This is a genomic window from Elusimicrobiota bacterium (assembly GCA_026388095.1).
GTDB lineage: Bacteria > Elusimicrobiota > Elusimicrobia > UBA1565 > UBA9628 > UBA9628.
Genome location: JAPLKL010000073.1, coordinates 1 through 57671 on the forward strand (window position 1 = coordinate 1; position 57671 = coordinate 57671).

At 67.7% G+C, this 57671-nt stretch carries 47 protein-coding genes (1 of these 47 running past the window's edge); 24 read left to right on the forward strand and 23 right to left on the reverse strand.

Annotation, left to right across the window (positions count from 1 at the left end; genetic code table 11):
* Positions 1–363: 363 nt before the first annotated feature.
* Both NTY77_18140 and NTY77_18145 read right to left on the reverse strand, forming a co-directional pair.
* Positions 364–2097, reverse strand: coding sequence for a glycosyltransferase family 39 protein (locus NTY77_18140; GenBank protein MCX5797415.1), 1734 nt, complete (start codon positions 2095–2097; stop codon positions 364–366).
* On the reverse strand, positions 2087–3796 hold the full coding sequence (locus tag NTY77_18145) for a phospholipid carrier-dependent glycosyltransferase (GenBank protein ID MCX5797416.1): 1710 nt from the start codon (positions 3794–3796) through the stop codon (positions 2087–2089). Before NTY77_18145 ends, NTY77_18140 begins: the two co-directional genes overlap by 11 nt.
* 102 nt (positions 3797–3898) lie before the next feature.
* Here NTY77_18145 and NTY77_18150 point away from each other — a divergent pair, with 102 nt between their 5' ends.
* The 8 genes from NTY77_18150 (at position 3899) to NTY77_18185 (ending at position 13771) form a co-directional block, all read left to right on the forward strand.
* On the forward strand, positions 3899–4039 hold the full coding sequence (locus tag NTY77_18150; GenBank protein ID MCX5797417.1) for a hypothetical protein: 141 nt from the start codon (positions 3899–3901) through the stop codon (positions 4037–4039).
* A gap of 267 nt (positions 4040–4306) precedes the next feature.
* Positions 4307–5578 (forward strand): hypothetical protein, encoded by a 1272-nt coding sequence (locus tag NTY77_18155; GenBank protein MCX5797418.1) that lies wholly within the window; start codon positions 4307–4309, stop codon positions 5576–5578.
* Positions 5579–5624: 46 nt separating this feature from the next.
* Positions 5625–7322: a methyl-accepting chemotaxis protein gene (locus NTY77_18160; protein ID MCX5797419.1), complete on the forward strand. Its 1698-nt coding sequence runs from the start codon at positions 5625–5627 to the stop codon at positions 7320–7322.
* Complete coding sequence (locus tag NTY77_18165) at positions 7319–7780, forward strand: chemotaxis protein CheW (GenBank protein ID MCX5797420.1); 462 nt, start codon at positions 7319–7321, stop codon at positions 7778–7780. The genes NTY77_18160 and NTY77_18165 overlap by 4 nt, the downstream gene beginning before the upstream one ends.
* Entirely contained in the window at positions 7758–9329 is a 1572-nt protein-coding gene (locus tag NTY77_18170; GenBank protein ID MCX5797421.1) for a chemotaxis protein CheW, read from the forward strand. The genes NTY77_18165 and NTY77_18170 overlap by 23 nt, the downstream gene beginning before the upstream one ends.
* Entirely contained in the window at positions 9326–11569 is a 2244-nt protein-coding gene (locus tag NTY77_18175; GenBank protein MCX5797422.1) for a hybrid sensor histidine kinase/response regulator, read from the forward strand. Before NTY77_18170 ends, NTY77_18175 begins: the two co-directional genes overlap by 4 nt.
* Positions 11566–12582, forward strand: coding sequence for a chemotaxis-specific protein-glutamate methyltransferase CheB (gene cheB, locus NTY77_18180; GenBank protein ID MCX5797423.1), 1017 nt, complete (start codon positions 11566–11568; stop codon positions 12580–12582). Before NTY77_18175 ends, cheB begins: the two co-directional genes overlap by 4 nt.
* A gap of 4 nt (positions 12583–12586) precedes the next feature.
* Positions 12587–13771, forward strand: a complete 1185-nt coding sequence (locus NTY77_18185; GenBank protein ID MCX5797424.1) for a SpoIIE family protein phosphatase — start codon at positions 12587–12589, stop codon at positions 13769–13771.
* Between the two features lie 30 nt (positions 13772–13801).
* On the opposite strand, the gene NTY77_18190 is transcribed toward NTY77_18185, so the two are convergent.
* From NTY77_18190 to NTY77_18225, 8 genes are all read right to left on the reverse strand, one after another.
* Positions 13802–14713 (reverse strand): hypothetical protein, encoded by a 912-nt coding sequence (locus NTY77_18190; protein MCX5797425.1) that lies wholly within the window; start codon positions 14711–14713, stop codon positions 13802–13804.
* On the reverse strand, positions 14710–15906 hold the full coding sequence (locus NTY77_18195) for a hypothetical protein (GenBank protein ID MCX5797426.1): 1197 nt from the start codon (positions 15904–15906) through the stop codon (positions 14710–14712). Before NTY77_18195 ends, NTY77_18190 begins: the two co-directional genes overlap by 4 nt.
* Before the next feature lie 303 nt (positions 15907–16209).
* A complete protein-coding gene (locus tag NTY77_18200; protein MCX5797427.1) occupies positions 16210–17067 on the reverse strand; it encodes a hypothetical protein in 858 nt (285 codons plus the stop codon).
* Between the two features lie 78 nt (positions 17068–17145).
* A complete protein-coding gene (locus NTY77_18205) occupies positions 17146–17823 on the reverse strand; it encodes a hypothetical protein (protein ID MCX5797428.1) in 678 nt (225 codons plus the stop codon).
* A gap of 30 nt (positions 17824–17853) precedes the next feature.
* Entirely contained in the window at positions 17854–18516 is a 663-nt protein-coding gene (locus NTY77_18210) for a hypothetical protein (GenBank protein ID MCX5797429.1), read from the reverse strand.
* 107 nt (positions 18517–18623) lie between these two features.
* Positions 18624–19361 (reverse strand): tetratricopeptide repeat protein, encoded by a 738-nt coding sequence (locus NTY77_18215; protein ID MCX5797430.1) that lies wholly within the window; start codon positions 19359–19361, stop codon positions 18624–18626.
* Positions 19362–19368: 7 nt separating this feature from the next.
* Entirely contained in the window at positions 19369–20034 is a 666-nt protein-coding gene (locus NTY77_18220; protein MCX5797431.1) for a hypothetical protein, read from the reverse strand.
* A gap of 41 nt (positions 20035–20075) precedes the next feature.
* Positions 20076–20306 carry a hypothetical protein gene (locus tag NTY77_18225; GenBank protein MCX5797432.1) on the reverse strand — a complete coding sequence of 77 codons (231 nt, stop codon included), beginning with the start codon at positions 20304–20306 and terminating at the stop codon, positions 20076–20078.
* A gap of 143 nt (positions 20307–20449) precedes the next feature.
* On the opposite strand from NTY77_18225, the gene asnB reads away from it, so the two are divergent.
* The 6 genes from asnB to NTY77_18255 are packed head-to-tail and all read left to right on the forward strand — an operon-like array spanning position 20450 to position 31256.
* Entirely contained in the window at positions 20450–22351 is a 1902-nt protein-coding gene (asnB, locus tag NTY77_18230; GenBank protein MCX5797433.1) for an asparagine synthase (glutamine-hydrolyzing), read from the forward strand.
* Between the two features lie 2 nt (positions 22352–22353).
* On the forward strand, positions 22354–23106 hold the full coding sequence (locus tag NTY77_18235) for a tetratricopeptide repeat protein (protein MCX5797434.1): 753 nt from the start codon (positions 22354–22356) through the stop codon (positions 23104–23106).
* A 9-nt stretch (positions 23107–23115) separates the two neighbouring features.
* Entirely contained in the window at positions 23116–25524 is a 2409-nt protein-coding gene (locus NTY77_18240; GenBank protein ID MCX5797435.1) for a glycosyltransferase, read from the forward strand.
* 19 nt (positions 25525–25543) lie between these two features.
* Positions 25544–26956: a glycosyltransferase gene (locus NTY77_18245; GenBank protein ID MCX5797436.1), complete on the forward strand. Its 1413-nt coding sequence runs from the start codon at positions 25544–25546 to the stop codon at positions 26954–26956.
* Complete coding sequence (locus NTY77_18250) at positions 26953–28611, forward strand: glycosyltransferase family 39 protein (protein MCX5797437.1); 1659 nt, start codon at positions 26953–26955, stop codon at positions 28609–28611. Before NTY77_18245 ends, NTY77_18250 begins: the two co-directional genes overlap by 4 nt.
* A 29-nt stretch (positions 28612–28640) precedes the next feature.
* Positions 28641–31256 carry a tetratricopeptide repeat protein gene (locus NTY77_18255; protein MCX5797438.1) on the forward strand — a complete coding sequence of 872 codons (2616 nt, stop codon included), beginning with the start codon at positions 28641–28643 and terminating at the stop codon, positions 31254–31256.
* Here NTY77_18255 and NTY77_18260 read toward each other — a convergent pair.
* From NTY77_18260 to NTY77_18275, 4 genes are read right to left on the reverse strand one after another with little or no spacing between them, the layout of a single operon-like run.
* The gene (locus tag NTY77_18260; protein ID MCX5797439.1) at positions 31253–33043 is read right to left on the reverse strand and encodes a radical SAM protein; all 1791 of its coding nucleotides are present in this window, start codon (positions 33041–33043) and stop codon (positions 31253–31255) included. The genes NTY77_18255 and NTY77_18260 overlap by 4 nt on opposite strands.
* The gene (locus NTY77_18265; protein ID MCX5797440.1) at positions 32932–33948 is read right to left on the reverse strand and encodes a formylglycine-generating enzyme family protein; all 1017 of its coding nucleotides are present in this window, start codon (positions 33946–33948) and stop codon (positions 32932–32934) included. Before NTY77_18265 ends, NTY77_18260 begins: the two co-directional genes overlap by 112 nt.
* A gap of 10 nt (positions 33949–33958) precedes the next feature.
* On the reverse strand, positions 33959–35437 hold the full coding sequence (locus NTY77_18270; protein ID MCX5797441.1) for an AAA family ATPase: 1479 nt from the start codon (positions 35435–35437) through the stop codon (positions 33959–33961).
* Between the two features lie 24 nt (positions 35438–35461).
* Positions 35462–36865, reverse strand: a complete 1404-nt coding sequence (locus NTY77_18275) for a hypothetical protein (protein ID MCX5797442.1) — start codon at positions 36863–36865, stop codon at positions 35462–35464.
* A 25-nt stretch (positions 36866–36890) separates the two neighbouring features.
* Here NTY77_18275 and rfbH point away from each other — a divergent pair, with 25 nt between their 5' ends.
* Positions 36891–38213 (forward strand): lipopolysaccharide biosynthesis protein RfbH, encoded by a 1323-nt coding sequence (rfbH, locus tag NTY77_18280; protein MCX5797443.1) that lies wholly within the window; start codon positions 36891–36893, stop codon positions 38211–38213.
* 14 nt (positions 38214–38227) lie between these two features.
* Positions 38228–38959 (forward strand): FAD-dependent oxidoreductase, encoded by a 732-nt coding sequence (locus NTY77_18285; protein MCX5797444.1) that lies wholly within the window; start codon positions 38228–38230, stop codon positions 38957–38959.
* A gap of 475 nt (positions 38960–39434) precedes the next feature.
* Here the strand turns inward: NTY77_18285 and NTY77_18290 are convergent, their stop codons facing one another.
* Genes NTY77_18290 through NTY77_18325 form a run of 8 tightly spaced genes read right to left on the reverse strand, consistent with a single transcriptional unit; the run spans position 39435 to position 46745 of the window.
* Positions 39435–40391 carry a class I SAM-dependent methyltransferase gene (locus NTY77_18290; GenBank protein ID MCX5797445.1) on the reverse strand — a complete coding sequence of 319 codons (957 nt, stop codon included), beginning with the start codon at positions 40389–40391 and terminating at the stop codon, positions 39435–39437.
* Positions 40388–41698, reverse strand: coding sequence for a glycosyltransferase family 39 protein (locus NTY77_18295; protein ID MCX5797446.1), 1311 nt, complete (start codon positions 41696–41698; stop codon positions 40388–40390). Before NTY77_18295 ends, NTY77_18290 begins: the two co-directional genes overlap by 4 nt.
* On the reverse strand, positions 41641–42411 hold the full coding sequence (locus tag NTY77_18300; protein ID MCX5797447.1) for a glycosyltransferase family 2 protein: 771 nt from the start codon (positions 42409–42411) through the stop codon (positions 41641–41643). Before NTY77_18300 ends, NTY77_18295 begins: the two co-directional genes overlap by 58 nt.
* Entirely contained in the window at positions 42404–43309 is a 906-nt protein-coding gene (locus NTY77_18305; protein MCX5797448.1) for an SDR family oxidoreductase, read from the reverse strand. The genes NTY77_18300 and NTY77_18305 overlap by 8 nt, the downstream gene beginning before the upstream one ends.
* 12 nt (positions 43310–43321) lie before the next feature.
* On the reverse strand, positions 43322–43771 hold the full coding sequence (locus NTY77_18310) for a dTDP-4-dehydrorhamnose 3,5-epimerase family protein (protein ID MCX5797449.1): 450 nt from the start codon (positions 43769–43771) through the stop codon (positions 43322–43324).
* Positions 43772–43776: 5 nt separating this feature from the next.
* On the reverse strand, positions 43777–44763 hold the full coding sequence (locus NTY77_18315) for a GDP-mannose 4,6-dehydratase (GenBank protein MCX5797450.1): 987 nt from the start codon (positions 44761–44763) through the stop codon (positions 43777–43779).
* Positions 44760–45533 carry a glucose-1-phosphate cytidylyltransferase gene (rfbF, locus tag NTY77_18320; protein MCX5797451.1) on the reverse strand — a complete coding sequence of 258 codons (774 nt, stop codon included), beginning with the start codon at positions 45531–45533 and terminating at the stop codon, positions 44760–44762. The genes NTY77_18315 and rfbF overlap by 4 nt, the downstream gene beginning before the upstream one ends.
* Before the next feature lie 33 nt (positions 45534–45566).
* Positions 45567–46745, reverse strand: coding sequence for a tetratricopeptide repeat protein (locus tag NTY77_18325; protein MCX5797452.1), 1179 nt, complete (start codon positions 46743–46745; stop codon positions 45567–45569).
* Positions 46746–46777: 32 nt separating this feature from the next.
* Here NTY77_18325 and NTY77_18330 point away from each other — a divergent pair, with 32 nt between their 5' ends.
* From NTY77_18330 to NTY77_18340, 3 genes are read left to right on the forward strand one after another with little or no spacing between them, the layout of a single operon-like run.
* Positions 46778–48475: a radical SAM protein gene (locus NTY77_18330; protein ID MCX5797453.1), complete on the forward strand. Its 1698-nt coding sequence runs from the start codon at positions 46778–46780 to the stop codon at positions 48473–48475.
* A gap of 38 nt (positions 48476–48513) precedes the next feature.
* Complete coding sequence (locus tag NTY77_18335; protein ID MCX5797454.1) at positions 48514–49203, forward strand: SAM-dependent methyltransferase; 690 nt, start codon at positions 48514–48516, stop codon at positions 49201–49203.
* Complete coding sequence (locus NTY77_18340; GenBank protein MCX5797455.1) at positions 49193–50179, forward strand: radical SAM protein; 987 nt, start codon at positions 49193–49195, stop codon at positions 50177–50179. The genes NTY77_18335 and NTY77_18340 overlap by 11 nt, the downstream gene beginning before the upstream one ends.
* Here NTY77_18340 and NTY77_18345 read toward each other — a convergent pair whose 3' ends face one another.
* Positions 50180–51088, reverse strand: a complete 909-nt coding sequence (locus tag NTY77_18345) for a hypothetical protein (GenBank protein ID MCX5797456.1) — start codon at positions 51086–51088, stop codon at positions 50180–50182.
* A gap of 159 nt (positions 51089–51247) precedes the next feature.
* Here NTY77_18345 and NTY77_18350 point away from each other — a divergent pair, with 159 nt between their 5' ends.
* The 5 genes in view from NTY77_18350 to NTY77_18370 are tightly spaced (at most 14 nt apart) and all read left to right on the forward strand, a layout consistent with a single transcriptional unit that may run on beyond the window.
* Positions 51248–52846 (forward strand): tetratricopeptide repeat protein, encoded by a 1599-nt coding sequence (locus tag NTY77_18350; protein MCX5797457.1) that lies wholly within the window; start codon positions 51248–51250, stop codon positions 52844–52846.
* A gap of 14 nt (positions 52847–52860) precedes the next feature.
* Complete coding sequence (locus tag NTY77_18355) at positions 52861–53736, forward strand: FAD-dependent oxidoreductase (GenBank protein MCX5797458.1); 876 nt, start codon at positions 52861–52863, stop codon at positions 53734–53736.
* On the forward strand, positions 53733–55430 hold the full coding sequence (locus NTY77_18360) for an isochorismatase family protein (protein ID MCX5797459.1): 1698 nt from the start codon (positions 53733–53735) through the stop codon (positions 55428–55430). Before NTY77_18355 ends, NTY77_18360 begins: the two co-directional genes overlap by 4 nt.
* Before the next feature lie 2 nt (positions 55431–55432).
* Positions 55433–57394: a cobalamin-dependent protein gene (locus NTY77_18365; protein ID MCX5797460.1), complete on the forward strand. Its 1962-nt coding sequence runs from the start codon at positions 55433–55435 to the stop codon at positions 57392–57394.
* Between the two features lie 3 nt (positions 57395–57397).
* Positions 57398–57671, forward strand: partial view of a chorismate mutase gene (locus NTY77_18370; protein MCX5797461.1) — the 5' portion only. It continues 2 nt past the right edge of the window; the window shows 274 of its 276 coding nt (coding positions 1–274); it begins with the start codon at positions 57398–57400; its stop codon straddles the right edge of the window (only 1 of its three bases is visible, at position 57671).

Sequence of the window (57671 nt, forward strand, 5' to 3'; positions counted from 1 at the left end):
CCCCAATCATCCACACCTATTCACAGAAAGAAAAAGAAGCAAAAAGAAAGAGGACCGGCCTATGACGGTCCTCTCTCTCGTCCCAACGACCGGACACTTTAATAAAACGGATTACCGGACATTTCTATTCTCTTGCAACACGGAAAAGAAGCTCCAGTTTCCGTGATATCCTGCGGGCCACGCAGTGTATCACCCCGACCCCTCCCTCCAATCCAGCCCCATCCGGTCCGCAGGGCTCCGCCGCCCGTGGTCTTCCAAACGTAGCTCCCCGGCACCAGCACGGCCAGCAGGACGGTGACGATCCCAAAGAGCGCCCGCTGGCGCGTATCGTGGGACTCCAGTCTCGCAGTCATCCCCAAGCGCTCAAGGCCGTTGGGCCTGCTGCAGCCAGCGCGTGAGCGCGAGGGTGCGTTCACGCTGGCCTTGTCTGGCCAGGATCTCAGCGACATGCAACAGAGCGTCCGGCTGTTCGGTGAAATCGTAGACGGCGAGGGAATAGCCCAAGACCTTGTAGGGCGTGTAGTCTTTCAGCCAGCTCCACACCTGCTTGTCATTTATATAGGCGGCCGACAGATTGGTCCCCGACACCGCGACCAGTATCCGCCGCGACCGGAACGGCTCGACGGCGTCTCCGTCTCGGGGGAATTCGCAGAAGAACAAGAGCGGGACGTAGCGGATGCCGTAAAAGTGCGGGTCCGCGGTCCCGAAGTAGCTCAGGTATATCGGGGGATTGCCTTCTTCCTTGAGGAGCCGGCCCAGGGCTTTCAACTCCTGTCCCCAATCCTGGTTCGAGTCGGTGAGCAGCTTGTAGCCTTCCTTCGGCCCGCCTGCCGCCTCGTTGAAATAAGCCAGATAATGGGGCTGGATCGCGAGGGTGCCCGCGGCGTACCAAAGCAGGAGCAGGCCCGTGCCCCAGCGCAGCCAGCCGATCCCCGTCTTCCAGCATTGGGCGACCGCGACTCCGCCGACCACGCAGCAGAGAGGGTTGATGGGAAGGATATGCCGGATGCCGATCTGAAAATGCGAAAAACAGGTGGCCGTCATCCAAAGCGCGGCGGGCGCCAGGACGAAGGCGAGGAACTCGCCGCGCGCCGCGGGCTCCGTCTTTTTCGCGGCCAAGCCCAGGATGGCCGCGGCCATGAGCAGAAGATGGGGCAGGGGGGTCTTCATCAGGAACGCGACGGGGAAATAGTACCACCACCCCCGGGCGGAGGTCTCCCCGAAAAGATAGCAGATGCGGCCGGCCCCTCCGCCGACGATGGAAAGGGTCGCGCGCAAGGCGTGCGCCCACAGCGGGATCTGGCGCGGCCCATAGACCAAGGTGACGGCGACGGCCGCCCCCAGCAGAGCGAAGAGCCACTCCGCGACCAAGCCCTTGGAGAAGACCGGCCGGCCCATGCGGTGACTGTGGATCGCTGCGCAGAAAGGCATGATGGGCAGCAGGATCACCGCGCTGTGCTTCGACGTCAAGGCCAATCCCACTAGGAACCCGGTCAGGAGGAACATCGCTCCGCGCCCGTGTTCGCGCTTGGCTGCCCTGGCCAGCGAGTAAAGGGACAGGAAGACGAAGAACGAGGCGGTGAAATCGGCGGCGATCAGAGGCGCGTTGGCGAGGATGCTGGGGCTGAAAGCATAAAGCGACAACGCCCCCAATCCGCAATAGTCGCCCCCCAGCTCCCGCGCCCAGCGGAACACGAGCCAGCCCAGCAGCGGGCTGAGGACGAGGAATATGAAGAGCCGGGAGGTGTGCAGAAGCCTCTCGGCGGGCACGCGATTCCGGTAGAGAAAAAGTTCCCCGTAGTTGTAGTGGCTCTTGCCGAGGTAGGCTTCGTCCTTGAGAAACGGGTCCGGATCCAGGAACAGCAGGGGGAAGGAAGCGATCAGAAACGGGAGAGGCGTGTTCAGGGTGTCGTCTATGGTCAATCTTCCCGACTTCCAGAACGAGTAGCCGGAGGCCATATGCACCGCCTCGTCGTAGGTCTGGGAGGCGGAGAAGATCGCGTGCGTGCCGAGCGCGATGTGCGACGACAACAATAGTCCGGCGACCAGCAAGACGACCCCGCCTGTCCCCTGCCCTGCGGCCCGCTTATAGGGCATAGACCTGGACCCAGGAAAGGTCGTTCGGATCGCTGTCGTGTCTGTCGTCGAAGATGAGTCGCGCGTGCTTTGCCAACAGCGCCTCGTAGGCGCTGCGCCCGCTGGAGCTCATGGACTGGATCATCTCGTAATAGCGTGGAGCGGCCCGATTGACGAGGAGGTGCGATATCCCTCCAACCTTGAGCTTCTCCAGCAGGGCCGCTCCATCGCTGGCGGAGTCAGCCCAGCCGATGATGGGATTCACGTCAAAGACAGATGCGGTGATGAATCGTCGTTCGCTGTAGAAGCCCCGTTCCTCGCCCAGGAACAGCACCTTGGAGTCAACCGGCGTGTTGGCATTGATATATTTTGTTCCGGCATAATACGGCCGCAAATAGGAATGGTGCGGATGTGATAGATAGGAATCTCTACCGGAGAATCTGAAGGCGACGCTCCATAAGCCTTGCGCATACCATACGAAGACAGCTCCACCGAGAGTGAGGATGAGGGTGCCATAGACGGCTCCTATGGTGAAGTATCTCAGGAATCTCGGGAATTCGGGGAGGAAGACCGCTTCCGCCGAGAGGACGGCAAGGACGGGTAGCGCGGGCAGCAGGAACCTCGGCATCCGCGTATGCAGGGCCCAGGCCAGCCAGATCCCCACCATTATGAGCATCATGGACCGTCGCCTGGCGGGCTCTGGTCGCGCCAGGAATACCCAGGGCAGGAGTATCTGAAAAGCGATCCCCGCCACATTGTCCAGCGGCCATGCCGGACTCCAGATGCCCGCAAAGAAGTCCTTGACCCCAGCCAAAGTCGTGAATGCCTGGACGAGATCCCGGGCGCCGGCGTCGGAAGCCAATCCCGCGGCGTTGACCGACAGATTGTTCCCCCATAAATGGTTCAGAAAGGGATAGATCGGATTGCCGTAAAAGACCGCATTCTTAAGGAACCAAGGACTCGCGGTCATGAGCGCGAGTCCCAGGAATACCCCCAATTCCATGCCCAGAGCGCGCCTCGTCTGCTGCCCCCGGATGCATCGGTAGATCAGGGGGATGGGCAGCATGAACATGTAGAGTCCGGCATTATATTTCGTGCTGACGCTCAGGCCGGCAAAGATTCCGGCCAGCGTGAGGAACTGATATCTGGAGTTCCCCGCCGGCCGCTCTTGCGCCTCCAACATCGCAAAGACCGCAAGCAGAGTATAGAACGCGCAGGCCAACTCCACTTTTGCGACCCCGCTCTCAAAGCAGACCATCGGCGCGCAGTAGAATAAAAGGGCGGCCAGGATCGCCGCGGACCGGCGCATGCGGCTGCGGCACCAGCAAAAGACCGCGCCCGCGGTCGCTATGCCGAATCCGCACTGGATGAGCTTGGCCAAACGCTCGTCGGCAAGCCCCAAGCCCAGGCCATAGAGCATCTCGGTGCCGAAGGGGATCCCGGAGTAGAGCATCGTGGGCGTGGGCACGATGCGGTGAGCGAGCAGGTAGAGTTTGGGCAGGGCCAGGTGATAAACGAGGGAGTCGTAGTAGAACTCCGGACCGAGAGCGGCTGAAAGATTCACCACCAAGTAGCTGCCCAATAGTCCGCACGCGATGATATCCCAGCCGGAGAACCCCGCGAATACTCCGCGGAGGTCCGCGCGCTGCGACCACGCCAAGATGTTCTGCCTATGCCAGATGAGTCCCGCGGCTATCGGCAATGCGACCAGCAGCTTCATCGTCACAGGGAACCACAAGCCCGCCAAACCCAAAAACAAGAGCAGATGGGAATATATCCCCAATCCGAGGCCCAGCGCCCGGAAAAGATATCCTTCGGTCCGATGCGCAAGCTTCAGAGCGCGCAGACCGAGGTCGCCAAGAACGAGCGCTCCGGCGAAGATGGCGAGGATCCAAAGCCCACAGCTCAGATTATCCTGTGCGGCGTTCCAAGAGACATGGCTGAGCAATTTGAACGGGACTGACAGGTTGAGGAGCTGCGGCTTGAAGCCCTTGGTATAGAACGAATATATATAGCCGTGGGACCAGGTCAGGATCCAGCAATACCAGATCGTTATCAATGTCCCGACGATAATGGCTGATGACGGCGCCTGGGCCTGGTTTTGAGCGATCGACTGCTGCCTGGATCTCGGCTTCATCAGGAGTACGCACACATTGTATCACAGCGGCCCGACGGGATTTTGCTATCATGGCGTTTGTCAGGCGACGATAGCCCAATTTAAGGAGAACATGTGCGGAATAGGTATCTTCATGCCGTTCTCATCCGCCGCGCCTGGCTGGCCGGCGCGCTGCTCGCTCTCCCCATCAGCCTGGCCGCGCAGGAGGCGGCCAAGGGCCCCTGGACCCCGGCCGCCGGCATCAGCGTCAAGGAGTATCGCGACGACAACGTCTTGCTCCAGGACCAGGGGGACCAGGCCCGCCGCAAGTCCTGGGTCACGGATGTCACCCCCAGCCTGGGCGTGACCTACCAGGATACGCGCGCGTTCAAGGCCCTCTTCTCCTATGCGCCGGAGATCGCCCGATTCCACAGCCAACCCTCCGAGAACTACGCGGCCCACCGCGGCAGCCTGAACTTGAGCGGGGCGACCGATGCCGCATCCTGGGAAGTGCTCAACAGCGCGGTCTGGATCGACGGCAGCGATCAGGGGCCTTCGTTCACGGGCGGCGGAGATGTCCCGGCCATAGGCGGCATACCCATACGCGACCGCCGCAGGGCTCTGGTCCTGCGCAACGGCTTCAAAGCGACCCGGACCCTCGGCCGCTGGTTCGTCCGTCCCTTGTTCAATTCGTACGTGCACGACTTCCGGACCCGGCAATTCAGCTCCGTGGGCGTTCACACCGGCTATGAGAACTACATATCCCGCTACGAGTTGAGCGGAGGGGCCGACCTCGGATTCGAGGCCTTCGCCCAGACCCGGCTCTTCGCGGGCTATCGCGTGGGCCGGCAGCATCAAGGCGAACTCCTGGGCGCGGCCAGCCCCTACAGCAACGACTACCACCGGGTCCTGCTCGGCGCCGAAGGCTCGCCCGCCGGCTGGCTCAAGTTCAACTTGGCGGCCGGGCCGGACTTCCGCTATTTCGCGCCCGGCACCGCCGCCAATTTCGACCGCAGGAAGACCCTCTGGTACTACGACGCGTCTTTGACCTTGACCCCGGGCCTGGCCGACGTCGTGGCCTTGGCCGCCAAGCGCTATGCCCAGCCGGCCTTCTCCAGCCAGAGCCTGTACGAGGACGTGGTCTATGACCTCGACTGGAAGCACCGATTCTGCGATCAGCTGACGGCCGGCGCCGGGTTCAGGACCTATGCCGGCCTCTGGCTGCAGCCCGTGCAGCGCCGCGATTGGATATACACCGGAAGCCTCTCCGTGAGCTACAAGCCCCGCAAGGGCCTGGGCCTGGACCTGGCCTATTCCCACGACTCGGTCTCCAGCGCGGTGCCCAACACCAGCGGCCGCACGTTCATGCGCAACCTCGTGTCCCTCGAAGGCAGATACAGCTTCTGAGCCGCGGCGTTTTTGTTATCATTAGCCCTATCGCACCGGAGGCCGGATGAAAACGAGGACCATCAGGCGGGAGCTGCTGGGGATGGTGGCGATCCTGGTCGTCGTCCCCTTGCTGGCGACCATGTCGCTGCTCTACCTGCAGAAGAGGCACATCCAGCAGCTGGTCAAGGACAACGAGATGGGCCACATCGTCACCGGGATCCTCGACCTCTGCCAGGCCGGCGTCAACACCCCGGACGGCCAGGCCCGGGTGCGCCAGATCCTCCTCGCCAAGAAGCTGGGCTCCGGCTACGCCTACGTGCTGGGCGGGCACGGCGACAAGCGGGGCGTCTACATCGTCTCCAAGGACGGCGTCCGGGACGGCGAGAACATCTGGGAGTCCAAGGACCTCGGCGGGAACCACTTCATCCAGGACATCGTCAATTCGGCGCTCGAGGCGCCCCCGGGGAAGGTGATCAGGTCCCAGCGCTACCCGTGGAAGAACCCCGACGACAAGGCGATGCGCTACAAGCTGGCCTACGCCGCCTACTTCAAGCCCTGGGACTGGGTCGTGGGGCTGAGCCTCTACGAGGACGAATACGACATGGGCACGGTCAGGTCCCTCAACCAGACCGTGCTCCTGGTGCTGGTGGTGGGCGCCGTCATCGGCCTGGCGGCCATCTTCTGGGGGATGCGGGTCGCGGATTCGCTCTCGCGCCCCCTGTCCAACATCATCGCCATCGCCGGCGTCGTGGCCAAGGGCGACCTGGGCGCCGCGGACGTCCGGCTCCAGGCCGCGGCCAGGCTGCTGCCGGCCCGGGACGGCCGGGGCCCGGGCGCCGACGGCAACGGCTCCCGCAGCGAGATCGACCAGCTGACCTACTCGGTCTATGAGATGACCAACCGCCTCAAGTCCCTCATCGGCCAGTCGCAGTCGTCCATCGTCCAACTGCTCTCCACGGCCACGGAGATCGCCGCCACCGCCAAGCAGGAGGAGGCGACCATGAACGGCCTGGGCGCCTCGACCACCGAGATCGCGGCCTCGGTCAACCAGATCTCCGCCACCGCGCAGGAGCTGGTCAACACCATGAACCAGGTGACCTCCGTCTCCGAGGAGACCGCCGGGCTGGCCACCGAGGGCGGCAGCAGCCTGGGAGTGATGGAGGCCAGCATCCGGGACCTGGCCGACGCCACCAAGTCCATCTCGGCCAAGCTGGCCGAGATCAACGACAAGGCCAGCAACATCACGGCGGTGATGACCACCATCACCAAGATCGCGGACCAGACCAACCTCCTCTCGCTCAACGCCGCCATCGAGGCCGAGAAGGCGGGAGAGCACGGCCTGGGCTTCGGCGTGGTGGCCCGCGAGATCCGGCGCCTGGCGGACCAGACGGCCGTCTCCACCTTGGACATCGAGCACATGATCAAGGAGATGCAGTCCTCCGCATCCTCCGGGGTCATGGAGATGGACAAGTTCTCGGAGGTGATGAAGTCCGGCATCGCGCAGATCCAGGGCCTCGGCGGCCAGATGGCCCAGATCATCTCCCGCGTGGAGCGCCTGCAGCCGCAGTTCCAGATGGTCCGCGAGGGCATGCAGTCCCAGTCCAACGGGGCCAAGCAGATCAACGAGGCCATGGGCATGCTCACCGAGACCACGCACAACACCATGGAGTCCATCAAGGAGTTCAACCAGGCCGTCGCCGCGATGCACGCCGCGATGCAGGGTCTCAAGGACGAGATCTCCAAGTTCAAGATCGCCGCATGAGCGAGTCCACGCTGATCGCCTTCAGCCTGGCCGGGGAGCGCTACGGCATGGCCTGCCGCGAGGTGGCGGCGGTCCTGCCCTTGGCCCGGCTGAGCCCGGCCGCAGGGGCCGACGCCGCGCTGGCCGGGACCCTCGACTTCCACGGGACCGCGGTGCCGGTCGTGGACCTCGGCCGGCTGGTGACGGGGCGGCCCTGCGCCGACCACCTCAGCACCAGGATCCTGGTCGTGGACTGCGGCCGCGCGCGCGCCGGGCTCATGGTGGAGCGGGCCGACGAGACCTGCCGCGCCGACGTCCCGCCGGCCGCAGCGGCGGGCCCGAGGGTCTTCAAGGTGTCCCGGGACGGGAGCGGCAAGACCGCGGCCGCGGCCGTGCCGCTGGGACCGCTCCTGGACCGGGTGCTCCGGTCGCGCCTGACGGGGGCGGCGTCAGCTCATGGACCTGGCGATCTTCAATGACGTCCTGATGTCGCGGGCGGGGTTCGACCCCGACGCCATAGGCCCCGCCGTCATCCGGGCCGCGGTCGCGCGGCGGATGCTGAGCTGCGGCTGCCGCGACGAGCGCGCCTACCTCCTCAAGCTCCAGTCCGACCTCCGGGAGATGGAGGCCCTGATCCTGGCCCTCACCGTGCCGGAGACCTGGTTCTTCCGCGAGCGGGAATCCTTCGTCTGGCTCAAGACCTACCTGGAGACCGAATGGCTCCCCAGGCGCGGGGGGCAGGCCCTGCGCATCCTGAGCCTGCCTTGCTGCACGGGCGAGGAGCCCTATTCCATCTCCATGACCCTCCTGGACATGGGCTGGCGCGTGGACCGCTTCGTCATCGACGCCCTGGACATCAACCCGGATTTCCTGGAGAAGGCGCGCGGGCTGGAATACGAGGAGAACTCGTTCCGGGGCGAGTGCGCCGAGCTGCGCCGGAAGCACTTCATCCCCCAGGGCGCCCGCTGCCGCCTGCGCCCGGAGGTGGCGACGCCGGTCCGCTTCGAGCGGGGGAACCTCCTCGAAGCCGGACCGCTGCTGCACCAGCCCAAGTACCACATCATCTTCTGCCGCAACCTCCTCATCTACATGACCGCCCTGGCGCGCAAGCGGGCCCTGGAGACCTTGGACCGCTGCCTGGAGCCCGACGGACTGCTCTTCACCGGACACGCGGAGGCCATCTCCTCGCCCAATTACCGGCCGGTCGACCATCCCCTGGCCTTCGCCTACCGCCGCGCGCCGGCGGCCGTGAGGAAATCCGTGCGGCCGGCACCGGCGGGACCTCCGATACCGCCGGCGGCGCCGTTGCTGCCGCGCCGCTTGCGCGCCGCGAAGCCCCCGCCGCCCCGGCCGAGGCCCCTCCGGGTCCCGGCGCCGGCGGCCCGGACCTCGGCGGGCTGCTGGGGCCGCGTCGGCAGCGGCGGCGACCGCTCCTGCGCCGAGCTCAAGAAGGCCCTGCACTGCCGCAACTGCGAGACCTTCACGGCCGCGGCCAGGGCGGTCTTCGACCAGCCGCCGCCTCCGGGATACCGGGATGAGCTGGCCGGCGTCCTGGCCGCGCGGGAGGCGCCCCGCCCGGAACACGAGACCTCGATCCTGGTCTTCCGCGTCAAGGGCAGCTGGCTGGCCCTGCCTTCGCGCGGGTTCAAGGGCGTCTACGGCCCGCAGCCGGTCCACGCCGTCCCCCACCGCAAGGGCGTCCTCAAGGGGCTGGTCAACATCGAGGGCGAGCTGCACCTGCATTTCGACATGGCGGAGCTGCTGGGCCTGAGCGGGGGCGCCGCGGCCGCTCCCGCCGCGGCCCGGGTCTTCCCGCGCCTGCTGGTCTTCCGGCGCGACGGCCAGGACTGGACCTTCGCGGCCGACGAGGTCCTCCGGATCGCCAGCCTCGACAGCGCCGAAGTCCGCCCCGCCGCGGCGCCGGAAGGCCGCGCCTACGCGGCCGGCTCCTTCGCCCTCGACGGCAAAGAGGTCGTCCTGCTCGACGAGGAGCTGCTGGCCGGCAGCTTGCGCAGGGGCCTGAGATGAGCGAAGGCTCCGACGGCTCCTTCATGTTCGACCTCTTTTGCGCGGAGGTGGAGACCCATACCGCCACGCTGACCGAGGGCCTGCTGAGCCTGGAGCGCGGCGGCGGCTCCGCGCAGACCTTCGAGCCGCTGATGCGCGCGGCCCACTCCCTCAAAGGCGCGGCGCGCATCATCGGCGTGGACGCCGCGGTGAAGGTGGCCCACGCGCTGGAGGACTGCTTCGTGGCTGTGCAGGCCGGCAAGACCGCCTTGGGCCCCGCGGATGTGGACGTTCTGCTGTCGGGCGTGGACTGGCTCAAGAGGGTCCCGGCCGCGGCGGACCGGACCACCTTCGCCCTGCCGCCGGACGAGGTCCAGCGCGCGGAGCAGACGACGGCCAATGTCCGCGCCATCGGGACCGGGGCGCAGCCCGCCCCGGCGCCCGCTCCGGCGGCCTCCGCCCCCGAGCCGGAGAAGCTCCCCGAACCCGAGCGCAAGCCGGTCCCGCCGTCCGCGCCGGAGACCCAGCGCATCGTGCGCGTCAACGCCGCCGGCCTGGAGCGGATCATGACCCTCTCCGGCGAGCTCTTCGTGCAGGCCGGCCGGCTCGAGGCGGTCTCCGCCAGCCTGGCCCGGATCAAGTCCGCCTCGGGCCGGATGGAGGCGATGCTGGAGCGCGCCTTCCAGGCGGCGGAGGCCGGCGACGGCGCCCGCGCGGTGGAGCTCATCCTCCTGGGCAAGCAGCACAACGAGCGCTGCGGCCGGGACTTGGCCGAGGCCTCCGGGGAATTCGACGCGGTCCGGCGCCGCATGCTGGGGACCTCGGAGCGGCTCTACAACGAGGTGCGCGCCAGCAAGATGCGGCCCTTCGCGGACTGCGCCCAGGGCTTCCCGCGCATGGTGCGGGACATCTCCAGGTCCCTGGGCAAGGTCGTCAGGCTGGAGAGCGCCGGCCTCAGCACCGGCGTGGACCGCGACATCATGGAGAAGCTGGAGTCGCCGCTCACGCACTTGCTGCGCAACGCCATCGACCACGGCATCGAGTCTCCCGAGGCCCGGATCAACGCGGGCAAGCCCATGGAGGGCGTCATCGCCATGGAAGCCTGGCACGCGGCCGGGATGCTGGTCATCTCCATCGCCGACGACGGCGCCGGGGTGGACTTCGCGCGCCTCAAGCGGGCCATCGTGGACCGCAAGCTGACCACCGCCGGGCTGGTGGAGAAGATGTCGGAGGCCGAGCTCCTGGACTTCATCTTCCTGCCCGGCTTCTCGACGCGCGACTCGGTCACGGAGCTCTCCGGCCGGGGGGTGGGACTGGACATCGTCCAGAACATGCTCCAGGAGGTGGGCGGGACCCTGCGCATGGAGAGCCAGCCCGGCCGAGGCACGGCCTTCACCTTGCGCCTGCCGCTGACCCTCTCCGTCATCAAGGCCGTCCTGGCCGAGATCTCCGGGGAGCCCTACGCCTTCCCGCTCAGCCGGGCCAGCCGCTGCCTGCGCGCCCCCCGGGAGCAGGTCGTCTTGGAGGACGGGCGCCGGTACCTGGAGACGGACGAGGGCCGGGTCCGGCTGGCGCGCGCGGCGGAGATCCTCGAGCTGACGGGCTCCGCGGCCGAGCCCGGCGCGGTCTCGGCCGTAGTCATCGGAGAGGGCGCCGGCCGCTGCGCGTTCGAGGTGGACCGCCTGCTGGGGGAGCGCCGCGTCGCGGTGCGCCCCCTGGACCCGCGGCTGGGCAAGGTCCGGGACGTGAGCGCGGCCGCGGTCCTCGACGACGGCTCGCCGGTCCTGATCCTCGACGCGGAGGACCTGCTGCGCTCGGCCGATCTGGCGGGGACCCGGGGCCGGACGGGAGACGGCGGCGCCGGCGCCGCGGGCCCCCGCGCCGCCCGGCGCCTGCTGGTGGTCGACGACTCGCCCACGGTCCGGGAGGTCGAGCGGCAGCTCTTGGAGAAGCAGGGCTACGAGGTCGACATGTCCATCAACGGCATGGACGCCTGGAACGCGCTCCAGTCGCAGCGCTACGACGCGGTCATCAGCGACATCGACATGCCCCGGATGAACGGGCTGGAGCTGGTCAAGCGCATCCGCGGCGACCAGCGTTGGCGGCGCCTGCCGGTGATCATCGTCTCCTACAAGGACGGCCCGGGGGACCGCGAGCGCGGGCTGGAGGCGGGAGCCGACCTCTACCTGTCCAAGAGCAGCTTCCAGGACGACACCTTGCTGCGCGCGGTGCGGGGATTCCTGGGCGAGGCGGACTCATGAGGATCGCCATCGTCAACGACCTCCCCATCGCGGTCGAGATCATCAAGCGCTGCCTCAAGCGCAAGCCCGAGTACGAGCTGGCCTGGATCGCCTACGACGGCGAGGAGGCGGTGCGCCGCTGCCTGGCGGACCGGCCCGACGTCATCCTGATGGACCTGGTCATGCCGGTGCTCGACGGGGTGGAGTCGACCCGGCGCATCATGCGCGAGTGCCCCTGCCCCGTCATCGTGGTCACCGCGGGGATGAGCGGCAAGATGCCCAAGGTCTACGAGGCCATGAGCTGCGGCGCCCTCGACGCCGTGGACACTCCGACCGCCGCGGACGCTGGCGAGGCCCTGCTGTCCAAGATCGCGGTGGTGCGGCGGCTCATCGGCGGCCCGGCCGACGCGCCGTCCCAGGCCGTCTTCTCCGGGCCCCCGGGCCAGCCGGCCGACCACCCCTTCATGGCCGCGATCGGCGCGTCCACGGGCGGGCCCCAGGTCCTGGCCGAGATCGTCTCGGCCCTGCCGGCGGACTGCCCGGCGGCCGTGGTCATCATCCAGCACGTCGACGAGAAGTTCGCCCCGGGCCTGGCCGCCTGGCTGGGCGAGAAGACCGGGCTGGGCGTGGGCCTGGCCGTGGAGGGGGAGGCGCCCCGGGCGGGGCGCATCGCCATCGCCGCGACCAACAACCATCTGGTCATAGGTCCGGGCCGGACCTTCCACTACACCCCGGACCCGGTCAGCTGTCCCTACCGGCCCTCGGTGGACGCCTTCTTCCTCAGCCTGATCCAGAACTGGCCGGGCCGCGGCGCGGCCGCCCTGCTGACCGGCATGGGCAAGGACGGAGCCGCGGGCCTTCTGGCCCTGCGGCGCGCGGGCTGGCACACCATCGCCCAAGACCAGAAGACCTCGCTGATCTACTCGATGCCCAAGGCCGCGGCCGAGCTCGGAGCCGCCCAGGAGATCCTGCCGGCGTCGCGGATCGCCGCGGCCTTGGACGCCTCATCCCGCAAGCCGCGCCAAGGAGCCTGAACCTGTGCCAAACCAAGACCCCCCGCTGCTGGGCCGAGAGTATCCCGTCACCGTGCTCTTGATCGACGACCAGCCCATCGTCGGCGAGGCCGTGCGGCGCATGCTGGCCGGGGAGAAGGACATACGCTTCCACTACTGCAGCGACCCCACCAAGGCGATCGAGGCCGCCGCGGCCATCTCCCCCACCGTGATCCTGCAGGATCTCGTCATGCCGCAGATGGACGGCCTGCTCCTGGTGAAGGTGCTGCGCGCCAATCCCGCCACCTCGGAGATCCCTTTGATCGTCTTATCCTCAAAGGAAGAGCCGCGCATCAAAGCCGAAGCCTTCGGCCTGGGCGCCAACGATTACCTGGTCAAGCTCCCCGACAAGCTGGAGGTCATAGCCCGGATACGCCATCACTCCCAAGGCTACATCAACCTGCTGCAGCGCAACGAGGCCTTCCGCGCTCTCGCCGCCAGCCAGAAGATCATGGCCGACGATCTGGCCCGGGCCGCGGAATACGTCAAGTCGCTTCTGCCCGCGCCTCTGCAGGAGCCGCTGCGGACCTCGTGGATCTATGTGCCGAGCATGGAGCTGGGCGGGGACGCTTTCGGCTATCATTGGCTGGACCAGGAGCATTTCGCGCTGTATCTCCTGGACGTCTGCGGGCACGGGGTCGGCGCGGCCTTGCTGTCCGTCTCGGTCATGAACATCCTGCGCGCCCAGGCCCTGCCCGGGGTCGATTTCAAGCGGCCGGAGCAGGTCATGGCCGCTTTGAACGACGCGTTCCAGATGGAGCGCCAGAACAACATGTTCTTCACCATCTGGTACGGGATCTACAGCCTGGCCGACCAGAAGCTGGTCTGCGCCAGCGGCGGGCATCCGCCCGCGGTCCTGGTGGGCCCGGACCTGTCGGTCGCCACGCTGGAGGCGAAAGGCACGGTCATCGGGGGCTGGCCCAAGGCCAGCTACGACTGCGTGTCCGCCGACATCAAGCCCGGAAGCCGGCTGTACGTCTTCAGCGACGGGATCTACGAGGTCGAGCAGCCGGACGGGAAATTCTGGCAGATGGAGGACTTCGTCAAGCTGCTGGCCGCCGCGCCGGCCCCGGGCGAAGCCGGCACGGACCGGATCCTCAAGCACGTCCGGCGGCTGCGCGGCAAGGACGTCTTCGACGACGACATCTCGCTCGTCGAGGTCGCGTTCTAATCGCGGGCGGGTCTTGGCGTTTTCGAGCCTCTACCAGAGATAGGTCAGGCCGAGGGCAAAGGCTTGCTGGGTTTCCACGCCGCGGCGGCGCAGGTTGTAGCCGAACCTGGAGGTCCATGCGGGCAGAGGCTTCCACTCCAGCTGCGCCCCGTATATGAAATCCGTCCGGTCGTATAAAAGGCTGAGCCGGGTCAACCCCGCTGCCGCTTCCCATTGCCCGCCCAGCTTCTGAGCCAGTTCGAAGCCCATGTAGTTGTTCGGCCAGCCGCGTATGGCGAAGACATTGCCCGGATAGTCCACATTGTCCAAATGGACCGTACGCATGTCCGAGCGCACGGTCTTGTTGTAGAGGTGGCAGCCCGCGTGGAGCGCGAGCGCGGTGCGCTGCCGCCAAGTCTCCCTGACGTCGAACTGCACGGTGTTCTGCACCAGGACCAAGTATTCGTCGGCCGACTCCACATGATGATTGGTGGTGGTGTAGCGGGCGCGCATCCTGGTCACCCAGGTCCGGTCCAAGGATTCCGGGGCGGGCGCGGGGCCGCTCGATTCCCATATCTGGGCGGAGAATTCGGGATGCTCCGGGCCCAGGGAAAGACCGTAGAAGGTGAGGCTGGCCTCGCCGTAGGCCAAGTGGTAGGCGGCGCTCTCGGCGTTCGGCGGCCTGGTGGCAACGCGGCCGGCGATGCTGACGTGGTAGAGCTCCCGGCGCAAGGCGGCCGCATACTCCACGGCCGTGCCTGAGAACTCCGCGGGATATCGGGAGCTGCGCACGGAAGCGGAGAGCCGATAATATGGCCTCGCCAGCGGCGTCGAAACCTCGAAGCGGTTGCCGAAATAGCCGCCGCTCGCGCCGATGTAGGCGGTCTCATCGAAGAGGACCCCGGGGCCAGCCGCCGCGGGCGCCGCCCAGACCAAGACCGCCGCCAGGATCAAGCCTCTCATACGGGGAGCTTCTTGCCGTAATGCTTGGCCACGCGCCGCGCCAGCTCGAAGATGTCGATGCCGACGCCGGCCGAGAAGTTGTTGTAGAGCGGGGCGTCGTCGACCGCGACATTGACGCTCAAGAACCAGGGGGCGAACCCCAATCCCGCCGTATTGTGATAGCGGTCGTAGCCTCCCTGCACGCCGGTGCGTTCCAGGTACCCGCCGGCCCAGAATCTGATGGTCAGGTCTGGCTCGTCGAGGGGGATGAACTCCAATCCCCAGTGGCCGTCGATGGTATCGTATCGGCCGCTCCCTAGGACGGAACCCGGAGCCGCGGGGAAGAGGCCCGAGCCCATCACCGACGAGCCGCTCATGGCCATCACGTAATCGGACGATGCGTAGAGCCCGACCTTCTTGTGGGGCAGCCAGGCTAGGCCCATGGTCAGCCGGTCCGGGATCTTGATGTTTGGGAAAGCGACCATGACGGGCTGCAGCGACTCGCCGAACCCGATGCGGCAGCCCATCTTGTAGACCAAGGCCAGCCGCAGCCACGGCCAGGGCCGGCCCAGAAGGCCGATGTCGCCGGTGAAGGTGTCGTGCGTGGCCGAGCGGGCGTAGGAGTCGGTGCTCACGACCGCGCGGTAATTCACGTCCTGGTCCGCGCGCTGGTAGTTGAGGGCCAGTCCCACGGCCAGGCGGTTGTCGAGGAAGGACTGGGCCGCGGCCAAGGTGTAGGTCTTGAGCGTGGCCTCGAGCTCGGCCGAGTTCGGGCTGGTCACGAGGATGTTCTTGCCGTTGACCTTCCGGCGGGTATCGGTGTTGAAGATGTCGTCGATTTGAAAGGGCGTCTGGACGGCGAACCCGATGCCCCAGTCCCTCTTCGTCACATAACGGACGCCCATGTAGTCGTAGCGTATGGGATCGCTGAGCACGCGCGACTTGGGGTTGTCCGGGTCCGTCACGAAGTTTTCGCTGTAGCTCGAGTCCGAGCCGAAGTCGAGGCCGTCGCCCGAAAGGCCGGCCAGGCCGGCGGGATTGACGAAGACCGCGGAATAGTCGTCCGGGGAGGCGACCGTGGCCCCGGCCAGGCCGACCTGCCGGGTCGTGCCGGTCACTGCCGTCGCGTAGGAATCAAGAGCCATGCTGGCGAGGGCATCGGGGCCGCATAGCAGGAGCGCGGCCGTCGCGAGCAGGGGCTTGCGCAGATTCATGAGGAGCGCCGAGAATCATAACATAGCGCCCGGTCCTCCAACGAGAAGGCCATCTGTGCCGCCAGGGCGCCTAGCAGGCTGCTGATAAAGTCCGTTCTGCGAGCGCCCGGCGGCCGTCAGCCGGGCGCAACCGACCCGCGAAGCGGGGCGGCAGAACCCAGCCGATAGGTTGCACGAAGGATGGCGCCTTCGGCGCGACTGGCGAGCCTTCGGCTCGCCAGTTCGGGGACGGACTGTTGCCCGCTGCCGAAAGCACTGTGTCCGGACACAGTGCTTCCCGCTGGAGGGTTTATCAGCACCCTGCTAGCGCGAGGGGTTCTTGTCCAGGGAGAGGTCTTTTATCACGCCCTGGAGGGGGGTGAGGTCCTTGCCTGCCAGCGCCACGACCCCGGTCGTCAGGTTGGGCTTCGCATCCGACAGCACCTTGGTGGTGAGGTCCACCAGCCCGGGGTCATGGGTCATGAACCGGGCGACCTCCTGGTACACCGGCGCCGGCGGCGGCTGCTTGAGAGCCTCGAGCATCATGTCAACGGCTGCGGTCCAGGCTTCGGGGCGGGCCAGGTATTTCTTGATGGTGGTGCGGACCTCGGGCAGGGCGGCCGTGTCCCGGGCCCATTTATAGAGGTCGCGATCGGCGTTGTAGCGGCGCTGGATGGCCATGTACCTGGGCAGGTTCGCGAAAGCGCTGTCCACTTCCCTCACGATGGGGCATTTCTTGTAGTAGCGCATGCCGATCTCGTTGAGGCGGCGCTGGTAGTTCCGCACGGCTCCGTCGTATTGGGCGAGGAACTGCTTCTCATTGGCCTGCTCGGAGGCCACGACGCCGGAGCCTTGGCTCGCGGCGGCCGGGCTCACGGCGGCCGGGCTCCCCGCGGCTTGACTGCCGGCGGCTTCGTCCTCGTCGCTCGCACCGAGGCCGTTGAAAATCCTGTCCTTAGGCAAGGCCGTGGGTTCCCCGTTGGGCATCGCTGGCGCCGGCTCCTCGGGGGGCTCCGGAGCGAAGGTGTCCGGGGCGGGGGGGGCGGGCGCCGGCGCGCCGCCGCGCATGAGGAAGGACGAGCCCAGGCCTAACGCGAGCACCGCGATGAGCCCGACCAGGAACACCGGCACGATGCGGCTCCGGGCGGGAGGCTGGGATTCCGGCTGGGGCGATGGGTCCATAGGGCGAGGCCCGTCAACAGATTATGGCAGGAGTCTGCCCTGCTGTCAATCCGGCGCATCGCCTCGCGTAAGCGGCGCCTATTGGCCCTTCTTGGTGCAGAAGTCCACGGCCTTATCGGCGGAGCCGTGGATCTGGACCGCTCCGAGGTAGCACTGCACGGGCCTGACGTCGCTGGCGCTCCGGCAGAGATTGTACGCGATATCGTCGGGGAGATGGTTCTCCTGGGCGGAAGCATAACATCTCACGCGCTCCGCGCTGCCTCCATAGCGGCAGAACTCGAAGGCCGGGGAGTAGCCGCTGAGGCTGGCCCCTCTCTCGTGCGAGATATGATGCTCCACCGCGAGCCTGTAGCACGCCACCGGCTTCGTGTCCGAGGCCCTGCGGCAGAACAGGCGCGCGGTCTCCTCGTCGAACTCGAGGCCGGTCTGGCGGGCGGCCATGTAGCACTTCAGGCGTCCGAGGGAGCCCGAATCCCGGCAGAAATCGAAGGCCGCCTGGGAGTAGCCGTCCGTCAGCTTGGCGATGGGATCGTCCTGCATGGCGCTGGCCGCCGCGTAGCAGGCCACGGGCTGCGCATCCTCGGCGTCCTTGCATAAGACCCAGGCCCGGTTCTCATGAGCGAGGTCCGGGATGCTTTGCGCGGCCTTGAGGCATTTGACGGAGCCGTGCTCCGTATCCTCCGGGGCCGGCTGGGGCTGGGCCGCCGCGGTCCAGGCCAGCGCCGACAAGGCCATGGCCAATGCGACCTTCTTCATGATTCCTCCATGCGCGGCGGGACCGATGGGTTACTTGTCCTGGCGGAAGTCGTGGTCCCAACCGCCACCGAACTCGATGGTCATGCCGGCGTCCTGGGCGCCGCCCCAGTACCGCTCGTACTTCCATTCGCCGTCTTCGACCCAGCGCAAGTAGCCGAGGTCCCTCTTGGCGTCGTACTCGATCGCCACTTCCTTGGTCGCATCCTCGGCGGGGCCCCAGGCTCCCTGGCCGTCGTTCCAGCGCCGGCCGGCGAAGCGCATGGTGGCCCGGCCCGTGGCCGGGTCGCGGGTCAAGGTGATCTCCCCGGCGATATAGCCGGTGTCCACCACGATCTGCAGGCGGTAGTCCTCGTTGGCGACCACGCGGTAGGTGCCGTTGCCCTGTACGCCCGGGCCGTCGATGACGCCGGTCTTGCCCGCCGGGCCCAACGCCTTGAAGCCCGCGCCGATGGGTCTGGTGTCGTTGGCAAAGGCGCGCTTCTGCCGGGCCATGGCCAGAGCCTGCGCGCAGAGGGCGCCCCAGGGGCCGCAGCGCCCTAGCTGGACCTCTTCCGCCCGGTCGCGCGGCATCGGCCGGCTGGAGATGACCTGGGAGAGGGTCCGCATCTCGCCGACGATGGTCTGCGCCTGCTCCAGGTCCGCGGCGGCGAAGCTGCCGGCGCCCGAGGCCGGGCGCAGGGGCAGGAGGACCACCAGAGCAGTCCAGAGGCAAGCCTGACGCGGCTGCATCGCCGAATACTCTAACACGGGCCGGAGATCCTGTCAGGGGTCGAACGGCCCAAACGGCCTTGGGCCCGGGCCTATGTCCCGCGGCGGGGCGCGGTGCCCAGGAAATCCCCGTACACCTGGCGGATGGATCTCATGAGGGGCGAGTCCTCGAGCCGGGGGTCGATCCGGAGGGCGCGGTCGATATCCTCCTTGGCTCCGGGGAAGTCGCCGAGCTTGAGGCGCGCCGCGGCGCGGGCCAGGTGATAGTTGCTCGCCGACTTGTTGTAGACGAGGGCCTTGGTGAAGTCGCCTTCCGCTTCCCGGAGCCTGCCGAGCTTGTCTTCCGCGAAGCCCCTCCAGAAGTAGGCGAGCTCCATGTTCCGGTCGAGGCGCAGCGCGCTGTCGGCGGAGCCGATCGCCGGCTGGAACCGGCCGTCGAGGGCCAGGCACATGGCTTTGGCCATCAGCGGGTAGGGGGCCAGAGGCGCCAGCGCGATGGCTCGGTCATAGTCCGCCTCCGCCTGTCCGTAGCGCTTGAGCAGCATCCAGGCGTCGCCGCGGGCCCAATAAAGAGCGGCGTTCGGCCGGGGGGTCATAAGGATCGCTCGGCCGTAGGCATGGACCGCCGGCAGGGCCTTGCCCTTCTTGGCCCAGGCGTCGGCCAAGCCGCGGTACCGCGCGCCGAGCGCGGATCTGGAGTATCGCGACTCCTGATATTTGACGCGGATGGAGAGGACCAGCAGGCCGACGAGCAGGGCCGCGACCAAGCCGCCCGCGATGCCGGCGGTCTTTTCAAAGGGTCCGGCCTTCGGCTCGAACAGGATCTCCATCGAGCGACTACATGCCGCCCAACAATTTGATCTTGCCGTTTATCTTGACCATGAGGCGGGTCCGGGCCGGCTCCTGCACGCAAGACTTCTTCAGGAATTCCGCGGCTTCGTGGTAGGTCCGCACCGCTTCGGAACGCGCCCCCGCCAGTTCGAGGTCCCGCGCCCTGGTCATGATCGCGTCGAGCTGGGCCTGATGATCCGCGCGCCGGACATGCAGCTCCAAGTCGATCAGGTGAGAGGGGTCATCCAACTTCTCCTTATACTCCCCCATGCGCAGCAGGAAGGTCGAATACAGCTGCCGTTTGGCCTCCACGGTCGCGGCCTGCTTGACCTTTGCCATCATGTCCTGCAATTCCGCGTGCGCCGCGGCCAGCACGACCTCCTGCCGCTTGTGCCGGGCGTCCTTGAGCATGGCCGAAGGCGAACCTTCCACGCAGGGTATGCCGCGCTCCTCGTATTTGCGCAAAGCCTCGATGTTGTCCATGAGCATATCCAGGCTCGCGATCTTGGACTGGGGATTCAGGGTGCTGTCCACCCTATAGGACGCGTCCTTTATGGCTTTCTGGCGCAAGCCGATCTCCAAAGAGATCATATGCTGGCAGGTGGCGCATAGGCCGCTCTTGTCGAGCCCGAAGAACAGGCCCAGGCTGCCGCAATATTTGCATCGTTCCATGGCCGGGCGCCGGGAATCGACTTATTCGCGCCTGACGCGCCCTACTGGTTGGCCACGCACTGATCGCCGACTTGGTGCGTGCCCTTGGCGCAGCTGAGCTGGGTCTGCTGGGTCTGCTGGGGCTGCTGAGTCTCGGGAGCGGAGCCTCCGCCGCAGCAGCCGGCGCCGCCGCCCGAACCCTGGGCATAGGCATTCCGGGTGGAAACGCCCAGGAACGCCAAAACGGTCAAAGACATGGTCATCACCAATGCTCTAACGATGCTCGCTTTCATTTTTCCTCCCGAAGGCCGCCAGGACTGCTATCGAGGATTATAGTCCACCAAGACTTGAAGAATCAAGGACGACATCCCGCGCGATGCATCGCGCGGCCCGGCCCTGGTGAGCGGCCTGCAATTCTTCATATCATTGCTGAAGCATGTGCGGCATCTGCGGCATCGTCTATAAGGACGGCACCGCCCCGGACCGGGGGCGGCTCAAGGCGGCCAACGACCTCCTGATCCACCGCGGCCCGGACGACGAGGGCTTCTACGTCGACGGCCCGGCCGGCCTGGCCATGCGGCGCCTGGCCATCATCGACCTCAACACCGGCCATCAGCCCATCTCCAGCGCGGACGGCCGCTACACCATCGTCTTCAACGGCGAGATCTACAACTTCCTGGAGCTGCGCGCCGAGCTCGAGGCTCAAGGCTGCGCCTTCCGCACCAAGACCGACACCGAGGTCATCCTCACCCTCTACCAGAGGCTGGGCACGACCTGCGTCAGCCGCCTGCGCGGCATGTTCGCCTTCGCCATATGGGACAAGCTGGACGAGCGCCTGTTCCTCGCCCGCGACCGCATCGGCAAGAAGCCCCTGGTCTACACGGAGCAGCCAGGCTTCCTGGCCTTCGCCTCCGAGCTGCGCTCCCTCTTCGTCTGGCCCGGCATCTCGCGCGACATCGAGCCCGAAGCCATAGACCAGTTCCTCTCGCTCCAGTACATCCCGTCGCCCGGCACCATCTACCGCGCGGTCCGCAAACTGCCGCCCGGGCATTTTCTGGTGCTGCACAAGGGCCAGGTCAAGGTGGAGCGCTACTGGGACCTGCCCGTGGGCCGGCCGCCCATCACCACCGACGTGGTCGAGGCCAAGCGCATGGTCGCCGACAAGCTCCGCGAGGCCGTGCGCCTGCGCCTGATCTCCGACGTCCCGCTGGGGGCCTTCCTCTCCGGGGGCATCGACTCCTCCATCATCGTCGCGCTCATGGCCGAGATGTCCTCCCAGCCGGTCAAGACCTTCTCCATCGGCTTCGAGGAGGCCGAGTTCTCGGAGCTCCATTTCGCCAAGGAGGTCGCCCAGCGCTACGGCTGCGAGCACACCGAGTTCGTGGTCAAGCCCGAGATGGCCGACGTCCTGCCCAAGCTCGCCTGGCACTACGGCGAGCCCTACGCCGACCCCTCGGCCCTGCCCTCCTACTACGTGGCCCGCGAGACCCGGCGCTTCGTGACCGTGGCGCTCAACGGCGACGGCGGCGACGAGAACTTCGCGGGCTACATCCGCTATTTCGCCATGAAGCTCGCGCGGCCTTTCGACTTCATGCCCGGCCCGGCGCGCTCGGCCCTGCGCTCCGCGGCCGAGCTCCTGCCGGACTGGCACGCGCCCTACGGCTTCACCTGGCGGCTCAAGCGCTTCCTGCGCTCGGCCCTGTTCACGGACCTGCCCCGGCGGCATCTCAAGATGATCTGCTATTTCGCCGAGGAGGACAAGGACGGGTTCTACACCCCGGAATTCGAGGCCCGGCTCGGGGCACGGAAGGGCTCGGCGCAGGACTACATCGCGCGCGCCTTCGCCGCTTGCCCGGACGAGGACTTCATCAACCGGCTCCTCTACGTCGACTTCCAGACCTACCTCCCCGAATGCCTCATGACCAAGATGGACATCGCGGCCATGGCCAACTCCCTGGAGGGGCGCTCGCCCTTCCTGGACCACGAGTTCGTGGAGACCGTGTTCCGGATGCCCGGGGATTGGAAGCTCAAGGGCCTGCGCGGGCAGAAGTGGCTGCTCAAGGAGACCTTCCGCGACAAGCTGCCGCCGCTCATCTTCAACCGCGGCAAGATGGGCTTCGGCATCCCGCTGGGCGCCTGGTTCCGGGGTCCGCTCAAGTCCTTCTGGGAGGACCACGTCCTCGGCTCCCGCGCCCTGGCGCGCGGCTATTTCAGGGAATCGGCCTTGCGCCGCCTCTGGGAAGAGCACCAGAGCCGGCGGCGGGACCACGGCTACCGCCTCTGGGCCCTGCTCATGCTGGAACTCTGGCACGAGGATTGCCTGGAAAAAGGGCAATAAGCGTGGATTTCGAGCGGATGATGTCGGTGGCCTTCGCCATGGAGCGCAGGTCTCCGGCCAGCGAGCGGGAGCGGAGCGAAGCCCGCAGCCTCCGCGCGCGCGCGCAATGGCTTTGCGAGGCGGGGAGCCACGCCGAGGCCATGGAGATGTTCCTGGAGTCCCTGCGCATGGAGCCTTTGGAATCGGCGGCCATCGGAGGGTTGGCCTGGTGCCTCGCCGCCACGGGCGACGGCGCCAAGGCCTTGGCCCTGCTCGACAAGGCCGCCAACTTCGATATGGGCGACGCGGAGCTGGCCTTGAGCCGCGGCCGCTGTCTCAAGGAGATGGGGCGCTTGGACGAGGCCGCGGTGTCCTTCGACGAGGCGCAGAGCCTCGATCCCCAGAACCCGGTCTTCGGCTACGAGCAGGGCCTCTGTCAGGCCGGCATGGGCCGTGACGATCTGGCGCTGGCCAGTTTCGAGGCCGCCCTGCGGCGCGGCGGCCGGTACGCCCCGGCTTTGGACCAGAAGGGTGCCTGCCTGCGGCGCCTGGGCCGGCTGGAGGAGTCGCTCGCCTGCCTGGACCAGGCCGTGGCTCTGGCGCCCGATTCGCCTTCGCCTTGGTTCAACAGAGCCCAGGTCTTGGAGGCCCTGGGGCGGGGACCGGAGGCGGGCCGCTGCTACGCCAGGTTCGTGGCGCTGGCCCCGGCGCATCAGGAGGAGAAGTTGTTCCTGGCCCGGCGCAAGGCCCTGGAGGCCGGCGCCGAGTTGGCCTAGGGCCCAGCCATGAGCGACCCTTTGGAACTGACGGTCCTGCTGCCGACCTTGGACGAGGGCGCGCACCTGGCCAAAGTGCTCGCCGATGTGAACGCCGCGGCTTCCCGGCTCACCGGCTCCTTCGAGGTGCTGGTGGTGGACGGCGGCTCCCGGGACGATACCGTGGCCGCGGCCTGCGCGGCCGGGGCGCGCGTGCTGCGCCAGAGGGGCCGGGGCTACGGCCAGGCCCTCCGGGAAGGCCTGGACGCGGCGCGCGGCGGGTGGATCCTGTCCATGGACGCGGACGGCTCGCACCCGGTCCGCTATTTCGGCGAGCTTTGGGCGCGCCGGGAGGGCTGCGACTTGGTCATCGCCTCGCGCTTCGTGCCGGGCGGCGGGGGCCGCATGCCCTGGCACCGCTTCGCTTTGAGCTGGCTGCTCAACTCGGTGACGCGCCGCGTCCTGGACTGGCCCATCCGGGACAGCTCGAGCGGACTGCGCCTGTACCGGCGCGAGGCCGCGGCCGGACTGCCGCTGGCGGCCGAGGATTTCTCCGTGCAGCAGGAGGCTCTGGCGCTCATCCTGGCCAAGGGCGGGCGGGTCGCCGAGCTGCCTTTCTTCTACGAGCCGCGTCTGAGCGGGGAGTCCAAGGCGGATGTGCCCCTGCTCGCGCGGCGCTACCTGGGCATGCTGGCGCGGCTGCGGCGCGCGCGCGGCGGCTGGACGGGGCCGGCCGCTCTGGCCGGGGCCTTGGCCTTGGGGCTGGCGGTCGGCCTTTGGGGCATCGGCTGGGGCTTGCCGGGCCCGCAGCGCTGGCGGGCTTTCCCAGAGGCGATGCGCTCCGATCCAGACACCGCCCGCAAGCTCAAGGAAAGCTGGCAGAGCCTCTATCAAGGCATCGAGCGGACACACCAGGAGGTGAAAGGCGAGGAGCCGGTCACCCGCGTGCAAGGCGTGGAGGAGGTCCCGCCGGGCTGGACCTGGCCGCCCGACAAGCTGGTCAACTCGTACCGGTCTTTGCTCGTGCGCTCCGAGAATCCCGACGAACAGAAGGCTTACACGGTCCTGGCGCGGATGCGGCCGTGGCGGCTGGAGCTGGAGCCCCTCTACCTCCAATATGGCGGCAGCTTCGTCTATCCCCTCGGAGCGTTCCTGGAAGCGGCTGCTTTGCTTCGGGCGGCCCGGGTTGTACCCGACCTGGGGCACTATCTGCTGCATCCGGAAGATATGGGGCGGCTTTTCCTTTTGGGGCGCCTTTTCGTCCTGCTCTTCCAGGTCGCCAGCCTTTGGGTCCTTTTCGACCTGGGGCGCCGACTCTCCGGTCCATGGACCGGTTTCTGCGCTGCGGCGCTCTTTTGCCTGTCTCCATTGGTCGCGAGCCAGACGCACATCGTCAAGCCCCATCCTTACGCCGCTTTTTGGGCGCTGGCAGCCATGCGCTACTGGTTCCGGGTTTACGAGGATGGGCGCCGGCCGGACGCCCTATGGGGGGGCCTCTGCCTGGGCATGGCTGCGGGAGCCAATTCCTCGCTCCTGCTCCTGTCGGTCCTGCCGTTGCTGGTCCGGTTCATGCGGCGCGGGTCCCCGGGAGCCGGCCGGCGCGAGCTATGGGACGTCTTCCTCTCTTTGTCGGCGGCCGGCGGAGTCTATGCGGCCACCAACCCCTATATTCTCCTTGCGACCAAGGATTTCCTCTGGGAGACGACGGTCTATCCGGCCCATGTGCGCGATTTCGGAGGCAACCTGGCCTCGTTGCTGGGGCCGTGGGCGGTGGGGGGACTCGGGTCAGTCTTGTATGCGGCGGCGGCCATGGCGCTTCTGATCGCGCTGGTTCGTCCAGAGCCTAGGCGCAGGATCCTGGCGCTGATGTTCGTGGTCGGGTTCGGCGTGCTGTGGCTGTTCATCGCCCGGTTCTGGGGCTTCGCAGGTCCTGGGATGGTGCGCTTCTTCTATCCGTTCTGGGGGCTGGCCTGTCTTCTGGCCGCTGACCTCATCTGCGCCGCGAAGATCCCTGGCTGGATCAGGGTCTTGCTCCTGGCCGCAGCCTTCGCGGACAGCGGGCTCAGGTCATGGGTCTACCTGCAGAACTTCCATCTCGACGCCGGCCCGTATTCCACCCGCCTCCAGGCAGCGGACTGGATAGACGCGCATATCCCGGCTGGCGCTTCGATCGGCCTGACGCGCTATCCCCAGCCAGCTCATACCCCTCCCTTCCGCTATGACCGCTACCGCCTGGTCATCTTCGAAAGGCCGGAGTTCCTCAAGCTCGGCCAGCGTCCCGAATACCTGGTGACGGACGCGGGCAATCGTCCGGAGCTTGCCCCCCTGACCGAGTACAGAATGATCCAGGCCTTCGAGAGTTACCGACTGGCTTGGGTTGGCGTCGATGATACGAATTTTGCCAACATCAGCTTCTTCATCTACGGTCGCCGGCAATAGTCTATAATTGACAGCGCTTATGAAAGTCACCGTGCTCATGCCGGTCTATAACGAGCGCTGGACCCTGCGCGAGATCATGCGTCGGGTCTATGAGCAGGCTGAGCTCCTGCACGAGGTGGTGGCCGTGGACGACGGCTCCACGGACGGCAGCGTCGCCCGGCTCAAGGAGCTCGAGGCCCGCTACGCTTCCCACAAGGTCCCTTTGCGCGTCGTCTACAAGGCGAAGAACGAGGGCAAGGGCGCGGCCCTCAAGGCCGGCCTGGCCGCGGTCACCGGCGACATCGTCATCATCCAGGACGCGGACCTGGAATACAACCCCAAGGACTACGCCACGCTGCTGGCCCCGCTCTCCGACGGACGGGCCGATGTGGTCTACGGGAGCCGCTTCCTCGGCGGCGCCGCCCGCCGGGTGCTCCTTTTCTGGCACTCCGTCGCCAACCAGGTCCTCACGATCTGCTGCAATCTTTTCTCCGACCTTAACCTGACCGACGTCTGGACCTGCTACAAAGTCCTCCCCGCGGACATTCTGCGCCGCCTGGACCTGTTCTCGCGCGGCTTCGGCTTCGAGCCCGAGGTGACCATCAAGATCGCGCGGCTGGGCTGCCGCATCTACGAGGTCCCCATCGGCTATGAAGGGCGCACCCAAGAGGAGGGCAAGAAGATCGGGTTGCAGGACGCTTTTACAGGCACTTTGGCCATGATCCGGGCCTGGCTCTCCAGCGACCAGGGCCCGCGCTCCGCCGGCGAGCAGACCTTGCGCAACATGGCACGGGCCGGGCAGTACAATCTCTTCCTGTTCGACCGGATCGAGCCTTACTTGGGCCGCGAGGTCATCGAGGTCGGGGCGGGCGTGGGCAACATCTCGCGCAAGCTTTTGGACCGCGACCGCCTGGTCTTGAGCGATGCGGACCCCGGCTACGTCGAGCTGCTGGAGCGGACTTACCAGGACTGGGCCTACGTGAAGGTCGTGGCCCTGGACCTGGCCCGCCCGCAGGCGGTCCCTGAGGAACTCGCCGAGAGCTTCGACAGCGTGGTCTGCTTCCAGGTCCTGGAGCATATCCAGGATGACGCGCTCGCTTTGGGCACCATCCGGCGGCTGCTCAAGCCCGGGGGGCGGGTGCTCCTGATGCTGCCGGCTCACCAGTCCCTCTTCGGCACGATGGACCGGGAGCTGGGCCACCTCCGTCGTTACGATGCCCCCGACTTGCGCGGCAAACTGACCGCCGCGGGCTTCGAGATCGAGGCCCTGCGCTTCTACAACCCCATCGCGGTGCCGGGCTGGTGGCTCAATGGGAAGGTGCTCCGCCGCCGGCTCATCTCGGATTTCCAGCTCTTGGTCTTCGACAAGCTCATCTTCCTGGTGCGCTGGCTGGCGCGCTGGGACATCCGCTTCGGGCTGGTGATCTTAGCGGTGGGCCGCAAGAAGGCGTGACCCGCGGGCTGAGGGCGGCTTGGTGGCTTTGGGCGGCTTTGGCCGTCGCCGTGCTCCTGCGTCTGGCCGGCATACATTGGGGCCTGCCCGCCCTGTTCAACGCGGACGAGCCCCATCTCGTCAACCTGGCCGTGTCCTTCGGAGGCGGCTCTCTGCGCCCCTACGCGTTCAAGTATCCCAGCCTCTGGCCCTACCTGCTGGCCGGCGCCTACGGCGTCTATTTCCTCTGCTGGTCCGTCCTGGGCCTGCGGCACAGCGTGGCGGACTTCGTCGGATTCTACGGCTGGCATCCCGGGGGCTTCTATCTCATAGGACGCCTGCTCTCGGCGTTCTTCTCGCTGGCGGCCCTGGCCTGGCTTTGGCGCGCCGAGGAGCCGCAGCGCCGGGAGGGACGCGCCCCTTGGGCGGCCTTGCTCCTGGCTTTCGCCCCGGTGGTCAACGAGGCGGCCCATTCCTGCAAGCCCGACATGCTGATGTTCTTCTTCGCCTGCGCGGCCTGGCGCTTCGCCCTGAGGCTGTTCCTTTCGGGTGAGCGACGCGACTGCTGGCTCTGCGGCGCGCTGTTGGGTCTGGCCGCATCCTCGCAGTTCACCGCGGTGCCCGCGGCGCTCCTGCTGCCGCTGGCCTGGGGTCTGGGAGCGCGCCGCCTGCCCGCGCGCTGGCTCGGCGAGGGCCTGGCCTGCGCCGCCGCCGCCTTCTTCGCCGCCTCGCCGTTCATTTTGATCGATTGGCGGAATTTCTGGTTCTGGGCGAGCATGCGCAGCCCGGCCGCGCTCGCCGCCATGGGGGAGTGGAGCCGCGCCGCCGTGGCGCGGCAGGTGGTATCCAACCTGGCGGCTTTCTCCGGGACTTGGTCCGCGGCGAGCGCGGCGGCGCTGCTGGGACTGGCCGTCCTGCTGCGCGCTCAGCCGCGGCGCGCCGCGCTGCTCGGGCTGCCAGTCCTGGCGTATCTCCTGGTGCTCAGCGGCAACCCGGACGGGGGCTGGCCGCGCTACCTCCTGGCCGTCTTGCCGGGCTGGGCCTTCCTGGCGTCGGAAGGTCTGGCGGCGTGCACGCGCGGGCGCGCGGCCTGGACCGGCCTGCTGGCGGCCGCGCTCGCCGTGGGCCCCGGCATCATCCAATGCGCGCGGCAGGACCGCGACATGCGCCTGCCCGACACACGCCAGTTGGCGCGGTCCTGGGTCCTCCAGCATGTCCCTGAGGGCGCGACGCTGATCCTCGACGAGCCCAACGCCTCCCCCGATCTCGCGATGGCGCGCCAGGAGCTTGAGGAGCTCGCCCAGAGGGCCCAAGCCTCGGGCTCGCCGCGGGCCCGCCTGTTCCGGGGCATGGCGCGCGCCCATCCCGGAGGCGGCTACCGGATCTACCGGATCCAGCGCTCGGCGCGGGACCTGGGGACCTTCCACCCCAAGCAGGTCGAGCTCTCGCAAGCCGACGCGCCCATGGTCGACCTGCGTCCAGGGCTCTCGGCCGCCCGCGCCGTCAAGGCCGGCTGGGTGGTGACCTCCAGCTTCGGGGCCGTCCCCGAGCGCTCTCCCGAGCTGGCCGCCTTCTTCACGGAGCTCTTCTCCCGGGCCCGGCTGGAGGCCTCGTTCGATCCGGTCCCAGGAGAGCTGGCCGGGCCGTCTTTTCGCATCTATCGCCTGGGACCATGAGGATGGGGAAATTGCTAGAATGACCGCCCATGGCTGAACGCAAGGCCGCCAAGGACCAGCGCAGGACTTCCGCCTCGGCGACGGCGGAGGCGTTCTCCCACAAGGCCATCATCTGGTGGCTGCCCATCCTCTATTGCCTCATCTCGTCCTTGTTCTACCTGCGCACCTACGACTCGGCCCAGGTCAAGATCACGGTCATGCAGATGGGCGGGGCGGCGCTCTTGGCCATGTGGGCCGCGCGCCTGTTGGAAGCGGGCTGGGGGGTCTTCAACAAGGACGACCTGGTCTGCCTCTCGCCGTTCTTGGCCTACCTGGCGGTGGGCATACTCTCATTCGCTCACGCGCCCTACCACATGGCCAGCGTGGACTTCTTCCTGCGGCATTTCTTCTTCATGACCGCGGCGCTCATCGTCATCTACGAGTTCGACGCCCGGGCCATGGAGCGGCTCACCGACATCCTCGTCCTCACCGCCTGGATCGCGGTGGGCTACGGTTTCCTGCAATGGGTCGACATCACCTGGTTCCCTAAGGGAGCGGGCAACGGCATCGACCCCTTCATCTGGCGCGGCGCCTTCGGCGACCGCATCTTCTCCACCTACGGCAACCCCAACTTCTTCGCGGACTTCCTGGTCATCGTCTTCCCGATCCTGCTGACCCAGTACCTCAAGACCCGCCGCTTCAGTCTCATCCCCCTGATGGCCATGCTGGTGGTGGACCTGCTCATGACCGGGACCAAGGGCGCGTGGCTGGGCTTCGCCTTGGTCATCTTCCTCTTCGGCGTCGTAGCCTTCATCTACTTCCCCGCCGTGGTGGCGCCGATCCGCAAGGCCGTCCTCTCCTGCGTGGTGGTCGGGATCCTGGTCTTGTTCGGTTACGTGGCCAGGGACCTGCGGGCGCGCGTCGTCTCCGTCAACTTCCGGCTCTTCACTTGGGAGTCCACCTGGGAGATGATCATGACCCACCCCTGGATCGGCACGGGCGTGGGGAGCTTCCCGCCCATCTATCCCGCCTTCCGCCGGCCGGCCATCTTCCACATCGAAGGCAAGCACAACACGGAGACCGACCATTCCGAGGACGAGTACCTCGAGGAGCTCTTCGACAACGGCATCCTGGGCTTCGGGATCTTCATCTGGCTGATCCTGAGCACGTTGGTCGTGGGCTTCCGCTCTCTGGGACAGCTCTCCACGTTCTTCTCCACCAAGGACGGCCGGGCTCCGCCGCGCGCCTACGACTTGGTCGGCTACATGATCGCCTTCATGGGAATGCTCGGCCATAACTGCTTCGACGTGAGCCTGCGCTTCGTCTCCAGCGGGGTGTACCTGGGACTCCTGTCGGGCACGATCGTCAATCTCGCCCGCGGCAAGGCCCTCTACGAGTTCCACGACCTGCGGGGCGCCGCGGCGCCCGCGGCGGCCGCGCAGGGGTCCGATCCGCCGGCCCCCGCCTCCACCTGGAAGCTGCTCTGTGAGTTCCTGATCTGGCCCGCGCGCCTGGCGGCCTGGGGCGGCCTGCTCTACGCGGCCTTCCTGCTGCTCTCCGAGTTCTCCAGCCTGCAAGGGTCCCTGGGGCGCCTGCCCATGGGCGGAGAGCTCATGCAATGGTGGCTGGCGTGGGGGGTCTTCGCCGGCTGTGTCCTGTCCTTGATCGGCCTGTTCCTGTACCTGACCTACCTCTCGCAGAACCCGGTCGTGCCCCTCGTGATCGCGGGGATGCTCTACCCCCTATACCAATTCTGGGGGTACTTCAAGGCCGACGTCAACCACAACATCGCCATCTATTTCTCCAAGGATCGGCATTGGGATGAAGCGCTGGCCCACTACCTCAAGGTCAGGACGCTCAACCCCAACTTCGTCATGTCCATGTACTTCATGGGCAATGTCTACAACGATCGTTTCAACATGAACAAGGTCTACAACCCGGGCTGGGGTGATGCCGGCAACGCGCCGCGCGACGATTACGAGCGGGCCCTGGATTCCTACGAGTACGTGCGCCAGTTCGCTCCCAACTACGTCCAGATGCATCATCAGGTCGGCAACCTGCATATGCGCCGGGCGGAGTGGGCCATGAGCCAGGGCCGGGTCGAGGAGTCCGACCGGTACCTCAGGAAGGCCCTCACGCGCTTCTACATGTACCAGGCCATCGACCCGGTCTTCGAGCCGAACTATTTCCGCATCGGACAGATCTACATGATCTGGGCCCAGCGGGCCCAGCAGCAGGGCCGCAAGGACGAGGCCCGGGCCAATTTCGAGAAAGCCGTCGAGACCTACGAGATGCTCATCGACGCGCCCAAGTGCGCGGTGGACCGCAGCCTGCTGGACAAGGCCTACCTGCGCAACAGCATCCTGTCGTATCAGCCGTACGTGCAGATCGACGACGCGCCGCTGGCGCACAAGCACGAATCCGCCGAAGCCTATACGAACTTGGCCAACGCCTATTTCATGCTGGAGCGCTGGAAGGACGCGGAGAAGGCCTACCGGCGCGCTTTGGTCATCAACCCGGGCTTCGCGCAGGCCAGTACCAACTTGGCCGTGCTGGGCCAGAAGATGCGCGTCGAAGGCCGGCTCAAGGCCGTGACGCCGCCCCTGCCCGGCTACCAGCCCGAGAACGCGCCCCCGCGCTTCGAGATCGTTCCTTCGAAGCGCTAGCCGGCCAGCAGGTCCACGGAGTCGGGGAAGCGGTCCATGTGATAGGGCTTGAACCGGCGGGTGGCCGCCCGGAAAACGCGGCGGGTCAACCCTTTCTGGCCATGCCCCAGCAGCCGATAGAGATGGAACAGGAGGTGCGTGTGGTCCCGGTTCATGGCCCCGAACGGCGCCGCTTCCTGTATGGCCGCCGCCAAGGCGAGCGAAGAGCCGCGGACCTGGGCCTGTTTGCGCGGCCAGGATAGCCCGGGCTTCTCATCGAACGCCTCCGACGTCACGCCGGTCTTGCAGTCGGCGCAGGAGAACTGCCACTGCTCCTGCGCGTTGCCCCCGCGCAGCGCCAGCCCGTAGCGGCCCGCCTCCCTGAAGAACGGGGACTGGCGGTAGAGGGTGAAAGGGCTCACCGTGAACTGGTCCACCACGTCCGCCATGGCCCTGATGAAGTCCGTCGTCTCGGCCAGGTCGGCGGGAGTCTCCGTGGGCAGGCCGCCGATGAGCTCGATGTGGTTCCAGATGCCGAGGGCGTGGGACTGCCGCAGGAGGCGCTCGATGCGCTCCCGGTTGACCCCTTTCTTGATGTACCGCAGCAGGCGCGGGCTGGCGGTCTCCATCCCGAAGGTCAGGCGCACGGCGCCCGAGCGGCGCATCTTCTCGAGCAGGGCCTCGTCGAGCTCTCGGAAATTCACGCAGTCGCTCCACTGCAGCCGCAGCCGGGCGCGGACCATCAGTTCGCAGAGGCGCTCGGCCTCGCGATAGTCGTTGTTGAAATTGGCGTTCGTGAAATAGACCCCGGTGACGCCGCGCCTCTGCAGGCGGCGCAGGTCCGCCACGACGGCCGCGCTGGCGTTGCGGTTGTCCGGGACAGAGTTGTCGTTGGCGCAGAAGGCGCAGCGGCCCTTGCAGCTGGTGTCGAAGCGGTACATGACCACGAGCTGGTCCGGCGCGCCCCGCTGCAGGCTTTGCAGCTTGGCCAGAGCCGAGCGGGCGGAGTAGCGCGCTAGCAGTTCGGCGGCGCTGACGCGATAGAGGTCCAGAGGATAGCCTCGGTAACTCATCCCGCCGCAGCGGATGGACGGGGGCTGCCCGACGTGCTCCCGGATGCCTTCCGGCGACCGGGCCAAGGTCTGGAGGAGGACCGCGCCCTGACCGGATAGCTGCTCGACGAGCCGCAGCAGGGGGACCTCGCCCAAGGACCAGATGGCGTAGTCGAAGACGGGGTAGCGCTGCAGGATCTCCCGGTAGGCGCTGCGCGATATGCCCTGGAAGCCCAGGACCACCGGGCGGCCGAGCCTGCGCCGGATGGACTGGGCGATGAGCGCCGCCGAGTGCAGCATGAAGCGGTTGCTCATCAGGTCCACCAGACTGATGCCGTAGAGCCCGCACGGCTCCAGGGCCAAGGATTCCCAGAACAGCCCTTGGATGCGCCTGAGCCGAGCCGCCGCGGCCCCCCGCAACCGGCCCCTCAGGAAGCGGAGCACGGACTCCTGGTCGGCCAGGATCCGGAAATCGACGCCGGGGAGCTCGCGCAGCCGCTTATGGAACAGGATGTCGCCATCGTAGAGGCGGACCTGATGCCCGCGGCTCCTGAGGAAATCCGCCAAGGCGGCGATGGAGATGCTCGGCATGGGGAAGCATTCCTCGTGCCGCCGGTCCGCCGGGGGATAGATCAGGCCGACCGTCATGGACGGTCCGCTGCGGCCGCGCAGCGAAAGCCGTTCGTCTCGGCCCTGCCCTCGGGGAAGAACCAGTCCCGGCTGGCGGCGCGGCAGGCCCCCGCGGAGCTCGACCATGAGCCCCCGCGCAGCACGCGCATGGTCCCGGAGGGCGGACCGCGGGGGTTCTTGGGCTCAGTCCCGACATAGCCCTCGGCGTACCAGTCCGCGACCCATTGCGCGGCATTGCCCTGCATGTCATGGAGGCCGTAGGGGTTGGGCTTCTTCTGTCCCACGGGATGCGTCCGGCCCTCGGAGTTGTTGGAGAACCAAGCGTGGCTGCTCAGCCGGACTTCGTTGTCGCCGAAGGAGTACCTGGCCTCGGACTGGCCCCGCGCCGCCTTCTCCCATTCCGCCTCCGTGGGCAGGCGCTTGCCCGCCCAGGCGCAATAGGCCTCGGCCTCGTTCCAGTCCACGAACACCACCGGGTGGGTGTCCTGGTTCCAGGCCGGCTGGATGGGCAGGCTGCGGCCCGTGGCCTGGACGAAAGCCCGGAACTGCGCGACGGTCACCGGGAATTTGTCGATGCTGTAGGCGTCCAGGAAGACCTGGTGGCGGGGATGCTCGTTGGGGTTGCCCTCCTCGTCGGGAGAGCCCATCCGGAACGGCCCCGCCGGGATCAGGGCCATGTCGCGCCGCGGAGCCGGGCCGCCCGCCGGCGCGGGGCGGGCCTCGACGGCCACGAGGCAATCCTCGCAGGAGAGCTCCGGGTGGTCCTTGGCCACGTCCCAGACGGCGGTCTTCTCCCCGGAGGCCGTGACCCGCCCCACGTCGCCCGTCACCGCCGTGGGGATGATGGCGAAGGTCTGCCCGCCGTCCTCGGAGACCTTGAAGCCGACCTCCAAGGCCTCGGACTTCTGGCCGTCGAGCCGGTAGCTGATCTGGACCAGCCCTTGCTCGTCCTGGGTGAAGCCGACGCCGCCGAGCGCGGCGGCCGCGGCGCGGCCGGCCAGGAGCAGCAGGGCTAGCGCTGGGGCGGGCATGGGGGTGTTCTCAATAGTTGGGCCTGGACCGCGAAGCGCGGGTGGCCCGGTCGAAGGCCCAGTCGCGGATGGCCTTGATCTGCTCGCTCATGGTCTTGGAGAGCGGGACCATGCTCGTGGTGTGGCGCGTGATGTCGTCAGTGCCCAGCCGCCGCTTCTCCTCGACCGCGTCTATCCGGGCCGCGATGATGGCCTGTTCGATCTCGGCCCCGCTCCAGCCCTGGGTATGGACCAGGATGCGGTCGATGTTGATCTCCTTGGGGTCGGCCCCGTTCAAGCCCAGATGGATCCGGACGATCTCGCGGCGCTCGTCCTCGGTGGGCAGGTCGCAGAAGAAGACCTGGTCGAAGCGGCCTTTGCGGATGATCTCGGCGGGCAGCTTCTCGATGTGATTGGCCGTGGCCGCGACGAAGACCAGGGGGGGCTTCTCCTGCATCCAGGTCAGGAAGGCCGAGAACATCATGGATTGGTCCGAGGCCACGTCCTTCGGCGCGCCCAGGGCCGCCTCCATCTCGTCGATCCAGAGCACCGCGGGCGCCACGGCCTCGATGGTGCTCAGGGCCCGGTGGAACGCGGCCTCCGGCGTGCCGTAGAGGCCGGAGAAGACCAAGTTCATGTCCAGCCGGAACAGCGGCACCTTCCAGAGGCTCGCGATGGCCTTGGCCATCATGCTCTTGCCGCAGCCGCTGACGCCCATCATGAGCACGCCCCGGGGGACCGGCAGGCCGGCCCTGACCGCGTCCTGGGTGAAGAGGGATTTTCGCTTGGCGGCCCAATCCTTCACGTTCTCCAGGCCGCCGACCCGCTCGATGTCGAAAGGCACCGCGATATACTCCAGGAAGCCCGACTTCTTGGCCAGCACCTTCTTCTCGGCGAAGATCTCCGCGAGCAGGGTCTTGTCCGAGGCGTCGTCGCGGCTGAAGGCCCGGTGCATGACGTGGTCGACTTCGTTGAGGGTCAGCCCGCGCAGCGCCATGGAGACCTCCGGCTGCAGCTCCGCCGATAGCCGCGCGCGGGGGTACTGCTTCTGGACCAGCTGGGCTCTCTGCAGCAGCTCATCCGGGGCCGGCATCTCGACATCGACGAGGCAGAGCTCCTTCTCCAAGGTCGGGGGCAGGACCGCCACCGGGGAGACGATGACGAGGCAGGTCCGGCCGGAGGCCACGAAGGCGCGATAGGCGTCGCGCAGGGCCCGCACGACCCGGGCGTCGTCCATGAAAGCCGAGAGGTCCTTCATCACGATGAAGCCGCCGACGGGATGGGCGATGATGTGACGCAGCGCCGCCACGGGGTCGCGGGTGTCCACGTCCGCGGGCGCCGGCTCCAGGCCGCGCACGCAGTCCCAGGCCGCCAGCGTCCCGCCCGGGAAGAATTCCGGCAGCAGGCAGCGCAGGGCCTCGCAGGCGCGGTCCTCTTCCGGCGTGTGCAGATAGAGCAGCGGATGGCGGCCGCGCAGCGCCTCGCGGATCTGGTCGAGGAACAGCCTCATGGGATGGCCTCCGTGGTCGTCATATCACCTGGTCTCGGACATGTTCCGCAGGCGCTCGGTCGCCTCCTGATGGTCGGGGAAGCGGCGGAGGATCTCGTCGTAGACGTCCCGAGCCTCCCGGCTGAGCCCCACCTCCTCGCAGACGAGGGCGTAGAGCGCGTAGAGCTCCGGCGCCTCGGCGAGGCCGACCGTCAGCTTGATGTGCTGGAAGAGCCTGCCCGCGGTCTGGATGTCCTTGCGCCGATGGCAGAGGCGCAGGGCCAGCGTCAAGTCCATCCGGCTCGGGGCTTCCAAGCGGGTCTCCAGCAGGGCCTTGAGCGCGGCCGCGTCCTCCCCGGCCTGCATCAAGGCCTCGGCCAGGGCGATCCGGTCCGCGTCCGGGACCGCGGCGAGATTGAGCTTTCCGATGCGCCCGAGCTCCTTGTGACAGGCCACGAAGAGCGGGTAGTCGGAGGCTTCCGTGGGCCGCTTCATGCCGATCAGCGCCAGCGCCGTCTCAGGGTCCTGGAGCGCGTAGAAAGCCGCGGCGTAGGCCGTGTGGAATTGCGCCTGCCTGCGGACCTTGGCCTGAGCCAGGAACTCGGGGACCTTGTCCGCGGCCCGGTAGACTCCGGCCACCAAGCGGCAGTCGCCCGCGCTGCCCGCCGCCCTCTGGGCGACCGCCGAGTTGAGCAGGGCCAGGGCGTCCTCGTGGCCGCCGAGCCGGGAGAGTTCCGCGGCCACGAGCAAAGTCTCGACGTAGACCTCGGCGGGAGGCCGCCCGCCGCGCCCGGCGATGACGGTCTGCAGGGCCTGGCCCAGCGCCTTTTCCCGTGGAGACAGGCCCTGCTTGCCGCGCAGCAGCGCGGCCGCGACTTCCCAGGCGCCGAGCTTCAGGAAGCTTTGGGCATAGCCGGCCAGGAACTCGTCGGGCCGGCCTTGGCAGCGGCTGAGGAAATCGGAGGCCTTGTTGGCCCGCAGGACGTAATCCGCCAAGGCGTCGCGCTTGGCTTCGTCCGCCGCTCCCGCCAGCAGCGCGGCCTCGTCGTCGGGGCTGGGCGGCGGCGGGGCCGCGGCCTTGAGCCGCTCGGCTTCGGCCTTGAGCCGCTCCGCCTCGGCCTTCCGTTTCTTCATGGTCTTGTCCGCGGCCAGGGCCCCGAGCGCGAGGAGCAGGGCCGCGCCCAGCGCGGCGTAGAATCCGAGCCGGCTTTTTTGCGGCGCCGGGGCCGGGGCCGGGGCGGGGGCCGGCGCGGTCGAGACCACCACGAGGGCCTGCTGCGTGGACTGCGCGGCCAGGGCTTGGCGGTATTTCTCGGCCGCCTGCCCGTCTATGCGCCCCGGCGGGCTGACCTCCCGCAGCGTGGCTTGGTCATCCTGGGCCGGCGCCGGGCGGCAGGGCAGGACGAGGCAAGCCGCGCCCAAGAGCCAAGACAGCCGAAAGTCCCGCATTTGTCTTATGGTATCATAAGTCGGGATGGATACGCTGGATCCCCGTAGGCGGCAGATCCTGGACTTGGTGGAGCAGTATGCCCGGGACAAGTTCGGCGCGCCGCCGTTCGCGGCGGACCGGGACTTGGTCCATTACGCGGGCCGGGTGTTCGACGGTCAGGAGCTGCGTTGCGCGACCGAGGCGGTCCTCGATTTCTTCCTGACCGCGAACCGCTTCGCCGAGCGCTTCGAAGCGGACTTCGCCGACTTCTTCGGAGCGCCCGGAGCCTATCTGGTCAACTCGGGCTCTTCCGCCAACCTCGTGGCCCTCACCGCCTTGACCTCCCCCAAGCTGGGCGAGCGGCGCCTGCGGCCGGGAGACGAGGTCCTCACCGTGGCCGCGGGCTTCCCCACCACTCTGGCGCCGATCGTGCAGAACCGGCTCGTCCCGGTCTTCGTGGACGTGGGCATCGGCGACTACACGGCGCTGCCGGAGCGCATCGCGCAAGCCGTGGGTCCCAAGACCCGGGCCATCATGATGGCTCACACCATGGGCAACCCTTTCGACCTCGACGCCGTCAGCGCCGTGGTCAAGAAGCACGACCTCTGGCTCATCGAGGACAACTGCGACGCCCTGGGCTCCACCTATCGCGGCCGGCTGACCGGGACCTTCGGCCATCTGGCGACCTTCTCCTTCTATCCGGCGCATCACATCACCATGGGGGAAGGCGGCTGCGTCATCGCGGCCGGCCAGAGCGCGGAGGAGTTGGGCCGCATCGTGCGCTCCCTGCGCGACTGGGGCCGCGACTGCTACTGCGCGGGCGGGGAGAACAACACCTGCGGCAAGCGCTTCTCGCAGCAGTTCGGGACGCTTCCGTCCGGTTTCGACCACAAATACGTCTATTCGCATATCGGCTACAACCTCAAGCTGACGGACCTGCAGGCGGCGATCGGCTGCGCGCAATGGCAGAAGCTCCCCGGATTCATCGCCCGGCGCAAGGAGAACTTCGCGTACCTCAGGAAGGCCCTGGCCCCCTACGAGGACCGCTTGGTCCTGCCGGTCGCGACGCCCGGCTCGGACCCCGCTTGGTTCGGTTTCGTGATCACGGTCCGCGAGGGCGCGGGATTTTCGCGGACCGAATTGCAGCGGCATCTCGAGGAGCGCAGGATCGAGACGCGGGCGCTCTTCGCCGGCAACCTGCTGCGCCACCCCGCCTTCCTGGACATCCCGCATCGCGTCTGCGGCGGCTTGGCCAACACGGACCGCATCACGGAGTCCACCTTCTTCGTCGGGGTCTACCCCGGGCTCGACGCGCCGAGGCTCGAGCACATGGCCGAGGCCTTCCGGGGCTTCCTGAAGAAGCGCTGAGGGCGCCGACCGCCATGGCCACGCCCCGCAAGCTGCGCTGCACGGTGTCCGAGATCCTGGACCACGGGGACCGCGTCTATACGCTGCGCCTCAAGCCCGAGTTCCCCGCGCCGCGCTTCACGGCCGGGCAGTTCCTGCACTTGGCCATAGACCCTTACGACCCTTCCGCCTTCTGGCCGGATTCCCGGGTCTTCTCCGTGGCCAGCCCCCCTGACCAGCGGGACGGTCTGGAGATCCTCTATTCCGTGGTGGGGCGCTTCACGTCGCGCATGGAAGCGGAGCTGCGCGTCGGCAGCGAGGTCTGGGCCAAGCTGCCCTACGGGGAGTTCGTGGTGGCGGCCTTGCCGGGGACCGAGGCGGCGCTGCTCGCCGGCGGGACCGGGGTGAGCGCTTTCACGGCCTTCCTGCGGGGCTATGCCGCCTGCGGAGGCGACGACGGCTCGCGCGTCCACCTCTTCTACGGCGCCCGGCACCCGGGACTCCTGCTCTTCCGCGGGCTCCTGCAGCGACTCGCGCTGGCGCGGCCGACCCTCCGGGCGACGTTCTTCGCGGAGTCCGGAGCCGCGCCGGGACAGGGCGTGGAGCCGGGGCGGCTCTCTCTGGCCGCCGCCTGGTCCGCCCTGCAGCGGCCCGCCGCGGCCACCTACTACCTCTCCGGCCCGCCGGCCATGATCCGGGGGTTGGGCGCGGAGCTGGCCGCGCGCGGCATACCGCCGGAGCGGATCCGGGTGGACGCCTGGGACTAGCCGGCTGCTGACAGGCCCGCAAGAGCTCCGGGGCCGCATGCCGGTCCGTACCCGTATGCCAACTGGCCGGCCAGTTGATGCAAGAGGGCAGTCCTTCGAGGCCACTGTGTCCGGACACAGTATGGCCCAGGGTATGGACCAGGCGGATAGCTGACAGACCAGGCTCGGTGTCCCGCTTTGATCTCAGCCTGGCGCCTGATGCGCAGCATCAGGCGCAACCGACCCACGCATCCGCCCGTAAGGAAGTCGGGCAGGTGCCGTGCGTCCACAAGACACGGAAGCGGGTCGGCAGGACCGCTTCATCCCGACACGCCTAACGCTGTCTTCCCCGATAGCGCAAGACCGGCAGGCCGCATTGTGCTGCTGCAAAAGACAGCAGAGCAAGAATGGTTCTGCCGCCCGGACACTTCGTGTCCGGGCGGTTGCGGGCGAGCAAAGCTCGCCCGCGAGCCAGACGGACATTCTCAGCGCCCAGCTAGCGCCGCTCCGGCTCTTTGACGGCGTAGACCTCGACGGTCCCGCCCTGCCGCAGGGCGGCGTCCAGGACCGTCAGCAGCAGGGCCAGGGGCAGGAGCACCGGCAGCAGGGACAGGGCCAATAGGCAGGCCAGGGGATGACGCCGAGCCGTCCCGCTCCTGGCGCTGGGCGCCTTGAGCAGGTCGTAGAGGAGGTTCTTGGGCAATCCCAGCGCGTTGTAGGCGCTCTGCAGCCAGCCGAAGGGGTTCTGCTCCAGGCAGAAGTGGTCTCTGCGCACGACGCGGAAGGAGTGCCGCGCGAGCAGGGCCTGCAAAGAGCGGGGCCCGAAATGGAAGCAGTGGCGGGGCAGGTCGAGATGGAACCAGTGCCGGCCGAAGAGGCGCGCCTGCCAGCTGTCGTAGTTGGGCACGGCCAGGAGCAGGACCCCGGCCGGGCTCAGGAGCCGGCGCGCCCGGGCCAGGGCCTCGGCCGGGTCCGGGAGATGCTCCAGGCTGTGCCAGAAGATGACGGCCTGGTAGCGGCCCGCCTCCTCCGGCAGGTCCTGAAAGCCTCCGGTCCTCACGTCCAGGCCAAGGCGGTGGCGGGCGTGCCAGGCCGCCTCCGCGTTGAGCTCGACTCCGTGCGCCTGGTAGCCCAGCGAGCGCAGGCTGTCCAGCATGATGCCTCGGCCGCAGCCCACGTCCAGCACGGGCCCCAGGAGGGGGACCTGGCCGCTGATGCGCCGTGCGCGGCGCCAGCGGAAGAGGCGGGTCAGCAGCTCGAAGAGGCGGTTGAAGCGCACGTTCTCCCGGCCGTAGTAGGAGGGCGGGTACCAGCGGCCGAGCTCATCCGGGGGAAGGGCGGGCCAAGTGCGGCCCAGGCCGCAGCCCGGACAGCGGGGGACTTGGAAGCCGGCGTCCCCTTCGGGGACGGCGCGCCCTGGCGCGCCGCAGCAGGGACAGTCGGGCAGGGTCATGCGGCGGGCTCCGGCAGAGGCTTTCCGCGCAGGGCTCCCCAGAGGCGGGTGACGGACAAGCTCGCGAAGAGGATCAGCCAGGGCATGATGGGGACGCGGTAGCGCAGCATGGTCAGGATGAGGGAGTGAGTCAGGACGATGGTGAAGACGAACAAGCCCAGGCAGAGGGCGCGCGGGACCTTGCGGGCCAGGAGCATGCCGAGCAGCCCCAGCGGGATGATCCAGCCGTTGGTCAAAAGCCCCACCCAGCGCAGGGTCCGGTAGGACTCGCCGGCCGCTTGCGGCCGCGGCCACAGCCGCCATTCATCCCAGAAGAAGCGCCAGGACACCAGCTTCAGGTAAGTCCCGGGATGGCTGCGGATCCAGTCGAGGCTCGCCGCGCGGAAATGGCGCTCGGCCTGCGCCGGGGGCATGAGCGCGGCGGCCTGGAACACGGGGTCCGCCTGACGGATGCGGCTCTCCTCCGGAGTGCCGCCCAGCTCCTGCGGCACGACCAGGTAGTTGTACAGGATGTTCCCGGCGGTCAGGGTCGTGCCGGGTATCCAGGCGCGGAAGACCAGGTAGTTGCGCAAGGGCCAGAAGGAGTAGAGGCACAGGAAGACGGCCAGATAGGCGCCGCTCCAGCGCCAGGCGGCGGGGCCGCGGTCCCGGCAGAGGACGATCACGGCGGCGGGCGCCAGGACCAGAGCGAAGGGCAGCAAGGTGACGTTGGTCAGGCCGCAGAGCGCGGCCGCCAGCCCCGCCCACGCGAAGGCGGCGGCGCTGGGGCGACCGAGGGCCCGGATGAGGGTCCATAGGGCCGCGGAGCTCACGGCCAAGATCGCGGTCTCTCGTACGGGCAAAGCCGCGTAATATATGAAGGAGGGATAGAGTGCGCTCACCGCCGTGGCCAGCAGGGACACGGTCTCTCCGAAGAGCTCCCGGCCCACGAGGGCCAGGAAAAGGAGGGCCGCGGCGGCCAAGCCGCAGTTCGTCAGCAGGGCCACGGGGTAACTGCGGCCGAAGGCCTTGAACATGACCCCGAGCAGGACCGGGTAGGCCGGCTCGCGATAAGCGCTCGGCTGGCCGGCGCGCTTCAGCGTCCAGGACTGGGCCACGGACGTGGCGATCTCCACGTAATCGTCCGGGTTGGCGAGGTCCTGTCCCGGCTGCTGCGGGGGGTGGCGCAGGCCGTACCCGAGGCGCACCAAGACTCCCAGCACCAGCAGGGCGGGCAGGACCCAGGATCGCGGCGCGCTGAAGAGGGTCTTCAGGGTTTGACCAGGCAGTCGTCGAACATGGGGATCTTCAACAGTCGCTTCGACCACAGCCAGTAGATGGCCATGGACTTGAGCACGTTGAGGCCGTAGCTGACCACGTTGACGCCGCACTTCTCCTTGCCGTAGTAGGTCGGGATGGGCATCTCCACGATGCGCAGGCCCTTGATCTTGAACTGGATGATGATGTCCGTGTCGAAATGGTAGTCGTCGGAGCAGCGCTCGAAAGGCACCTTGGCCAGAGCCGCGCAGCGGAACACCCGGAACCCGGAATGGAACTCGGTCAATTTCATGTCCAGGATGCGGTTCTGGATGGCGCTGAGGAATTTGTTGCCGAGGAACTTGTAGAGCGGCATGCCGCCTTTCAGGGGCAGGCCCGCGATGCGGGAGCCGAAGACCATGTCCGCCTCGCCGTGCTCCAAGGGCTCCAGGAGGTAGGGGATCTTCTCAGGGGCGTACTGGGCGTCGCCGTGCAGCATGACCACGATGTCGAAGCCGTGGTCGATGGCGTAGCGGTAGGCGATCTTCTGGCTGCCGCCGTAGCCGCGGTTGCGGTCGTTGCGGAAGACCTCCAGCTTGTCGAGGCCCTTGGCCTCGCGGTAGCCGATGCCGATGAGGTGTGTGTTGTCCTCGCTGGCGTTGTCGATGACGAAGATCTCCTTGACCTTCTCCTTTATCTCCGCGGGGATGCGGTCCAGCACGACGGGCAAGGTGTAGGCGGCGTTGTAGGTGGGGATGAAGATGGCGATCTTGAGGTCAGGCATGCCGGTCTCCCGGGTCGGCGGCGCGCGCGGCGAAGCTGCGCCGGAAGAGCTCCAAGGCCTGGGCCAAAGAGGGCGGCTCGCTGCCCAGCGCCGCGCGCAGCCGGTCGGTCTTGAGTCCCCCCTTGAGCGGCCGCGCGGCGCGCTGGCGCAGGTCGGCGGTCGGCACGGCCTGGATGAGTGCGGGGTCCAAAGACATGGCGCGGGCCAGGGCGACGGCCAGCTCGGAGCGGGCCAGCCAATCCCGGCCCACGATGTTGAACGTGCCGCGCGCATCGGAGCCGGCCAATCGGAGGCAGGCCTCGGCCAGATATCCGGCCAAGGTCGGGTTGCACCATTGGTCGTTGGGGACACGGAAGGTCTTCCCCGCGCGCAGGTTCTCGTGGACCTGCATGGCGAAGTTCTTGGTCCCCGGGGTCCAGCTGAACACTGCGGTCGTGCGCACGACGAGGAACCCGTGGGGATAGGCTTGGACCAGCCGCTCCGCCTCGAGCTTCGCCCGTCCGTAGGCGCTGATGGGACAGGGCGGCGCCTCTTCGGGATAGGGGCCGGACTTCCCGTCGAAGACATAGTCGCTGGAGAAGAACACGACTTTGGCGCGGCGCGGCGCGGCCGCTTCCAGGACGGCGCGGGTGCCGCCGACGATGACGGCGGCCGCCTGCTCCGGATGGTCCTCGCAGAAATCCACGCCGCCCGGGGTGTTCTGCGTCAGGAAGATGAGGTCGGGAGCCAGCGCCTCGAGGCGGCGGCGGACCGCGCCCGGGTCGCGGATGTCGAGAGCCGTGGAACCGGGCTTGGGCCGGGAGCAGTGGGTCCCCTCGGCCGGGATGCCGCGCGATTCCAACTGCGCGAGCAGGGCGGCGCCGAGCTGGCCCGAGGCGCCGATCACCAGGGCTTTCATCCGCGGCGCGGCTCAGGCGTGCTTGAGCGCCCAGTCATAAGGGATGTCTTTGCTGAAAGGGTCGATGCGCACGATCTCTTCCGGGTCATGGGGGACGGTCGCGCAGTTGGCCACTATGGAGGGCGCCGGGGCGATGCCTTTGAAGCCGTTCCATATCCCCGGCGGGACCGTGACCAGGGCGTAGCTTTCCTGGCCGGCGGATATCTCCTGCAGCTGCCCTCGGGTCGGCGACTCCGGGCGGACGTCGAAGAGCACCAGCGTGATCTGTCCGCTGACCACGGCGTAGTTGAGGGTCATTGTCTTGTGGAGGTGCCAGGCCTTGATGGCGTCCGGATTGACCACGGAGAAATAGATCTCCCCGAACTTCTCGAACCAGGGGTCGTCGCGCCGCAGCATGTGCATCACCTTGCCGCGCTCGTCCAGGATCTGGCGCAGGGGATGCACCGCGACGCCGTGGAGCATGGGGCTCACTCCCCGCCGGGCGTGAGGTGGCGCCGGTACCAGGCGATGGTCTCCCGCAGCCCGTCTTCCAAGGAACAGGCGGGACGCCAGCCCAGCACGCGGGCGGCCTTCTGCGCCGAGAGGTACTGGCTGAGGATCTCGCCGCGGGCGCTGTCCTGGATGTCCGGCTTGAGCCGGCTCCCCAGCAGCCGGCTGATGGCGGCGACCAAAGCCAACACGCTCAAGGGCCGGTTGGGCCCGAAATTGAAGCTCTCCCCGGCCACGCCCTTGCCTGCGAGCCTCTCCGCCAGCAGGAGGTAGGCCTGGACCACGTCCTTGACGTAGACGTAGTCGCGCTTGTGGGTGCCGTCGCTGCGCAGGATGGGCCTTTGCCCGGCGAGCAGGGAGCGGATGGTGCCGGGCACGATCCGGCTCCAGTTGAGGTCTCCGCCGCCGTAGACGTTGCCGCAGCGCGCGATGGCCACGGGCAGCCGGTAGGTGTGGAAATAGCTCTGGGTCAGGAGGTCAGCGCAGCTCTTGGAGACCTCGTACGGCGCGCGGCCCTGCAGGGGCATGGTTTCCAGGTAGGGCAGCCGGGGCTGCTCCCCATAGGCCTTGTCGCTGGAGGCGACCACGACGCGCCGCACCAGGCCGCTGTGGAGCCGGCAGACTTCCAGGAGGTTGTAGGTCCCGCGGATGTTGGATTCGAAGGTCTCCCAGGGGGCGCGCTGCGCGGGGCCGACCAAGGTCTGGGCGCCGAGATGGAAGACGGTGTCCGTCTCCTGGACGTTGACGGCCCTTTGCAGGGCCGCCGGGTCCTCCAGGCGGCCGGTGACCACCGTGGTCTTCCGGAAATCCCCGTCCCGGAAGAACTGGGACTGCGGGTCGTCGTCCATCACCAGGGCGACCACCGCCGCGCCGCGCGCCAGGAGCTCTTTGACCAGCCAGGAGCCGATGAAGCCGGTGGCGCCTGTGACCAGGACGCGGCGCTGCGCCCAGAAGCCTTTCTTCAACGCCGCCGCACCCGCCAGGGGGCCTTGCCGCCCTGCCAGAGGTCCTCGAGGTGCCGGAGGTCGCGCACGGTGTCCATGCATTGCCAGAAATCCCCGTGCTGGTAGGCCATGAGCTGGCCTTCGGCGGCCAGCCGCTCCATGGGCTCATGCTCGAAGATGGTCTGGTCGTCGTCGATGTAGTCCAGGACCCGCGGCTCCAGGACGAAGAACCCGCCGTTGATCCAGCCCTCGCCGATCTGGGGCTTCTCCACGAAGCGCGTGACGCGGTTCTTTTCGAACTGCAGGCCGCCGAAGCGCGCCGGCGGACGCACCGCGCTCACCGTGGCGGCCTTGCCGTGGCGGCGGTGGAATTGCAGGAGCGCCTTGAGGTCCACGTTGGAGAGCCCGTCGCCGTAGGTGGCCATGATGGGCTGGCCCTTGGCATAGCGGAGCATCCTCCTGATGCGCCCTCCGGTCTGCGTGGTCTCTCCGGAGTCGAGCAGATGGACCGCCCAGTCCTCATTCGGGCGGCCCAAGCGCTCGACCTTGCCTTCCCCGAGGTGGACCACGAGGTCCTGGGCGCGGTAGTGGTAGTTGATGAAATAGTCCTTGATGACCTCGCCCTTATAGCCCAAGGCGATGATGAATTCCTTGAAGCCGAACCGGGAATAGTGGTCCATGATATGCCAGAGGATGGGCTTGCCGCCGATCTCCACCATGGGCTTGGGGATGCGGTCGGTCATCTCGGAGAGGCGAGAGCCCATGCCGCCGGCGAGTATCCCGACTTTCATGATCGTGGAGTTCATGTTAGCAATTCTTCGAAATCAAGAGAAGGCGCGCCCCCGGGTCCGGGCCGGCAGCAGAGGCTTGAGCCAGAGGGAGTAGAGGTACTGGTCGTTGCGGCGGATGCCGCGGGCCGCTTCCAGGATGGCCTCCAGTTGGGCGGTGATGACGCGCGGCGGGGTGCCGGGCTTGACGTCCGCGCCGAGCTTCCAGGAAAAATAAGAGCGCACCCATTCCGGCACCAGGAGATAGTCGGACCACAGGCCCGGGATGTCCCGCAGTCGAGCCCGGGTCAGGGCGCGGTTGACATAGGCCCACAGCGGGGAGTTGCCGAACCGGCAGGCCGCGTCGAGGTCGGTGAGCGCTTCCCGCGACCGTCCCAGCAGGCGCCGGGCTTCCCCGCGCCAGACCAGGGCTTCCTGGTCCTCGGGATGGCTGCGCAACTGGCTGTCGAGGTCGCGCAAGGCTTCCGGGAAATCCCCCAGTTTGACATGCGCCGCGCCGCGCCAGCATAGGGCCAGCGGAGACTGGCGCGCCACGGCCAGGTCCAAGTCGACCAGGGCTTCGCGGTATTCCCCGATCCAGAGCCGCATCTCTCCGCGCCAGCCCAGGACCGAGGTCCGGTCCGAGTCGGGGACCGTGCGCAGGAGCTCGTCCATGGTCCGCAGCGCGCCGGCGCGCTCGCCTCGGGCCAGGGCCAGTTCGGCCAGCAGGGCATGAGCCTTCCAGACCTGCGGCATGCTCTCCAGGACCGCCTGGAATTCGGCGGCGGCCGCGGCCTTGTCCCAATGGTTGTTGAGCAGCAGGAGGCCCCGGTGCCAGCGCATCCAGCCGTAGCGGCGGGGCAAGCCCACGAGCTTCTCGCTCTCGCGCAGCGCCTCCGAGGACCAGCGCAGGCGGTCCAGCAGCACGCTGGTCAACAGGATGTACCAGGGCTGGAAGCGGCCGCGGCCGGAGCCCTTGAGCGCGGCCTGCAGCAGGTCGTAGAGGCCGGAATCCGGGAACGTGGCCAAGCCCCGGTCCACGGGATACATGATGGCTTCGACGACCTCGGCCGGGGGCCGCGTGGCCATGACGCGGTCCCCCAAGGCGAAGGCGGGCTGGAATCTCCCGGCGGCCACGAGCCCGCGTATCTTCTGGACCAGGAGCTTCAGCGCTTCGAGGCGGGCGGAGCCCGGCGGCAGGTCCCAGGGGCCGCGCCGGAGGGCGGTGGCGTTCATCGAGAGACATTATATACCATGTCACCGTCGCTATGACCGCCACCGCCAGCCGGGACAATGCGCTGCGCGCCTCCGTCGCGGACCGCTTCGCTCCGCAGTACGACATCACCAGCCTGCTGACCAACGTCAACCGCGAGCACGCGGAGGAGGAGCTCGACGCCTCGGCGGTCCGCGAGCTGTGGCGGCGTCATGCGGGCGCCGACCGGAAGAAGACCTGCCGCTGCGAACTCTCCGCCTACATCCATATCCCTTTTTGCAAGCAGAAATGCGCCTATTGCTGCTACTATTCGGTCCCCTTGGAGCGGCCGGTCTGGCTGGGCCGCTACCTCGATTCTCTGGGGGCCCAGTTGGACTACTTCGCCCCGGCTTTCGCCGGCCGCCGCTTCGAGACCCTCTATATCGGGGGCGGGACGCCGAGTCTCCTGAGTCCGCGCCAGCTGCGCAGCCTCTTCGCGAAGCTGTTCCGGCGCTACGCCTTCTGCGGCGAGGGCGAGCGGGCCTTCGAGTTCAATCCCTTCAGCGTGAGCGCGGGGAAGCTCGCGCTGCTCGAGGAGTTCGGCTTCAATCGGATCAGCATGGGCGTGCAGTCCTTCCGGCCCGCGGTCCTGCGGCGCGAGAACCGCGGCTATCAGACCACGGAGACCGTGGCCCGGGCGATGGGGCTCATCCTGGGCCGCGGCCGCTTCATGCTCAACGTGGACCTGCTCTTGGGCCTGCGCGGCGACGGCCAGGCCTCCTTCCTCAAGACCCTCGATGCGCTCCTCGCGCTCAAGCCCAGTACGGTCACGGCCTATCCGGTCAAGCCCACGGTCGCCTACCTCTGCGACCATTACGGCGGCGACATGCGCCGCTTCGAGGCGGACTTGGCGCGGCGCTACGGCGAGGTGGGCGGCCAAGCCGCGGCCGTGGCCCGCCGGCGCGGGTATTTTCTGCGCCCGGAGCGGCCCAGCCTGCGGGACAACGACTGGCTCTTCCGGCGGGAGCCCCTGCGCCGGCTCGAGTACGTCTACGACGACATCGCGCCGCAGCCGGTCTCCATCTTCTCATTGGGGCCGACCGCGCGTTCGCGCATCGCCGGGGAACTGGCCTATTACCAGACGGGGACCCACGAGGCGGCGTTCTCCCCCGAGGCCAAGGTCTGGCGGGGGCTCAGGATCGACCGGCGCTGGGAGATGAGGAAGTTCGTCCTGCGGGAGCTGCTGGACCGCGGCGCGGTCTCGCCGGAGCGCTTCCGGGGCCTTTTTGGGACCGGTCTCGGCGCGGCATTCCCGGGGACATCGCGGGTCCTGCGGCCGGGGGGGGGAGGGGCCGGCTGGGAGCTTGACGACAGGACGCCGCGGCAGGTCTTCCTGGCCGCGCTGCGCTTCCTCGCCCCGGAAGAGCTCGAAGGCATGTCCGAGGTGCGTTTTTCCCTCAGCTCGGGCAAGGGCTCCTGGCGCCTGAGCCTGCACCGGCTCGCCGACGGCGAGCCCAGCATGAGCCGGGCCGGGAGCTTGGGGCTGATCCTCAAGGGTGAGCCCGCCGCGCTGATCGCGCCCCAGGTCGACGGGGCGCTGCTCAAGTTCGTGACCGCGGCTTTCCTGCGGGCGGCCGGACGCGCGCGCGCCGCGTCGCCGGTGCGCGTCGCCCCCGTGCTGTTGGCCCAACTGAGGTCCCTGGTGGCGCGCCTGGAGCGGGCGGGACGCATCCCCAGGGGCGCATTGCGCTTGACCCGGGAGGAGTCATCCTGAAGCGGTCAGGGCACGCCTTCATCCTGATCCCCTGGCATATCGGTCATTGGCAGGACATGACCTTGCGCGCCGTCGCGGAGACCAAACGCCTGCGCTGCCTCGTGACGGAAGACGCCGGCGAGGCCCGGAGGCAGTTCGCGGACCTGCGCCTGGACTGCGCCGGCAAGGAGTTCCTGGAGGTGCCGTCGCGTCCCCAGCCGGCGTTCCTGCGCCGGGTCCTGGACCGGCTGCGCGTCGAGGACGTGGGCATGGTCTCCTTGGGCGGCGTTCCTTGTTTTATGGATCCGGGCGGCTGGCTGGTGCGCGAGTTGCGGGCCAGGGGCGTGCCGGTGCGGGCCTTGGCGGGAGCATCGAGCCTGGCCGCGGTCCTATCCCTGAGCGGCTACGACTGGATCGAGACCCCGCGCTGCCGCGCGTTCAGTTTCGTCTTCTTCGACGAGCACGGAGACCAAAGCGCCTTCCGGGCGGCGGTGGGGCGCTCCGGCGAGCCGGTCGTGGTCTTCATCCGCAAGCACGCCTTCGCGCTTTGCCTGCGCGGCATGCGCGGGCTGGTCAAGTCCAGGCGGATCACGGCCTTCTTCGACCTGACCAAGAACCCGCGGGAGCAGTACCCTTACGCGGACCGGGTCCGGACCATGGACCGCGCGGGCTGGCTGCGGGAGGCGGACCGCATCCGCTGGCAGGAAGTCGCGGACGTGGCCCTGCTCATCCACCCCGATGAAGAATAGCCCTCGGGAGCCCCGTCGCATCGAGGTGCACCTGGGCGCCCGCTGCAACAGCCGCTGCGTCTTCTGCATGGGCAGCGTCAGCCGGGACCTCAAGGAGCCGTGGGCCAGCCTCGACCGGGTCAAGGAAGAACTGAGGCACTTCTACGGCGAAGGCTGCCGCGCCGCCGGCTTCTTGGGCGGCGAGCCGACCGCCTACCCGCACATCGTCGAATGCGTGGCCTACGCCAAGAGCCTCGGCTACGGCCGGATCGTCATCTGCACCAACGGCCTGCGGCTCAGCGACGCCGCCTTCTGCCGGCGCTTGGTGCGGGCGGGGCTCACCCGGGTGACCGTCTCGGTGCACAGCCACCGGCCGGAGATAGAGGACCGTCTCATCACGCGCGTGCCGGGAGCTCTCGGGCGCAAGGTCCGGGCGGTCCGCAACCTGGTGGCGCTGAGGCAAGGGGGACTGCTGCCCGGCAACATCTCGCTCAACCCGGTCCTGTGCCGTCCCAATCTGCGCGGCATGGAGGAGTTCGTCCTTTTCTTCGGGGGGTTGGGCGTGGACGACGTGCGCTTCAACTACATCTGGCCGCACGGCGAAGTGAAGGCCGACCCGGCCTGGACCCCGGCCTTCCGTGAAGCCATGCCGGAGATCGTGCGCATCCTGCTGGCCAACGAGAAGCGCCTGCGCAGACACCTCTCTTTCGGCGGGATCCCGAAATGCGCGCTCCTTCTGGCCGGGGTCTCCGGCCGCCTCCTGGAGTACCTGGCGTCCAAGTACCTGGACGAGGCGGGCTTCGACCCGGCCAACGACGTGAGCATGGCCACCAAGCAGGGGCCCATGCGGGACCGCTTCGTCTGGCAGCAGGTCAAGCGGGACATGCTCAAGGCCATGGGCCCGGACTGCGGTAAGTGCCGGCACCAGAGCCGCTGCGAGGGAGTGTGGGAGAGCTACGCGCGGCTCTACGGCTTCTCGGAGTTGACGCCGCTCTAGCTATTTGGCGCAGCACCATACCGCGCCGACATGGCCGTTGGTGGCCGCTTGCAGCACGCCCGTCTGCCAGGCATAGGGGGACTGGCTGTCCTGGGCCCATACCGAGGAGGTGTGGTGGCCGCCTATGACGATGCCCACTTCCTCGCCGCGGTCCTGCCGGGTCCAGCCCTCGACGTATAGGCCCGGAGTCCAGGTGACGTAGTAATCGCTCGCCGTGCCGCAGTAGATGTTGGAATTGGGAGAAGGGGCGGGGGACGCGTATTGGCAGTGCGTATTCGTGTTGTCGATGTACAAGTACCCGTTATGGCCGGTGCCGCCGGCAAGGTGGATGCCCACGTTGGGGGTGGTGCTGCCGTTGGAAGCCGTGCCGGTCGGATCGGTGGTGCCGATGCCGACGGAGCCGTTGGCGGCGATCCTCATCCGCTCATTGTCAGCGTTGGTGGTGAAAGTAAGATAACCTCCGTTGTGGGTGTTGGAGCTGCCGCCAAAGAACTTGATAGCGCTGTTCGTAATTCCGCCATAATGGTGTTCCAAGGAAAAAGATAAGGCGAGACTAGGGGACCAACCCTTCACTCCTAGGAAGGTTCCATCGCCAGTGGCATTGGAGTCGCTTAATCTGGCGAGGACTGTTTCTAATGTCCCGTTGCCGCTAGTTTCACCGACATCCAATGTTGCCTTCGGCGACGTCGTCCCGACGCCCACTTTGCCTCCGGTGGTGGCAAGGAAGGTGTCTTGGGTCGTGATCATCTTGCTGTAGACGCCGGACGGGGCCGGGTAATAGGTCGACAGAGTCACATTTTCAGAACCGAGTTCCGGGGTGACGGTGACGAGCAGCGCGGCCGTCATGAGAAGAACCAAAGTCCGTGTCGGGACAGACAAATCCAAATGGACATGGATATCCTGGCGCATGACGGCCTCCGATTACATCACGATAGTATAATCGACATCCGGGAAATTTCAAGGCCTAAATTGTTACGAATCGAAGCGGCCTGGGACTTTCTTGGCTAACATGATTGTGCTTTATTTTAAATATGCTTTTTGCAAATATTATGTATCATTGGACCGGCTATGGTCATCCCCCAGCCGAAGTCGGTGCTGGACCTGTGCCGAGGCGGCTGGCGTCCCTATCTCTGCATCGCTTCGGCCGGCTTCTTGCTCTATCTGCGCACCCTGTTCTTCGATTTTTCTTACCTTGACGACAATGTCCTCATCCTCGACAACCAGGTCTTCCTGCGCCAGCTCTCCAACATCATCCCGGCCTTCAGGATGGATATCTTCCATATCCTGCACTCCTCAGCGGCCTACTACCGGCCGTTGCTGACCGTTTCATTCATCCTCGACGCCCAGTGGGGGGGGAGCTCGCCCGGGGCCTATCACCTCACGAATCTGCTGATCCACCTTTGCGCCTCATGCCTGGTCTATCGTTTCCTGATGGCTCTGGACTACGGGGAAGCCGCGGCGTTGTTCTGGGCGCTGGCCTTCACCGTCCACCCTGCGCTGACCCAGGCGGTGGCCTGGATCCCCGGCCGCAATGATTCCTTGGTGGCCCTTTTCGTGCTGGCAGCCTTCCTCTCTCTGGTCAGCTTTCTTCGGACCGGGAGTCCAAGCTCGGCCCTGGCGCATCTCTTGTGCTTCGCTTTCGGTCTGTTGACGAAAGAGTCGGCGGTCGGCCTCGTCCCTATGGGACTCTTCTACTGGGCGGCCAGCGCCAAAGCCGGGCGCCGCTTCCGGGATGGCGCGCTCCTTTTGAGCGGCTGGGGCGTGGTCCTGGCGCTTTGGCTCGCGCTGCGTCAAGCCGCTTTGCGGAATCCTATCCACATGGCGATAGCCGACATGGCGGTGGCCGTGTGGCGCAATCTCCCCGCGGTCATCCCCTCGGTGGGCAAGATGTTCCTCCCCTTCGACCTGTCGGTATTGCCGATCCTGCGCGATATGTCCTTCTTCTACGGGTTTGTGGCGGTCGCGGCTTTGGCCGGGGCGCTCTGGGCATCGCGGAAGAAGTCCTGGCCGCGCGTCGTATTCGGGCTGGCTTGGTTCCTCGTGTTCCTCTTGCCCTCCTTCATCCGTCCCAACCCCGCTATCGCCGCCGATTTCCTTGAGCATCGGCTCTATCTTCCCATGGTCGGCGTCATCGTCCTGCTCTGCGAGACCAGCTGGCTCAAGGCCCGCGCCGCCGGCCTGGGGGGCCTGGTCCTGGCCGCCCTCGCCCTCGGCGCCTTCGTCCACAGCCGGAACTTCGAGGACCGGATGGCGTTCTGGAAGAACGCCGCCGAGACCTCTCCGCATTCCCCCTTGGCCCACCGCAACTTGGGCGCCATGTACTACCTGGACGGGCAGCCCAGCCTGGCGGAGCCGGAATATCGCCGGGCTCTCGAACTCAACCCGCGCGAGCTGATGGCGCACAACAACCTCGGGCTCATCTGCATGGAGCGGGGGCTCCTGCCGGAAGCCGAGAAGGAGTTCCTCCAGGAGCTGGCCGTCAATCCCTCGTATGACAACGCCTTCCTGAATCTCGGCATCCTCCGTTATCGGCAAGGGCGCGGGGCGGAGGCGGCGGCCCTCTGGAAAAGAGCCCTGGAGATCAATCCGAATCTTCTGGCCGCCCGCCGGAACCTCGCCGCCTATGAACAGGACCGCCGAGGCTTGTCGCCGCGCCGCGGACACTGATAGACTCTATCCCTGTGGCCAACGATATCGTCTGGGAGACCGCGATCGTGGGCGGGGGGCCGGCCGGCCTGGCGGCGGGCCTGCACCTGGCCCGCGCGGGCTACCGCGTCCTCTTGACGGAGCAGGGCCGCTTAGGGGGCCAGGCGAGGCGCCTCGGGCGCATCGAGAACTATCCCGGCTTCCCATCGGGGATAGACGGCCGCCGGCTGATGGACCGCTGGGTCAGGCAGGCGCGGCGCTGGGGTCTGCGGACTCGGCGCGCCGAGGTGCGCCGGGTCCGGCGCGACGGCCGCGGCTTCAGCCTGCGCCTCGATGGCGGGCGGAGCTTGACGGCTGGGACGGTGGTCTACTGCCCGGGCGCGGTTTTCCGGGGGCTGGGCCTGCCGGGTGAGAAGAGGCTCTGGGGCCGCGGTCTGTTCCATGCGGCGCTCGACCAAGCCCCGCTCTGGCGCGGCCGCACCGTGGCCGTGGCGGGAGGCGGGGAGGCCGCGGCGCATCAGGCCCTGGCTTTGGCCCGCCATGCGCGCCGCGTCTACCTCCTGTGCCGCGGCCCGAAGCTCAAGGCCCACCGCCTCCTCCTGCGGCGCCTGAGCGGTCAGCCCCGCATCGTCCGGATGCACGGGGTCAGGGTCCGCGGCTTGTCGGGAGGCCGGCGCTTGCGGGCCTTGGATCTGTCCGTTCCCCGCGGCCGCCTGCGCCTGCCCGTCGACGCGCTCTTCGTCCTGGTGGGAAAGAATCCGGCCCCCCTGCCTTTCCAGGCCCGGCGCCTGCCGCCCGGCTTCTTCGTGGCCGGCGACGCCTCCGGAGAGCCTTTCCGCCAGGTGTTGGTCGCCGGCGGCGACGGGATGAAGGCCGCCATGCGCTGCGCCGCGTTCCTGGAGCGCCGATGAGGATCGTCGAGACCCGTACCGCCCGGGGCCTGGGGACCTTGTATCTGGCGGACCTGGGAACGGGGCACCGGGAGCGCCTCATCGAGTTCGTCGACACCCGCGAGCCCGGCGTGCCCAAGTCCCGCAAGTGGGTGTTCATGATCTCGACCCAGGTGGGCTGCGCCGTGGGCTGCCGCATGTGCGACGCGGGCGCGGCCGGCTACGGCGGGAACCTGTCGGCCGCGGAGATGCTGCGGCAGGTCCGCTTCGTGGCGGGCCGCAACCCGGCTTTGGACCTGCGGCGCCACCCCAAGGTGAAGATCCATTTCGCACGCATGGGCGAACCGTCCTTGAATCCCGCCGTCCTGCCCGCCCTGCGGGCCTTGGCCCGGGAGGTCCCCAATCCTGGGCTCATCGCGAGCGTCTCGACGGTGGCGCCGCGGACTCCCGTGGCGGAGTCGTGGTTCGAAGAACTGCGCCGCGTGAAGGACGACTGCTACCCGGACGGGAGGTTCCAACTGCAGTTCTCGCTGCATTCGGCCGACGAGGGCCTGCGCCGGGAGATCGTCCCGATCCGCAAATGGAGCCTGGAAGCCGTGGCCGCTTACGGCCGGCGCTGGCGGCGTCCGGGGGACCGGAAGGTGACCCTGAACTTCGCCCCCGGACCGGGGGAGGGCCTCGACGCCTCGGCCATCGCCAAGGTCTTCGACCCCGGACATTTCCTCATCAAGGTGACCCCGGTCAACCCCACGGAGACCGCGCTCCAAGGCGGGTGCGTGCGGGTCTGGCATAAGACCCCGGCCGACCTTAAGGCCGAGGCCCGGCGGCTCAAGGCCCGCGGCTTCGAGGTCGTCCTCTCGCCCAGCACCGCGGAGGAGCTCGAAGGGGAGACCTCCTGCGGCCAGCTCTGGTCGCGGCGCCTCAAGGCGGCGGCCGCCGCCGCCCTGCGCGCGCGGCGGCGCGAGGCGCGCAGTTACGTGACCGTCGACTCCATGGACCGGAAGGCCGCGGCCTGGCTGCGCGAAGCGGCCCGGGAACTGCCGCGCGGGCAGGCCTTGGTCCCGGCCCGGGCCGCCCTCCTGGTCGTGGACATGCAGGAGTTCTTCCTCGACCGCCGCTCCCCGGCGTATCTGCCGCCGGGGCGGGCGGCGCTGCGCAACACCCGGCGTCTCGTGGAGGCTTTCCGGCTCGCCGGCAGGCCGGTCCTGTTCACGCTCCACGCCCACGCAGACCCGAGCCGGGACGGCGGCTTGATGGCCGCCTGGTGGGACCATGTCTGCTTGGCCGGATCTCCCTGGGCCAGGATCGCTCCGGTCCTGGAAGCCCGGGACCGCGACGTGTACCGCAAGACCGGCTACAGCGCTTTCTCGAATCCGGCTCTGGCAAAACGGCTGCGGGGGGAGGGGATAGCGCAATTGGTTCTGGCGGGAGTCAAAACCGATCTTTGCGTCGAATCCACGGCCCGGGCCGCCTTCGATCTGGGCTGGGCCACCTTCGTCGCCGCTGATGCGACCGCGGCGCGTACCGAGGAAAGGCACCTTGCGGCCCTCAAGTCCTTGGCCCGCGGCTTCTCCGGTATCGTTTCCGCGGCCAGCCTCGCGGGGAGCGGCCTCTCCGAAATCATACCCCCCACCCTGCGTACAATTCCGCATGGGCGGAATTTGGGCCGGGGGGGTATAATCAAGAAGGCACAGACAAAAAGAGCTAAAATATAAAAATGAAAAGACTTCTTCTGACCAGCATATGCCGGCCGTTGGGGCCCAAGCACGGCGACGGGCCGAGCGTGGGCTATGAGCTCCTCTTCGGCCAAGTCACCCGGGCCCAAGGGCTCTTCAGCCCCCGGGCGGTCCATCATCACTTCTCCCTCGAATACATCGCCGCGAACATCCAGGCCCCGACCGTGGTCCTGCAGTATCCTTCCCAGAACGAGCTCATCCGTGAGCTCAAGAAGGGGTATGACTACGTGGGCCTCTCCTTCATCCTCTCCACCTTCCACCGCATGAAGGAGATCGTGGCCCTCATCCGCGAGCACTCCCCGAAGAGCAAGATCATCCTGGGAGGCTACGGCACGGTCCTGGGCGAGGAGTACCTGAAGCCCTACAGCGACGCCATCTGCCGGGGCGAGGGCGTGGAGTTCATGCGCAAGCTCCTCGGCGAGGAGCACAAGCCCGGGCCGTATCACCATCCCCTCATCGTGAGCCAGCTCAAGGTCTTCGGCCAGAAGGCGGGCAACACGGGGATGATCTTCGCCGGGCTCGGCTGCCCCAACGGCTGCGACTTCTGCTGCACCTCGCATTTCTTCAAGCGCCAGCACGTCAAGCTCCTGCCCACGGGCCGCGACATCTACAACGTGGTCGAGCGCTACCTGGACATGGACCCGCACATGTCCTTCACGGTCATAGACGAGGACTTCCTGCTCGACAAGCAGCGCGCCATGGAGTTCCACGACCTGGTGGTCCAGTCCGGACGTCCCCTCTCCATCTTCGCTTTCGCGAGCATCAAGGCCCTCAGCCAGTACAAGATCGAGGAGCTCCTGGAGATGGGCATCGACGGGGTCTGGATCGGCTATGAGGGCACGCGTTCGGGCTACGAGAAGCGCGCGGGCCGCTCCGCCGAGGAAGTGTTCCGGGAGCTGCGCGAGCACGGCGTCACTATCCTGGCTTCCATGATCGTGGGCTTCGACTATCAGGACGAGGCCACCGTGGCCGCGGAGCTCGATGGGCTGCTCGCCATGAAGCCGGCGCTGACCCAGTTCCTCATCTACGGCCCCACTCCGGGCACGCCGTATTGGGACCGGGTGACCGCGGAAGGCCGGCTGCGCGCGGACTTGGCCGCCGACCCCGAGCTCTATTGCCGCAACGCCTCGGGCTTCACCTCCATGGTCAAGCATCCCAGGCTCTCCGCCGCGCAGATCGAGAAGATCCAGCGCCGCTGCTTCGCGGAGGACTACCGCCGCCTGGGGCCGAGCATCTACCGCACGGTGGACGCCTGGCTCAACGGCTACCTCAAGCTCAAGGACTCAGCCAATCCGATGCTGGCCAAGAAAGCCGGGATCTTCGCTCGGGACATCCGCAAGGCCTATCCGATCTTCCAGGCCGGACGGGTCTTCGGGCCCAACCGCAGCGTCCGGCGCTGGATCGCCGACCTGGAGCGCCGCCTGCACGCGGTCTTGGGCGAGCCCACGCGCAGCGAGCGGCTCACGTCATGGGCCGGGGTCTGCGCCGCAGCCTGGACCGGCCTTGAGCTCAAGTTCGACCTCTTCCAGCATCCCAAACTCCGGCGCACGGCCTACCGCCAGCCGGGCTTCTTCTGGGCCAGCCAGCAGGTCTGGGAGTCCTTGGCCGCGCGCTGGAAGGAGCGCAACTTCCGGATGCAGGTCGAGTTCCTGCACGCCCGCCGCGAGGTCTGGCTGAAGTTCGAGGGCCGGCTCAGCGGCAGCGAGGCCGAACGCATGTGGCGCGATGTGGGCCAGTCGCTGGAGCGCTGCCGCAGCCGCGTGATCCTGGACCTTCAGCGCTGCCACTGGGACGGGAAATCCCTTTCTCCCGAGTTCCGGGCCAAGCTCGCCGAATATCGCGACCGCGTCCGCATCGTGCTGCCCAAGCTCCAGCATGCGCACCCGGAACTGCTCATCCTGGCCAAGATGTTCCACGTTTATAAGGGCGGCTTCGGGCTTTAGGCCGTGAAGAAGCCCGCCCCGAAAGACCGGCTCGCCGCCTTGCGACGCCGCGTCGACGCGGTCGACCGGCGGATCGTCCGTCTTCTGGCCGCGCGCCAGCGCCTCGTCGCGGCCATGACGCCGTTCAAGACGCGGCTGCGCGACCCGAGGCGGGAGGCCCAGGTGCTCGCCGACGCGGCGCGGGAGGCGCGGCGCGCCGGTCTCGACGGGACGTTCGCGCGCTCCGTCTACAGGGACCTTCTGGGGGCGTCTCGTTCCTTCCTGAAGCGGCGGGCCT

Excerpts from the sequence above, each read along its gene's own strand:
- NTY77_18140 (MCX5797415.1), bottom strand. The coding sequence starts at position 2,097 with ATGCCCTATAAGCGGGCCGCAGGGCAGGGGACAGGCGGGGTCGTCTTG.
- NTY77_18145 (MCX5797416.1), bottom strand. The coding sequence starts at position 3,796 with ATGAAGCTGCTGGTCGCATTGCCGATAGCCGCGGGACTCATCTGGCAT.
- NTY77_18150 (MCX5797417.1), top strand. The coding sequence starts at position 3,899 with ATGCGCAAGCTTCAGAGCGCGCAGACCGAGGTCGCCAAGAACGAGCGC.
- NTY77_18160 (MCX5797419.1), top strand. The coding sequence starts at position 5,625 with ATGAAAACGAGGACCATCAGGCGGGAGCTGCTGGGGATGGTGGCGATC.
- NTY77_18165 (MCX5797420.1), top strand. The coding sequence starts at position 7,319 with ATGAGCGAGTCCACGCTGATCGCCTTCAGCCTGGCCGGGGAGCGCTAC.
- NTY77_18170 (MCX5797421.1), top strand. The coding sequence starts at position 7,758 with ATGGACCTGGCGATCTTCAATGACGTCCTGATGTCGCGGGCGGGGTTC.
- NTY77_18175 (MCX5797422.1), top strand. The coding sequence starts at position 9,326 with ATGAGCGAAGGCTCCGACGGCTCCTTCATGTTCGACCTCTTTTGCGCG.
- cheB (MCX5797423.1), top strand. The coding sequence starts at position 11,566 with ATGAGGATCGCCATCGTCAACGACCTCCCCATCGCGGTCGAGATCATC.
- NTY77_18190 (MCX5797425.1), bottom strand. The coding sequence starts at position 14,713 with ATGAGAGGCTTGATCCTGGCGGCGGTCTTGGTCTGGGCGGCGCCCGCG.
- NTY77_18195 (MCX5797426.1), bottom strand. The coding sequence starts at position 15,906 with ATGAATCTGCGCAAGCCCCTGCTCGCGACGGCCGCGCTCCTGCTATGC.
- NTY77_18200 (MCX5797427.1), bottom strand. The coding sequence starts at position 17,067 with ATGGACCCATCGCCCCAGCCGGAATCCCAGCCTCCCGCCCGGAGCCGC.
- NTY77_18205 (MCX5797428.1), bottom strand. The coding sequence starts at position 17,823 with ATGAAGAAGGTCGCATTGGCCATGGCCTTGTCGGCGCTGGCCTGGACC.
- NTY77_18215 (MCX5797430.1), bottom strand. The coding sequence starts at position 19,361 with ATGGAGATCCTGTTCGAGCCGAAGGCCGGACCCTTTGAAAAGACCGCC.
- NTY77_18220 (MCX5797431.1), bottom strand. The coding sequence starts at position 20,034 with ATGGAACGATGCAAATATTGCGGCAGCCTGGGCCTGTTCTTCGGGCTC.
- NTY77_18225 (MCX5797432.1), bottom strand. The coding sequence starts at position 20,306 with ATGAAAGCGAGCATCGTTAGAGCATTGGTGATGACCATGTCTTTGACC.
- asnB (MCX5797433.1), top strand. The coding sequence starts at position 20,450 with ATGTGCGGCATCTGCGGCATCGTCTATAAGGACGGCACCGCCCCGGAC.
- NTY77_18240 (MCX5797435.1), top strand. The coding sequence starts at position 23,116 with ATGAGCGACCCTTTGGAACTGACGGTCCTGCTGCCGACCTTGGACGAG.
- NTY77_18245 (MCX5797436.1), top strand. The coding sequence starts at position 25,544 with ATGAAAGTCACCGTGCTCATGCCGGTCTATAACGAGCGCTGGACCCTG.
- NTY77_18255 (MCX5797438.1), top strand. The coding sequence starts at position 28,641 with ATGGCTGAACGCAAGGCCGCCAAGGACCAGCGCAGGACTTCCGCCTCG.
- NTY77_18260 (MCX5797439.1), bottom strand. The coding sequence starts at position 33,043 with ATGGTCGAGCTCCGCGGGGGCCTGCCGCGCCGCCAGCCGGGACTGGTT.
- NTY77_18265 (MCX5797440.1), bottom strand. The coding sequence starts at position 33,948 with ATGCCCGCCCCAGCGCTAGCCCTGCTGCTCCTGGCCGGCCGCGCCGCG.
- NTY77_18270 (MCX5797441.1), bottom strand. The coding sequence starts at position 35,437 with ATGAGGCTGTTCCTCGACCAGATCCGCGAGGCGCTGCGCGGCCGCCAT.
- NTY77_18275 (MCX5797442.1), bottom strand. The coding sequence starts at position 36,865 with ATGCGGGACTTTCGGCTGTCTTGGCTCTTGGGCGCGGCTTGCCTCGTC.
- rfbH (MCX5797443.1), top strand. The coding sequence starts at position 36,891 with ATGGATACGCTGGATCCCCGTAGGCGGCAGATCCTGGACTTGGTGGAG.
- NTY77_18285 (MCX5797444.1), top strand. The coding sequence starts at position 38,228 with ATGGCCACGCCCCGCAAGCTGCGCTGCACGGTGTCCGAGATCCTGGAC.
- NTY77_18290 (MCX5797445.1), bottom strand. The coding sequence starts at position 40,391 with ATGACCCTGCCCGACTGTCCCTGCTGCGGCGCGCCAGGGCGCGCCGTC.
- NTY77_18300 (MCX5797447.1), bottom strand. The coding sequence starts at position 42,411 with ATGCCTGACCTCAAGATCGCCATCTTCATCCCCACCTACAACGCCGCC.
- NTY77_18305 (MCX5797448.1), bottom strand. The coding sequence starts at position 43,309 with ATGAAAGCCCTGGTGATCGGCGCCTCGGGCCAGCTCGGCGCCGCCCTG.
- NTY77_18310 (MCX5797449.1), bottom strand. The coding sequence starts at position 43,771 with ATGCTCCACGGCGTCGCGGTGCATCCCCTGCGCCAGATCCTGGACGAG.
- rfbF (MCX5797451.1), bottom strand. The coding sequence starts at position 45,533 with ATGAAAGTCGGGATACTCGCCGGCGGCATGGGCTCTCGCCTCTCCGAG.
- NTY77_18325 (MCX5797452.1), bottom strand. The coding sequence starts at position 46,745 with ATGAACGCCACCGCCCTCCGGCGCGGCCCCTGGGACCTGCCGCCGGGC.
- NTY77_18330 (MCX5797453.1), top strand. The coding sequence starts at position 46,778 with ATGACCGCCACCGCCAGCCGGGACAATGCGCTGCGCGCCTCCGTCGCG.
- NTY77_18340 (MCX5797455.1), top strand. The coding sequence starts at position 49,193 with ATGAAGAATAGCCCTCGGGAGCCCCGTCGCATCGAGGTGCACCTGGGC.
- NTY77_18345 (MCX5797456.1), bottom strand. The coding sequence starts at position 51,088 with ATGCGCCAGGATATCCATGTCCATTTGGATTTGTCTGTCCCGACACGG.
- NTY77_18350 (MCX5797457.1), top strand. The coding sequence starts at position 51,248 with ATGGTCATCCCCCAGCCGAAGTCGGTGCTGGACCTGTGCCGAGGCGGC.
- NTY77_18360 (MCX5797459.1), top strand. The coding sequence starts at position 53,733 with ATGAGGATCGTCGAGACCCGTACCGCCCGGGGCCTGGGGACCTTGTAT.
- NTY77_18365 (MCX5797460.1), top strand. The coding sequence starts at position 55,433 with ATGAAAAGACTTCTTCTGACCAGCATATGCCGGCCGTTGGGGCCCAAG.